Consider the following 57,671-nt stretch of genomic DNA (forward strand, 5'->3'; position numbering starts at 1 on the left):
CCAGCGACTTCAAACCCGATGACGACTTCATCCAGGGTTATCGCAATAGTTTCTGCGCCATTCCCGCCGAGGTAGTTTTCCGCCCGCCTCTGCCCCCGCGTCGTCCACCACTGGTTGCCCAGACCGCGCGCATCACCGGGCCTGAGGGCGAGGACATCTACTGTGATGAGTTCGGTCGGGTGAAGATCGAACTTCCGTGGGATCGCGCCGAATTCAACAGTGAACGCAGCAGTTGCTGGGTGAGGGTTTCCTCAAGCTGGGCCGGCGATCACTTCGGTGCGGTGACACTTCCGCGCATTGGCATGGAAGTCGTGGTGACCTTTCTGGAAGGTGATCCAGACAAACCGCTGATCACCGGTTGCGTAACCAACAAAGCCAACTTGCCGCCCTACACGTTGCCCGACCACAAAACCAGAACAGTGCTACGCAGCCATAGCTCGCCCGACACCGGCGGCTATAACGAACTGTCGATCGAGGATCGCGCCGGGCAGGAACTGATTTACCTGCGCGCGCAACGCGACATGGCGCAGAAAATCGGCAACAGCCTTCAACTGGAAGTGGGCAACGAACGTCGCGAAACCATCAATGGCAGCAGTTACACCCAGGCTGGAAAGTCTTTCGACATCGAGGCCGGTCAGCAAGTGCATCTGAAGGCCGGCGCCAGTGTGGTGCTGGATGCCGGCGCCAGCATCACGCTGAAAGCCGGCGGCCATCACCTCGTGATCGATGCTGGCGGCATTTTCAGTAGCAAGGAAATCGAAACGGGCCGCAAGCGACACGACAGTGAAGCGCCCAATCTGCTGCTACCAGGCCTGGATCAAGCGTTTCCCGTTGCGCCAGCGGTAAACGCACGTGCAGAGGAAGAACTTGAGGAAGAGGAGGAAGAAGTCGACCTGGAGGATGAGACACCTGGGGGAATAACTTTGCGTATCGGCGTGTTTTTCGATGGCACTGGGAATAACAAGGCCAACAGCGAGACAGTCGCCGCGTGCTACGCCGCAGATACCAATCTTGCGGAAGCGGCTGCAGAGATCCAGCAGCACTGCGCCACCTACGGTTACGACGGAAACGGGAGTTCGCCGGACAACAGTTATGGAAATGATGTGAGCAATATTGTGCGGCTGTATGAGCTGTATACGGATCATTCCTTCGAAACACTGCCGGAGAAAACGAGAAATGCCTCTTTGCGCGTGTACATCGAAGGTATTGGCACAACAGCTGACGCAGGTGACTCACTTTACGCACAAGCGACAGGCCGAGGTGAGACTGGCGTATCAGCTCGTGTGGAGCAGAGCCCTGAAAAAATTATCGGTCAAGTGCGCTCACTGATCGATAAGAATCCCAATCTACTTATAGAAAAGATCGAGTTCGATATTTTCGGCTTCAGTCGTGGTGCCGCCGCGGCTCGACACTTTGCAAATGAGGTTCTCAAAGGCGAGCGCAGTATTCTCGCAGATGCGTTTCCAGCAGGTTCTCCGGCACTCTCCAGCACCTTTGACTGGCGCCCGCAATCGAGCATCAGCATCAATTTCATTGGTCTGTTTGACACCGTTGCAGCAATCGCCAACCCATGGCTGTTCGATTTTACCGGCGCTAACAGCAGAAACTCCGGACTCGATCTAAAGCTGCCTGATGGTTGCGCCAACAAAGTAGTCCATCTGGTTGCGCGCGATGAATATCGCGAGAACTTTGCACTCAACAGCCTGGGCGACATCGATCTGTTTTTGCCCGGCGCTCACTCGGATCTGGGCGGCGGCTACTTGCCCAGAGCCAAGGAAAAACTTCTGCTGAGCAACCCGATCACCAGCACTATCAGCCGAGACAAGGACGCGACCCGCAGTGCAGCCTATGTTGCTGCCGAGAAAGAAGCATTTGCCTGGTATGCAAAAGGCGTCATCGAAGAGGACGTCCCGGGCAGTCAATTGCGCGTGGCATTTTGGGAAAGAGCCGTGACTCAATCAGCACAAAAGGGCAGATTCAGTCCGGATCCCCAAAAGCGGGTTTACGGGGCGGCCAGCATTGAGCGGCCAGTACATGGCGAGCTGTCACTGGTGTATCTGCGCATCATGCGTGAGCTTGCGGTCAGAGCAAATGTGCCGTTCAAGGTCATCCCAGATACGCCGAATCTGAAACTGCCCGAAGAGTTGGTCCCCATTCACAGGAAGCTCCAGTCCTACGCCTTGGGCGAGTCTCCCGTCGAAGGCCTGACTATCAAAGAAAGGGCATTGTTACGTAGCCGCTATATACATCTCTCTGCTCACTGGAATGCGGCCAAGGGCTTGAACAGCAGCGACTTGAATATTGTTTTCATCAACCGACCAACCAAGAACAACCAACGAGTGGTGCACCCCCATGAATGACTTCACTCGACCTATCAGGAAAACAATGTACTTCCTTCTAGGCATATTATTGGCCGGCTGCGGACTAGACGTCTCCCAAGCTGCGGACAAGCGTCCATGGTTCCTTGGCTTTGGAGCACCGGACTACATGGAGGTCTGGATTGAAACCGCCGATGTGGTGGATATTCGAGAGCGAGTATTCCGACGTGCCGGAGCCGGTATTGCTTCGGTAAGAGCTCCCGCTGATAACAAAGGCACGCCCGCAGGGTGGCCAGAAAACCCCGGAAGTGGCGCAGGGCGGGATATCACCGGCGCCGACCTGCCCCGCTTGATCTATGTACGATGGCAATCCCTGGCCGAACCTCAAACCTATGAGGCTTACATCACCATTTCCGAATCGGCTCGGGAAATCATGCGTAAGCCGGAAAAAGCTTTCTGCAGGGCTGATGGCAAATGGATCACGGACTACCGCGATGACATCGGTATTGGCTTGGCCCCCGGCGGTATTGCAAAGGTCTGGCTAGGGGGCGCTTGCCTCAAGTCTGTCGAGATTACTCGGGTCGAAGGGAGTGCAATGAAGGAAGGCCCGTATCAAGGAAAAAACGAGGGGCGGTACGCACTGTCTCTATCACCTGAATCTAAAGCCTACATCGAAAAATTCGGCATTCCCTTCGGGAGCTGGTAAGGAGCATTACCTCATGGAATTGAAACCGCTGTTGTTCGCAGCGCTGATGTGGCTTCCCGTTACCCACGCATCCGCAGACAACCCGCCACTGGACGGCCATTACTACCTGACGGGCGCAATGGAAATGGGCGCCGAGTTGCTGTTGCGTAAGGACGGCACCTTTTCTGCTGGTATCGCCTACGGATCGGCTGGCGGTGTCGCCAAGGGAAACTGGCATGTCGAGGAAAACACTCTCATGCTGGAGCAAGAGCCTGCTGCCCAACCAGCAAAGAAGCTTTCCTACAATCTTTCACGCGAGAGAACGCTGATCGAACTAAAGGAATATGCCGAAAAAGAAAAAAATGAGTTGGCTAAAGAGAGCTACGTTTTAGAGCTACGGTACGATCACCAACCTCCGCCGCCGCCCCTGAAGCCCGTGATGGTCAGTCTCGAGTTCAATACAGGCCCACCGGGTCAATTGCTCTTGAACTCGAATCAACAAACAGACCTCTGGTTTCCTTACGATTACCAGAGAACGCTGAAAAAAATTGGCTTTGGCACAGATCATAATCGTGGAACCTATCAATGGTTCGATGTCGCGGGGGATAGCCGAGCCTTCAACATTGGCTGGAAGAAACGAAAAAACCAGCCCTTAACGTTCGAACAACCAATCGAATTTGATCTGGCGACCACCAGCCGTTATTTGGCTCCAGTAGAGCGAGAACGAGTTGACCATAACTATTGGTTGACGTTTTATCACTTCGATCCGGTCTCACCACCCGCGATCCATCCAGTGGAAGTTCATTGGCAACTCGAAGACGGTTCGACGTTGAAGGAGGTTTGGACAGACTCGCAGCGAAACACGCTGACACTGCCGTTCTCCCCAAATAAAGCATTGGCAAAAATCGGCTTACATACACAAAATTCTCCTGATGAAATCGAGTGGTTCACCGTCATGCCGGGAACTCGATGGGCGACGCTGGACTGGCAAGCCTATCCTGACCCTGCCAACGGCGATCTTTCTGTGTTGTTCAAAGATCTGCAACTGGCGATCGAGCCAAACTGCCTGGCCGTAGACTTTGGCAACGGCAAAGCCTGCTTCCGCAAATAACCTGACATACATCCACAAAAAATGGGCACTCGACCGCAATCGACGTGCCCATTTCTTCTTACGGTGCTCCCCTTTACTCAGGGAGTTCGCCGCAATTAAGGATTAACGCTGTCTTTCAACGATTTGCCTGGCTTGAACGCAACGGTGTTGCTGGCCTTGATTTTCACCGGTTCACCGGTTTGCGGATTTTTGCCGGTGCGGGCGCCGCGGTGGCGTTGCAGGAAGGTGCCGAAGCCTACTAGCGTCACGCTGTCCTTGCGGTGCAGAGCGCCGGTAATTTCTTCGAGGACGGCGTTGAGTACGCGGTTGGCCTGTTCTTTGGTCAGATCTGCTTTTTCAGCGATTGCAGCGGCGAGTTCTGGTTTACGCATTAGTGAAGCCCCTTTGACGGTTTTTTGTTGTTATGTCCGTGCTGTTCTCGTTGGAACAGCGCCCAAGGCGCCGCAGGCTCTACTCTGCGGCAGACGGGAGTGAGAATGGCACGCGGATACCGGCGGCGCCAGTCTCCCCGCGACCTTTGTGGGGGCAAAAGCGGGGTGATTCCGACAGAACGACCAGTATTTACGCCAGCAGGGGCGGAAGCTGTTTGTTCAGTGCGAGTTTTTCCATCACCGCCGCGCCAGTCAGCGCATAACCGAGCAACTGACCGTCGGCGCTGTGGCACAGGGCCTTGATGTCGGCGCCCTGCCCTTCAACGGTCCAGACGCCTTCGCTGCCGCGTGGTGGCGGCGAAACCACCAGTGGGCACACCGGGGTTTTCACGGTGATCGGCATTGGGCCGTAGCTCACCGCCGTCGGGTTTCCGGCGAGGGTTTGTGCAAGCGCTCGCGCACAGCTCATGAGGGGCATGACGTACAAAAGATTCAGCCCGTCGACCTCGACGCAATCGCCCAAGGCATAGATATTGGCGTGGGAAGTCTTCAGGTGCCGATCGACCACGACACCGCGATTGACCTGCACGCCGGCAGCCGCCGCCAGATCGATGCGTGGGCGCAGGCCGATCGCCGAGACCACCACGTCGCACGGGATGACCTGGCCGTCGGACAGGTGCGCTTCCAGACCATCGGCGACTTTCTGCAGACGGGTCAGCACTGGGCCGAGGTGAAATTTGGCGCCCAGGCTTTCCAGCCCGGCCTGCACCGCTGCCGCCGCAGCAGGATGCAGCAACATCGGCATGACCTGCTCGCACGGTGCAACCAGTTGCACCTCGTAGCCGCCGAGGATCAGGTCGTTGGCGAATTCGCAGCCGATAAGGCCGGCACCGAGCAACAGCACCCGACGCTTGCCGGCCGCCGCTGCGCGGAAACGTGCGTAGTCTTCGAGATCATTGATCGGGAACACCAGATCCGCGCCATCGCCTTCAATCGGCACGCGCACGGTTTCCGCGCCCCAGGCGAGGATCAGGTCGCGGTAGTACACCGCTTCTTCGCCGATCCACAGGCGCTTGTGGCCGGCGTCGATGCCGCTGATGCGCGTGTGGGTGCGCACTTCGGCTTTCAATTGCTCGGCCATGGCGCCCGGTTCGGCCATGCTCAGGCCATCGGCGTCCTTGTTCTTGCCGAAACCGGTGGAGAGCATCGGCTTGGAGTAAGAGCGGCCGTCATCGGCGGTAATCAGCAGCAACGGGGTTTCGCTATCGAGTTTGCGAAACTCCCGGGCCAGGTTGTAGCCCGCAAGCCCGGTGCCGACGATTACGACAGGTGCGTTCATGCCTTACTCCTTGGTTTTTCTCAGTTGATTTCGATCATTTCGAAGTCCATCTTGCCGACGCCGCAGTCCGGGCACAGCCAGTCTTCCGGCACGTCCTGCCACAGGGTGCCCGGTGCGATGCCGTCATCCGGCCAGCCATCGGCTTCGTTGTAGATCAGGCCGCAGACCACACATTGCCACTTCTTCATTCAGGTACTTCCTCAGGGTTCAGGCTGTTTTGCCGGCACGGACGGTCGATGGGTGCTGCGTTGCCGTCCGGCTCAGCGCGTTTTGTACTGATCGAACCGGGCAGATGCAAGCCTGTTCGGCGCAACGGCGACCCGGATCAATCAATATCGCCGCCCGCCATGGTAAGCTCGCCGCCTCATTTGCGGCCAATAATGACTCATTGTGCAACAGACTAATCCTTGCCCGGCCCCGCTCTGGCTGACTCAAAGCCAACTGTCCCCGCTCCCCGATTCGTCGACCCTCGACTGGCTGTTCGACGAAGGTTCGCTGACCCGCCGATTGACCCGTCTGTCCAACGATGGCTTCAGCGTCACGCCATTGTTCGAAGGCTGGGACACCTTGCGCGCGGACGAATGTGCAGCACTGGACCTGGCCGAAGGCAGCGAAGGCTGGGTGCGCGAGGTGTATTTGCGTGGCCATGGCGAGGCCTGGGTGTTTGCCCGCAGCGTGGCCTCGCGCGCAGCCCTGCAAGGCGACGGCTTGCACATGGATGAGTTGGGCAGCCGTTCGTTGGGCGAATTGCTGTTTTGCGATCACGCCTTTCAGCGCCGCGCCATCGAAGTCTGCCACTACCCGGAACATTGGCTGCCGCCAGTCTCCCGCGCCCCTGAATTGTGGGGTCGACGCTCGCGTTTCGATCGTGGCGCGCTGAGCGTTCTGGTTGCCGAAATCTTCCTGCCGAGCCTGTGGAGCGCCGTCCGCGCCCATCCGGAGAACTGCTGATGTATCAGAGCCTGCTCAAGTCCCTGAATCGCTTGAACCCGCGTGCCTGGGATTTCATTCAGTTGACGCGCATGGACAAGCCGATCGGCATTTACCTGCTGTTGTGGCCGACGCTGTGGGCCTTGTGGATAGCTGGCAAAGGCTCACCGTCGCTGGCCAACGTGGTGATTTTCGTCCTCGGCGTGGTGCTGACCCGCGCCGGTGGTTGCGTGATCAATGACTGGGCTGATCGCAAGGTCGACGGCCACGTCAAACGCACCGCGCAGCGACCACTGGCCAGCGGCAAGATCAGCTCGAAAGAAGCCCTGGTGTTCTTCGCGCTGCTGATGGGCGTGAGTTTCCTGCTGGTGTTGTGCACCAATGCGCCGACCATCTGGCTGTCGCTGGGTGGTCTGGCGCTGGCATTCACCTACCCGTTCATGAAGCGCTACACCTATTACCCGCAAGTGGTGCTGGGCGCGGCGTTTTCGTGGGGCATGCCGATGGCGTTCACTGCCGAGACGGGCGAGTTGCCGGCGGCGGCGTGGCTGCTGTGGATCGCCAATCTGCTGTGGACGGTGGGTTACGACACCTATTACGCGATGACGGACCGCGATGACGATTTGAAGATTGGCGTGAAGTCGACGGCGATTCTGTTCGGCGAGGCGGACCGGGTAATCATCCTGAGCTTGCAGGCGTTGTCGCTGGGCTGCCTGCTGCTGGCGGGGTCGAAATTTGAGCTGGGCGTCTGGTTCCATCTCGGCTTGCTGGTGGCTGCCGGGTGTTATGCGTGGGAGTTCTGGTACACCCGCAGCAAGGACCGGATGCGCTGCTTCCAGGCGTTTTTGCACAACCATTGGGCCGGGCTGGCGATTTTTGTCGGGATCGTGCTGGATTACGCGTTGCGATAAGAATTTAAACATGTGGGAGCGAGCTTGCTCGCGAAGGCGTCGTGTCAGTCAGCAAATTGGTTAACTGACACACCGCTTTCGCGAGCAAGCTCGCTCCCACAGGGAGATTGCGGTTATTTTTGTGATTCGTGAACGACGTGCCACACGTCCTTCATGCCATCGCCCTTCATTTCTCCAGGCTTTTCATCCTTCACGAACGTGTACAGCGGCTTGCCATCGTAGGCGTACTGCATCATGCCGTCATCGCGCTTGATGACCGTCCATTTGCCTTCTGCCTTGGCACCCGCCGGCGCCATCATCGGTGGCCAGTTCTTGGCGCAATCACCATTGCACATCGACTTGCCGCCAGCGTCCTTGTCGAACGTATAAACGGTCATGCCTTTGTGATCAACCATCATTCCGTCCTTCATCATGGCCGGCTCGGCAGCCAGCGCAAATCCAGGCAGAGTCAGGGCAGCAGCCATCAACAGGGCTTTGAAAGAAACAGTCATTTGAGTCATGGAAACCTTCTTTTGTGGTTGTCAGGATTCGGACTTAGAGCTTAGTTCAGGATCCGTACAATCGCCGCCGGACTAAAATACTGTCACACGACTGCAATAATTCCGTTATCTAATGCGGCGCAAGACAGTTAAATGACAAGAGGATTAAGGCATGGTTGGCAGGAGCATTCTGATCGTCGACGACGAAGCGCCCATTCGCGAAATGATCGCCGTTGCGTTGGAAATGGCCGGCTATGACTGCCTCGAGGCGGAGAACTCGCAGCAGGCGCACGCCATCATCGTTGACCGTAAACCGGACCTGATCCTGCTCGACTGGATGCTGCCCGGCACCTCCGGCATCGAGCTGGCCCGTCGTCTGAAACGTGATGAGCTGACCGGGGACATCCCGATTATCATGCTCACCGCCAAGGGCGAAGAGGACAACAAGATCCAGGGTCTGGAAGTCGGCGCCGACGACTACATCACCAAACCGTTTTCCCCCCGCGAACTGGTGGCACGCCTGAAAGCCGTGCTGCGCCGCGCCGGCCCGACCGATGGCGAAGCGCCGATCGAAGTCGGCGGCTTGTTGCTCGACCCGATCAGCCACCGCGTGACCATCGACGGCAAACCGGCCGAGATGGGCCCGACCGAATACCGTCTGCTGCAATTCTTCATGACCCACCAGGAACGCGCCTACACCCGTGGCCAGTTGCTGGATCAGGTCTGGGGCGGCAACGTCTATGTTGAAGAGCGTACCGTCGACGTGCACATCCGACGCCTGCGCAAGGCGCTCGGCGACGCCTACGAAAATCTGGTACAAACCGTGCGCGGCACGGGCTACCGGTTTTCCACCAAGGCCTGAACCGACCGCCAGACTCGCTGACAAGGACCGTATTTCCCGTGAATCAAAACTGGCATGGCACCCTGATTCGCCACATGCTGTTGCTGGTCACCGTTTGCCTGGTGATCGGCCTGATCAGCGGCTACTACGGCTGGAGCCTCGCGGCGGGTCTGGGGATTTACCTGGCCTGGACGCTCAAGCAATTACTGCGTCTGCACGAATGGCTGCGCCTGCATCAACCCGATGAAGCACCGCCCGACGGCTATGGCCTGTGGGGCGAAGTGTTCGACAGCATCTATCACCTGCAACGCCGCGACCAACGGGTGCGCGGGCGCCTGCAAGCGGTGATCGACCGGGTCCAGGAGTCCACCGCTGCACTGAAAGACGCGGTGATCATGCTCGACAGCGACGGCAATCTGGAATGGTGGAACCGCGCCGCCGAAACCCTGCTCGGCCTCAAGACCCCGCAAGACAGCGGCCAACCGGTGACCAACCTGGTGCGGCATCCGCGCTTCAAGGAGTACTTCGAGCAGGAAAGCTACGCCGAACCGCTGGAAATCCCCTCGCCGACCAACGACCGCGTGCGCATTCAGTTGTATCTCACGCGCTACGGCAACAACGAACACTTGATGTTGGTGCGCGACGTCACGCGCATCCATCAGCTGGAACAGATGCGCAAAGACTTCATCGCCAACGTCTCCCACGAACTGCGCACGCCGTTGACGGTGATCTGCGGTTATCTGGAAACCCTGCTCGACAACGTCGAAGAAGTGAACCCGCGCTGGAGCCGTGCCTTGCAGCAGATGCAGCAACAGGGCGGGCGCATGCAAACGCTGCTCAACGACTTGCTGCTGCTGGCGAAACTGGAAGCAACTGATTACCCGTCGGACAACCAACCCGTACAGGTCGATACGCTGCTGCAATCGATCAAGAGCGATGCGCAGCAATTGTCCGGCTCGAAAAACCAGCGCATCACCCTCGAAGCCGACGCCAGCCTGCTGCTCAAGGGCAGCGAGGCGGAACTGCGCAGCGCGTTTTCCAATCTGGTATTCAACGCGGTGAAGTACACCCCGGCCGAGGGCAACATCCGCATTCGCTGGTGGGGCGACGATCAGGGCGCGCACTTGAGCGTGCAGGATTCCGGCATAGGCATCGACAGCAAACACCTGCCGCGCCTGACCGAACGCTTCTACCGCGTCGACTCCAGCCGCAACTCCAACACCGGCGGCACCGGCCTCGGCCTGGCCATCGTCAAACACGTGCTGCTGCGCCACCGCGCACGCATGGAGATCAGTAGCGTGCCCGGTCATGGCAGCACGTTTACCTGCCATTTCGCCCCGGCTCAAGTGGCTCAAGCGCGGGCGATCAGCGCCACCGAGTAAGACCGACCGGCACTCACCACTAGGCAATCGCCATGTCAGCCGCTACATTGGCTGACTTGTGCCTGCCTTTCAGGCGCGGCTTTTACCTCTCTTGAATCACACGGAACCCGCAAAACTCCATCATGGACCCTTCCCCTGGCTTGTCCCTCGCAACAATATTCGCCGATTTCGGCATGATCCTTTTTGCTCTGATCCTGGTTTTGCTCAACGGCTTCTTCGTTGCGGCAGAGTTCGCCATGGTCAAACTGCGCTCGACCCGGGTCGAGGCCATCGCTGATCAGAACGGCTGGCGCGGACACATTCTGCGCACCGTACACAGTCAGCTCGATGCGTACCTCTCGGCGTGCCAGCTCGGTATCACCCTCGCCTCCCTCGGCCTCGGTTGGGTCGGTGAGCCGGCGTTCGCGCACATTCTCGAACCGCTGCTGAGCGCGGTCGGCGTGCAATCGCCGGAGATCGTCAAAGGCGTGTCGTTCTTCACCGCGTTCTTCATCATTTCGTACCTGCACATCGTCGTCGGCGAATTGGCCCCCAAGTCGTGGGCGATCCGTAAACCCGAGCTGCTGTCGCTGTGGACGGCGGTGCCGCTGTACCTGTTCTACTGGGCGATGTACCCGGCGATCTACCTGCTTAACGCCAGCGCCAACGCCATTTTGCGTATCGCAGGCCAAGGTGAACCCGGCCCGCACCACGAACACCATTACAGCCGCGAAGAACTGAAACTGATCCTGCACTCCAGCCGTGGCCAGGATCCGAGCGACCAAGGCATGCGCGTATTGGCCTCGGCCGTGGAAATGGGCGAACTGGAAGTGGTCGACTGGGCCAACTCCCGGGAAGACCTGATCACCCTGGAATTCAACGCGCCGCTGAAAGAAATCCTGGCGATGTTCCGTCGCCACAAGTTCAGCCGTTATCCGGTGTACGACAGCGAGCGCCAGGAGTTCGTCGGCCTGCTGCACATCAAGGATCTGCTGCTGGAACTGGCGGCGCTGGATCACATCCCCGAGTCGTTCAACCTGGCCGAGCTGACCCGTCCGCTGGAGCGCGTGTCGCGGCACATGCCGCTGTCGCAGTTGCTGGAACAGTTCCGCAAGGGCGGCTCGCACTTCGCCGTGGTCGAGGAGGCTGACGGCAACATCATCGGCTACCTGACCATGGAAGACGTGCTGGAAGTGCTGGTCGGCGACATTCAGGACGAACACCGCAAGGCTGAGCGCGGGATCCTCGCCTATCAGCCGGGCAAGCTGCTGGTACGCGGCGATACGCCGTTGTTCAAGGTTGAACGTCTGCTGGGTATCGACCTTGACCACATCGAAGCGGAAACCCTTGCCGGGCTGGTCTACGAGACCCTGAAACGGGTGCCGGAAGAGGAAGAAGTGCTGGAAGTCGAAGGCCTGCGAATCATCATAAAGAAGATGAAGGGGCCGAAGATTGTGTTGGCGAAGGTGTTGATGCTGGATTGATGGGTGTTCTGGGGGACGCTTCTGTGGTGAGGGGATTTATCCCCGATGGGCTGCGAAGCGGCCCTGAATCTGCATTCGTGTAGCATCTGACACAAGCATCCAATGGTTTTGGGACGGCTGCGCCCTCCATCGGGGATAAATCCCCTCGCCACAAAAGCCATCCACATCTGATCCCTCGTGTGTTTATTGTTTGCCCAACGCAAAGTTGGGCAACGCCCCTACCGGCTGGTTGAACTGATAGGGAATCGACACCAGCCCCGCGCCGCTGTTGCGCTGTATTACAAAGTGCAGATGCGGGCCGCTGCTGTTGCCGGTGTTGCCCGACAGCGCCAGCGGACTGCCCACCGTCACCCTTTGCCCTTCGCGCACGCTCACCGAGCCCTGCTTGAGATGCAGGTACACGCCCATCGTGCCGTCATCGTGCAGTACCCGAACGAAATTGCCCGACGCATCGTTGCCGCGCCCGTTCTGTGAATTCTCGGTTTTCACCACTACCCCTGCCCGTGCCGCAATAATCGGCGTGCCGACCGGCATGGCGATGTCCATTGCGTACTTGTTTTTCGGCCCGTAGTGGCTGTATTGGCCGTTGGCGCCCTGGCTCAGACGGAACGGCCCACCGCGCCAGGGCAGCGGATAGCGATAGCCCTGTGCGGTTCCGGCAGGGTCGCCGAGGGAGTAGTGAAATTGCGGCGTGTACACCAGCGGCTGCTTACCGGAAACCGCTGTCAGCAATGCCAGGCGCGTATTACTGCGCGCCGGCAGTACCCGGCGGATGGTTTGCGCCGGTGCGCCACGCACGTTGCTCATTCCGGTAAACGCCAGTGCTACCTCTACCGGCGCATACAGGTCGTTGCGCACAAACACCACGTCGGCGCCCTTCTGCTTCTTGATGTCGAGGTACACCTGCCGTTCGAGGCGTTCGACCATGCGGTCCTGAAACACGAACACCTGGGAGCCTTTGCTCGGACGGTCGCTGTACGAGACCACGCCGTTGGCATCGGTGGATTTGTAAATGGTCATGGCCACAGCCGAGGTGGAGGCCATGAAAAGACCACAGAAAAACAGCAGGCGCGCGAGCATGGGCAAGAGTCTGTCGAAGTAAGGCCTGGAAGAGAGCCTAGCAGCTGAGACAGACCAAGCTAGTCGACAGATGTTTCAAATGATCGTCCCCACGCTCTGCGTGGGGATGCAGCCCGGGACGCTCTGCGTCCCATGCGAGAGGACGCGGAGCGTCCGGTTGAGGCATTCCCACGCAGAGCGTGGGAACGATCAGCGTAAAACTGTGTTACGCGCCCGGAACGAAGTGCTTCTGCGCCGTACCGCGGGCGATCAGACGAGAGATGTAATCGAGTTTCTGCGCGTCCTGATCGACGAAGCGGAACGTCAGTTGCAGCCAGTCGCTGTCGGCTTTCTGCTCGTGGGCGACGATGGCGTGCAGATAGCCATTGAGGCGGGCGATTTCGGCGTTGTCGCCCTGCTCCAGATCGAGCACAGCGCTGTCGAGGATCTGCGGCAGGGTGTCGGTGCGTTTCACCACCAACAGCGCTTCCTTGATGCTCAGGGCCTTGATCACGCACTGCTGGTTGCCGCTTGGCAGGCGCAACTGGCCCTGACCACGACCACCGGCCGGCGCTTTCGACGCGGCAGGTGCCTGCACTGGCGGGCTGTTGAGCAGGCCACGAGACGGCGCAGCGGCGGGTGCCGGCGCAGCAGCGGCAGGCTTGGCGAACGGATTGACCGCTGCGGCCGCCGGAGCGCCACCAACGACGGCAGGCTTGCCGCCCGTCAACGCACTGAGCGAATCATTGCCGAACGCCGAGTTCATCTTGGTCGGTGCGCTGTTCATCAGGGTGTCGAGCTTGCCGACCTTGTTCAGCGCCTGCTTGACCTTGGTCAGCAGTTGCTCGTTGGTGAACGGCTTGCTGACGTAGCCGGACACGCCGGCCTGAATCGCCTGCACGACGTTTTCCTTGTCGCCACGGCTGGTGACCATGACAAACGGCATGGTCTTGAGATTGTCTTGCTCGCGGCACCAGGTCAGCAGTTCGAGGCCCGACATTTCCGGCATTTCCCAGTCGCACAGGACCAGGTCGAAGGCTTCTCTGGCCAGCATCGCTTGAGCTTTTTTACCGTTGACGGCGTCCTCGGTGCGGATCCCGGGGAAGTAGTTACGCAGGCACTTTTTTACCAGGTCACGAATGAACGAAGCGTCGTCCACGACCAACACACTGATCTTGCTCATCCAACACCCCTATAAAAATCCCGGCAAGCATACCGCTTTTACTGATGGCACATTGCCAACAATCTTCAGTCACGCCGGGACTTTTCGTTCGCGGGTGCTGCTTTTCAATTCGATGCGCCCTAAACAAAAACGCCCGGCCAAAGGGCCGGGCGCTTTTCTCAGGCAATCTTACTTATCGTCAGCATCGCCCGGAACATTAGCGGTTTCGCCGCTTGTGCCTTCAACTTCTTCTTTCATGCGCTTGAGGCCCATGTGGCGCACGTCGGTGCCGCGCACCAGGTAGATGACCAATTCGGAGATGTTGCGCGCGTGATCGCCGATCCGCTCCAGCGAACGCAGCACCCAGATGATGCTCAAGACCCGCGAGATAGAGCGCGGGTCTTCCATCATGTAGGTCGCCAGTTCACGCAGGGCGGTCTTGTATTCGCGGTCGATGATCTTGTCGTACTGCGCCACCGAAAGCGCCAGATCGGCGTCGAAACGGGCAAACGCGTCCAGCGCATCGCGAACCATGTTGCGCACCTGGTCGCCGATGTGGCGAACCTCGACGTAACCGCGTGGCGCTTCGCCTTCTTCGCACAGCTGAATCGCGCGGCGGGCGATCTTGGTCGCTTCGTCACCGATGCGCTCAAGGTCGATCACCGACTTGGAGATGCTGATGATCAGACGCAGGTCAGACGCCGCCGGCTGACGACGGGCCAGAATGCGCAGGCATTCTTCGTCGATGTTGCGTTCCATCTGGTTGATCTGGTCATCGATCTCGCGCACCTGCTGAGCCAGGCCGGAGTCGGCCTCGATCAGCGCGGTCACCGCGTCGTTGACCTGCTTCTCGACCAGCCCGCCCATGGCCAGGAGGTGGCTGCGCACTTCCTCAAGCTCGGCGTTGAACTGCGCGGAGATGTGGTGGGTAAGGCCTTCTTTACTAATCATGTTGGCGTCCTTGGAGCGTCCGGTAAGGTGCGGTGGGCCGCAGCGTCAGTACTGTGAGTAACCCGCAACTGTCAGCCATAACGACCGGTGATGTAGTCTTCGGTCTGCTTCTTCGCCGGATTGGTGAACAGGGTATCGGTGTCGCCGAATTCCACCAGTTTGCCCATGTACATGAACGCCGTGTAGTCGGACACCCGCGCGGCCTGTTGCATGTTGTGGGTCACGATGACGATGGTGAACTTGGATTTCAGCTCGTAGATCAGCTCTTCGACTTTCAGCGTCGAGATCGGGTCGAGGGCCGAGCACGGTTCGTCGAGCAGCAGCACTTCCGGCTCCACCGCGATGGTACGTGCGATCACCAGACGTTGCTGCTGACCACCGGACAGGCCGAGTGCCGAGTCGTGCAGACGGTCTTTGACTTCGTCCCACAGCGCCGCGCCTTTGAGTGCCCACTCAACGGCTTCGTCGAGGATGCGTTTCTTGTTGATGCCTTGGATACGCAGGCCGTACACCACGTTTTCGTAGATGGTTTTCGGGAACGGGTTGGGCTTCTGGAACACCATGCCGACGCGACGGCGCAACTCGGCGACGTCTTCGCCCTTGCGGTAGATGTTGTTGCCGTAGAGGTTGATCGCGCCTTCAACACGGCAGCCGTCAACCAGATCGTTCATGCGGTTGAAGGTGCGCAGCAAGGTCGACTTACCGCAGCCGGACGGGCCGATGAACGCAGTCACGCGCTGTTTCGGAATGTTCATGCTGACGTCGAACAGCGCTTGTTTCTCGCCGTAGTAAAGACTCAGGCCGGGTACTTCGATGGCCACGGTTTCCTGCGCCAGGTTCAGGCTTTGCTTGTCGCGGCCCAGGGCAGACATGTTGATGCCGTGGGTATGTGTTTCGTGCTGCATGGGAGGCTCCCTGTGCTAACAAATTCGGTTCGTTGAACCACTGGCCAAACCAGCGGGTAACGCAAATTCAGTTTTTGTCGCGATCCCTGTGGGAGCTGGCTTGCCAGCGATGGCATCACCGCGGTGTAACTGAAACACCGCGTCGCCTGCATCGCTGGCAAGCCAGCTCCCACAGGATTGGTTTTAACTGTCTAGAGCTTTGTATTTTTCGCGCAGGTGGTTACGGATATACACCGCCGAAAGGTTCAGCGTGGCGATCACCAGCACCAGCAACAGCGCCGTGGCGTACACCAGCGGACGGGCCGCTTCGACGTTCGGGCTCTGGAAGCCAACGTCATAAATGTGGAAACCCAGGTGCATGATTTTCTGATCCAGGTGCAGGTACGGGTAGTTGCCATCCACCGGCAGCGACGGCGCCAGTTTCACCACACCCACCAGCATCAGCGGCGCCACTTCACCGGCGGCACGGGCCACCGCGAGGATCATGCCGGTCATCATGGCCGGGCTGGCCATCGGGATAACGATCTTCCACAAGGTTTCAGCCTTGGTCGCGCCGAGGGCCAACGAGCCTTCACGCACGGTGCGCGGGATACGCGCCAGACCTTCTTCGGTGGCCACGATCACCACCGGCACCGCCAGCAGCGCCAGGGTCAACGAAGCCCAGAGCAGACCCGGTGTACCGAAGGTCGGTGCCGGCAGCGCTTCAGGGAAGAACAAACGGTCGACCGAACCACCCAACACGTAAACGAAGAAGCCCAGACCAAACACGCCGTAAACGATCGCCGGAACACCGGCGAGGTTGTTCACCGCGATACGGATGATCCGCGTCAGGGTGTTCTGCTTGGCGTATTCACGCAGGTACACCGCCGCCAGCACACCGAACGGGGTCACGATCATCGCCATGATCAGGGTCATCATCACGGTGCCGAAGATCGCCGGGAAGATCCCGCCTTCAGTGTTCGCTTCACGCGGGTCGTCCGAGAGGAATTCCCAGATTTTGCTGAAGTAGAAACCGACCTTGGTGAAGGTGCTCATCGCATTCGGCTGATAGGCGTGAACCACTTTGCCCAGACCGATTTCGATCTCTTTGCCGTTGGCATCGCGAGCGGTCAAGGCATCACGGTTGAACTGCGCATGCAGATCGGCCAGCCGCGCTTCGATGTCCTGATAACGTGCGTTCAGCTCGGCGCGCTCGGACTCCATGTCCGCTTGCGCGGTGGCGTCGAGTTTGCCTTCCAGTTCCAGTTTGCGGCCGTGCAGACGGATGCGCTCCAGACCTGCGTTAATCGCGCCGATGTCAGTCTTTTCCAGCGACTTGAGCTGTGCAGCGAGGCCGTTCACACGGTTGATCCGCGCCTGCAGCTCAGGCCATGCAGCCTCGCCCTCGGCGATGACTTTGCCGTCCTGTTTGACGTTGACCAGATAGCCGTAGAAGTTGCCCCACTCGCGACGTTCGATCGCCATCAACTCTGGCGGCGTGGTCTGGTTGGTCAGCCACTCGCCGACGATCCAGGTGAAGTCGTTGCCGTTCAAGTCACGGTTGCCGACCTTGATCAGCTCGCGGGTCATGAATTCCGGGCCCTGATCCGGCACTGGCAAACCAGCGCTCTTCAGTCGGGCACGCGGGACTTCTTCCTTCTGTACCACTTCACCGACGACCAGGTGCTGGGCCTGGCCCGGCACGTCGTAACTGGCGTGGATCAGATCCGCCGGCCAGAAGTGACCGAGACCGCGCACGGCAATCACGGCCAGCAGGCCAATGGTCATGATGACCGCGATGGACACCGCGCCACCGCTGATCCAGACGCCCGGGGCGCCGCTCTTGAACCATCCTTTCAGGGAGTTCTGTTTCACAGACTTCTACCTTTGCTTAAAGCGACGAGTATTTCTTGCGCAGACGCTGACGAATCAGTTCTGCCAGGGTGTTCATGACGAAGGTGAACAGCAGCAGCACCAGCGCCGAGAGGAACAGCACGCGGTAGTGGCTGCCGCCGACTTCCGACTCCGGCATTTCCACCGCGACGTTGGCGGCCAGGGTGCGCAGACCTTCGAACAGGTTCATTTCCATGACCGGGGTGTTACCGGTGGCCATCAACACGATCATGGTTTCGCCGACCGCACGGCCCATGCCGATCATCAATGCCGAGAAGATGCCCGGGCTGGCGGTCAGGATGACCACGCGGGTCATGGTCTGCCATGGCGTGGCGCCGAGAGCCAGCGAGCCGAGGGTCAGGCCACGCGGCACACTGAACACGGCATCTTCGGCAATCGAATAGATGTTCGGGATCACCGCAAAACCCATGGCCAGACCGACTACCAGAGCGTTGCGCTGGTCGTAGGTGATGCCCAGGTCGTGGGAGATCCACATGCGCATGTCGCCGCCGAAGAACCAGTTCTCCATGAACGGACTCATGTACAGCGACAGCCAGCCCACAAACAGGATCACCGGGATCAGCAGCGCACTTTCCCAACCGTCCGGGACTTTCAGGCGGATCGACTCAGGCAGGCGACTGAAGGTGAAACCGGCGACCAGAATACCGATCGGCAGCAACATCAGCAGGCTGAAGATGCCCGGCAGATGCCCTTCGACATAAGGTGCGAGGAACAGGCCAGCGAAGAAACCGAGGATCACCGTCGGCATCGCTTCCATCAGTTCGATCACCGGTTTGACCTTGCGGCGCATGCCCGGGGCCATGAAGTACGCGGTGTAGATTGCAGCGGCGACGGCCAGCGGCGCGGCCAGCAGCATCGCGTAGAACGCGGCTTTCAGGGTGCCGAAGGTCAGTGGCGAGAGGCTCAGTTTCGGTTCGAAATCGGTGTTGGCGGCGGTCGATTGCCAGACGTATTTAGGCTCGTCGTAGTTTTCGTACCAGACCTTGCTCCACAACGCGCTCCACGAAACTTCCGGGTGTGGGTTGTCGAGCAGCAGCGGTTGCAGCTTGCCGCCGGCTTCGACGATCACGCGGTTGGCGCGTGGCGACAGACCGAACAGGCCTTGGCCTTCCACCACCTGATCAACCAGCAAAGTGCGGTGCGCGGTGCTGTGGAACACGCCGAGCTTGCCGCTGGCATCGAGGGCGAGGAAGCCTTTGCGGCGTTCTTCAGCAGTGATTTCAACGATTGGCGTCGTGCCCATCTGGAAGGTGCGGATCTGCTTCAGACGCAACTCGCCATCGGTATCGCGGGCCATGAACCACTGGGCCAGACCACCCTTGGAGTCACCGACGATCAGCGAGATACCACCGACCAGTTGCGTGGTCGCGGTGACTTCGGCGTCAGCGTTTTCCAGCAGTTTGTAGCGGCCGTTGAGGCTCTTGTCGCGCAGGCTGAAGACGTCGGCCTGGGCACGCCCGTTGACCACGTACAGCCATTGCTGACGCGGGTCGACGAAGATGTTTTTTACCGGTTCAGTCATCTGCGGCAGCTCGATGCGCTTCTGCTCGTTGGTGACTTCGCCGGTCATCATGTTTTCTTCGCTGGTCAGCGACAGAACGTTGAGTTGCGAACCGGTCGAACCCACCAGCATCAGGGTTGTGTCGGTCGCGTTGAGGCTGACGTGCTCAAGCGCACCGCCGGCTTCGTTCAGCGCGATCGGCGTCTCGCCGTACGGGTATTCGATGGCCGGGGTGATGGTTTTCTTGCCGTCGGGGTAGCTGACTTTATAGGTGTGACGGAACACCAGCGCCTGGCCGTTGGACAGGCCGACGGCTACCAGCGGATGACCTGGCTGGTCTTCGCCGATGGAGGTTACGGTAGTGCCGGCCGGAACCGGCAAATCGACGCGCTTCAATTCAGCGCCATTGTCGATGTCGAAGAACAGCGCCTGACCCTTGTCGGAAACGCGCATCGCCACCTGATTCTGCTCTTCGAGCGAAATCATCAGCGGCTTGCCAGCGTCCTGCATCCACGCGGGAGTAATGGCATCTTTCGCAGTCAGGTCGGCACCTTTGAACAGCGGCGCAACCACGTAGGCGAGGAAGAAGAAGATCAGGGTGATGGCTGCCAGCACCGCGAGACCGCCAACGAGGACGTACCAGCGGGTGAAGCGATCCTTGAGCGCGCGAATGCGGCGCTTGCGTTGCAGCTCAGGCGTATTGAAATCAATGCGCTTGGGAGGATTAGTAGTCATGTGGGAATTGGCCAGATCATTCATGCGCTCACCCTAGCGATCCTGTATGACAGAAAGATGACAGTGCAGTGACGCAGCAAATCCACCGCCAGCAGGACTGGCAGAGGATCGAAAATTTGAGGTGTGGAAAAGGCCGGCCTGCAAGCAGATCCGGCCTTTTTCCTTGAGTCAGGCGGAGCTCACCCCGGACTCAATTTGTTACTTCTTTGCGACTTCAGCGCCGCCTTCTTGCAGACCCAGGTCAGCCAGTGCTTTTGCAGCAACCTTGGCAGGCAGTGGGATGTAGCCGTCTTTCACTACAACTTCCTGGCCCTGTTTGGACAGAACCAGTTTCACGAACTCAGCTTCCAGCGGAGCCAGAGGCTTGTTCGGGGCTTTGTTCACGTACACGTAGAGGAAACGCGACAGTGGGTACTTGCCGTTCAGGGCGTTCTCTTCGGTGTCTTCGATGAAGTCAGTGCTGCCTTTCTTCGACAGAGCAACAGTCTTCACGCTGGCGGTTTTGTAGCCGATGCCCGAGTAACCGATGCCGTTCAGCGAGGAGCTGATCGACTGCACGACCGAAGCCGAGCCTGGTTGTTCGTTGACGTTTGGCTTGTAATCGCCTTTGCACAGGGCTTCTTCTTTGAAGTAGCCGTAGGTGCCGGATACCGAGTTACGGCCGAACAGTTGCACTGGCTTGTTGGCCAGGTCGCCGGTCACGCCCAGGTCGCCCCAGGTTTTCACGTCGGCTTTGGCGCCGCACAGACGGGTCGACGAGAAGATCGCATCAACCTGTTCCATGGTCAGGTGCTGGATCGGGTTGTCTTTGTGTACGAACACCGCCAGGGCGTCCACGGCAACCGGGATAGCGGTTGGCTTGTAGCCGTATTTCTGTTCGAAGGCCGCCAGTTCGGTGTCCTTCATCTTGCGGCTCATCGGGCCCAGGTTGGAGGTGCCTTCAGTCAGCGCAGGTGGCGCAGTGGCGGAGCCAGCGGCCTGAATCTGGATGTTTACGTTCGGGTATTCTTTTTTGTAGTTCTCAGCCCACAGGGTCATGAGGTTGGCCAGAGTATCGGAGCCGACGCTGGACAGGTTGCCCGACACACCAGTGGTCTTGGTGTAGCTCGGGATAGCAGGGTCAACAGCGGCGAACGCGTTGGCAGTCGCAACGCCAGCAGCGACAAAAGTCATTGCCGCCATCAAACGCTTCAGTTTCATGCCTTACTCCTAGCAGATAGGGTGTGTTAAGTCGGGGCCAAGTATCAGCAGGCCGTGTGAACACTCTATGGCTGAAATATGACAATTGGATGAAAGGCCAGCATGTCGCGACAGATCGTTCCCACGCTCTGCGTGGGAACGCCGCCATGGACGCTCTGCGTCCGCATTGAGAGGTGACGCGGAGCGTCATGGGATGCATTCCCACGCGGAGCGTGGGAACGATCAGACAGCTACAAATAGCTCGGAATCAGCGACCCTTCTTCCAGAGCCACGCCCCCACCAGAATCCCCACCGTGCACAGCACCGCCACATAGTAGGCCGGACCCATCGCGCTTTCTTTCAGCAACAGGCTGACCACCATTGGCGTCAGGCCGCCGAAGATCGCGTAGGCAACGTTATAAGAGAAAGACAGACCGCTGAAGCGCACCACCGGCGGGAAAGCCTTGACCATCACGTAGGGCACCGCACCGATAGTGCCAACCAGAAATCCCGTCAGCGCATACAGCGGGAACAGCCAGGTCGGGTGAGCGGCGAGGCTGTGATAGAAGGTCCACGAGCTGATCAGCAAGCCCAGGCAACCAAACACGAATACGCGCCCGGCACCGAAGCGATCCGCCAATGCACCAGAGATGATGCAGCCGATGCTCAAAAAGACGATCGCCAGGCTGTTCGATTGCAGCGCGACCGTCGGCGAGAAGTTATAGACCGTTTGCAGCACGGTCGGGGTCATCAAAATGACTACGACGATCCCGGCGGACAGCAGCCAGGTCAGCAGCATCGAGATCGCAATCGCCCCACGATGGTCACGCAATACGGCGCGCAACGGCACTTCTTCGGCCAGGGCCTTGCGCTGTTGCAGCTCGGCGAACACCGGGGTTTCGTGCAGCCAACGGCGCAGGTAGACCGAGAACAGGCCAAATACACCACCGAGCAGGAACGGGATCCGCCAGGCGTAATCGGAAACCTCGGCAGGCGTATAAATGCTGTTGATCGCAGTGGCGACCAGCGAGCCGAGCAGAATACCGGCGGTCAGGCCGCTGGTAAGGGTGCCGCAGGCGTAGCCCATATGTTTCTGCGGCACGTGTTCGGAAACGAAGACCCACGCCCCCGGCACTTCACCGCCAATCGCCGCGCCCTGAATCACGCGCATCAACAGCAGAAGAATCGGCGCCCACAGGCCGATCTGCGCATACGTTGGCAGTAGCCCCATGATCAGGGTCGGCACGGCCATCATGAAAATGCTCAGGGTGAACATCTTCTTGCGCCCCAGCAGATCGCCGAAGTGCGCCATGACGATACCGCCCAGCGGCCGTGCGAGATAGCCGGCGGCGAAGATGCCGAAGGTCTGCATCAGACGCAGCCATTCGGGCATGTCGGCCGGAAAGAACAGCTTGCCGACCACGGTGGCGAAGAACACGAAGATGATGAAATCGTAGAATTCCAGCGCACCGCCGAGGGCGGACAGCGACAGAGTCTTGTAGTCGTTGCGGGTCAATGGTCGTGCGGGTTGCTCGGGCTGCGCGAGGCTCGAAGGCGCTGTGGTCATGGCAAGGGCTTCTCTTATAGTCGGATCTACCGCCACAACAACGCTGGCTGTGACTTGGGCAGGTTCGGCACCATAGCAAATTGTTCGAAAAAGCACATAGAGGCGCGTATTTGACGGTCGAAATGAGAACCGGATGGTCGTCGTGGAGTCTACCGACCGATATACTCGCAACCTTGCTCCGGTTTGTAGGGGGTTGCTGTGCGAAAACGTCGTTGGCCCGGCCTTTGCTCGGGATTAGCCGGTTTCGCAGAGTTTCTCCTTAGGCGCCTGATGGAAAACGTGACGAACGTAGAATGTTCGGTGCTGAATCGTTTTTCCCGAAGACGGCTACCACCAGCAATACCAACGAAGAGTCACGGGTCAGAGGCACCCCCGGCATGATAGAGCTCGAACAAGAAGATCCGATCCCGCAAGGCGACCTGGCCTTGCAAATCACTGCACTTCCACGTGAAACCAACGGCTTTGGCGATATTTTCGGCGGCTGGCTGGTAGCGCAGATGGATTTGGCCGGCACCGCAATGGCCAGCCGCGTGGCCGGTGGCCGCGTCGCCACGGTTGCCATTGATCGCATGGCGTTCCTCGTGCCTGTGGCAGTCGGCGCGCAATTGTCCTTTTACACCCAGACCCTGGAAATCGGCCGCAGCTCGATCCAGATGATGGTCGAAGTGTGGAGCGACGATCCGCTGTCCAGCGAGTGGCGTAAAGTTACCGAGGCGGTATTTGTCTTCGTCGCCATCGACGGCAGCGGCCGCACTCGCTCGGTGCCGCCACGCGCACGTTAAACATCGCGGCCGATTTGCGGTCGATAGTCGTCCCAAGTGTCTGATCGAGAGCTGTCCCATGAACACGCCCAACGTTGAAGCCGTGAAACTGGATGAACTGAACTGCTGGCGCATTCGCCACGGTCAGGCCGAAGTGCTGGTGGCCCAGCAAGGCGCGCACATCCTCAGTTATCAGATCGACGGCCAGCCGCCGATTATCTGGCTCAATGACAAGGCGGTGTTCAAGGCGGGCAAAAGCATCCGCGCCGGCGTGCCGGTGTGCTGGCCGTGGTTCGGCGTCTTCGAGCGTAATCCGCAGAGCGTGAAAGCGATGCGCGTCAGCGAAGAACCGGCGCAGGCTCACGGTTTTGTCCGGGCGATGGATTGGGAGCTGGGCGGCATCGAAGCCGAAGACCATGGCGTCAAGGTTGAATTCAAGCTGCCTTATCCGGAGGGCGGCTTCCCGGGCTGGCCGCATCAGGTCGATCTGACGCTGACCCTGCACTTGAATGACCAGTTGCACATCAGCCTGACCAGCCATAACCGTGGCGCCGAAGACGTCAGCATCAGTCAGGCGCTGCACACGTATTTCGCCGTCAGCGATGTACGCAATGTGCAGGTCGAAGGCGTGGATGGTCTGGATTACATCGAGACCCTGGACAACTGGAACACCCACGCGCAGACAGGCGACCTGCAGTTTGCCGGCGAAACCGACCGTATCTACCTGAATGCTCCGCCGCGACTGAGCATTGTCGATCCGGCCTGGGAGCGGCGTATCGTGCTGACGGCCACCGGCTCGCGCACGGCGGTGATCTGGAATCCCTGGATCGATCGCGCGGCAGCATTCAGCGACATGGATAACGATGGCTGGCAGCGCATGCTGTGCATCGAGACGGCGAACGTGATGGATGATGTGGTGAATCTGGCATCGGGTGCGAGCCATACGATGGGTGTCAGCATCGGCAGCAAACCGCTCTGACCAACCCCGCAGTACCAATGTTGGAGTGAGCCTTTGTGGTGAGGGGATTTATCCCCGATGGCCTGCGGAGCAGGCCCCTGTTCTTGATTCAAAAGCGGGGTCGCTTCGCAACCCATCGGGGATAAATCCCCTCGCCACAGGGGCTGGCACACAGTTGTTTCGTGGTGACTGTTAGAGATCCGACTCTTGCACCACCCGCACCTTGTCCGCTTCCAGCGCATACGCCGCGTCGGCCAGATCATTGCTGACTTTCTCGACTTTCAGCGTGCCGGTGACCCACAGCGGCGTGTAGATATCGTCCAGCTTCAAACCCTTCGGATAACGCACCAGCACCAGTTGATTCGGTGGCGGTGGCGGCACGTGGATGCAGGCGCCCGGGTACGGCACGAGGAAGAACAGCGTGCTGCGGCCCTTGGCATCGGACTCCAGCGGCACCGGGTAACCACCGATGCGAATGTGCTTGTCATTCATCGACGCCACGGTTTTGGTCGAATACATCACCGCCGGCAGACCTTTGGCCTGCTTCATCCCGCCCTTCTCGGTGAAGGTGCCGGTGGCTTCCGGGGAGTTGTGGTCGATTTCAGGCATGGCCTCGAGGGCCTTTTGGTCCGACTTGGGCATCAGTTCCAGCCAGTCGGTTTCCGGCAATTCGCCGGCGTGGGCCAAACCGCTGCCCAGGAAAAGGAGAGTCAACAGAAGACGGCGCATGAAGGTGCTCGGGAAAGAAAGGAGAGAACGTTAAATCGCCGAGCATTCTAGCCCTCCCGGCCACTTTGGCCGAGAGGGCTTTGTCGCTTTGGATCAGTTCTTTTTGATCAGGCCGTAGATCACCAGCAACACGATCGCGCCGACCAGTGCGCCGATGAAGCCTGCACCCTCGCCCGCGTGATAGATGCCCAGAGCCTGGCCGCCGTAGGTGGCCGCCAGCGAACCGCCGATACCGAGCAGGATGGTCATGATCCAGCCCATGCTGTCATCGCCCGGTTTCAGGAACCGAGCCAGCAGGCCGACGATCAAGCCGATAAAGATGGTTCCGATAATTCCCATGGCATTTCCCTCTGATTTGGTAGATATGCGAAAGACTAGCCAGTGTTTCGCATCCTGCCATGAGAGAACGGCGGCCCCTGAATGGTTCCGCCGCTGCCACATGAAACTGTTTTACTCGGCGATCAGCGCTTCGACCTTGACGATCTGCGCCTGAAGGGTGGCCATGTCTGCGCAGCGCAGGTTGGCGTGACCGACCTTGCGCCCGGCCTTGAAGGCCTTGCCGTAGTGATGCAAATGGCAGTCTTCGATGGCGATGACTTTCTCCACCGGCGGAACCACGCCGATGAAGTTGAGCATTGCGCTCTCGCCGACCTTGGCCGTCGAACCCAGCGGCAGACCGGCAACGGCGCGCAGATGGTTTTCGAACTGGCTGCACTCGGCGCCTTCGGTGGTCCAGTGCCCGGAGTTGTGCACGCGCGGGGCGATTTCGTTGGCCTTGAGGCCACCGTCGACTTCAAAGAACTCGAACGCCATCACGCCGACGTAATCCAGCTGCTTGAGCACACGGCTGGAATAGTCTTCGGCCAATGCCTGCAACGGGTGATCGGTACTGGCGACCGACAGCTTGAGGATGCCGCTGTCATGGGTGTTGTGCACCAGCGGATAAAACTTCGTTTCACCATCACGGGCACGCACGGCGATCAGCGAGACTTCACCGGTGAACGGCACGAAGCCTTCCAGCAGGCAGGCAACGCTGCCCAGCTCGGCGAAGGTACCAACCACATCTTCTGGCTTGCGCAGGACTTTCTGGCCCTTGCCGTCGTAACCCAAAGTGCGGGTTTTCAGCACGGCCGGCAGGCCGATCGAAGCGACGGCCGCATCCAGATCGGCTTGCGACTGAATGTCGGCGAAGGCCGGAGTCGGGATGCCCAGATCCTTGAACATGCTCTTTTCGAACCAGCGGTCGCGAGCAATGCGCAGAGCTTCGGCGCTCGGATAAACCGGGACGAATTGCGAGAGGAACGCGACAGTTTCCGCCGGGACGCTTTCGAACTCGAAGGTCACCAGATCGACTTCATCGGCCAATTGGCGCAGATGATCCTGATCGCCGTAGTCGGCCCGCAGGTGTTCGCCCAATGCGGCCGCACAGGCGTCCGGCGCAGGGTCGAGAAAAGCGAAGTTCATGCCCAGCGGAGTGCCCGCCAGGGCCAACATGCGGCCCAACTGGCCGCCACCGATTACACCGATCTTCATCTCAACAACCTCAGGCAATACGTGGGTCTGGATTGTCCAGGACGCTGTCTGTCTGCTCGGCACGGAAGGTTTTCAGTACCGCGTGGAACTGCGGATGCTTGGCGCCGAGGATGCTTGCCGAGAGCAGCGCGGCGTTGATCGCGCCGGCCTTGCCGATGGCCAGGGTGGCGACCGGAATGCCCGCTGGCATCTGCACGATCGACAGCAGCGAATCGACGCCCGACAGCATCGACGACTGCACCGGAACGCCCAGCACCGGCAGGTGGGTCTTGGCCGCACACATGCCTGGCAAATGGGCCGCGCCACCAGCACCGGCGATAATCACCTCGATGCCGCGGCCTTCAGCCTCTTCGGCGTACTGGAACAGCAGATCCGGGGTGCGGTGGGCAGATACCACCTTGACCTCGTACGGGATGCCGAGCTTTTCCAGCATATCGGCGGTGTGGCTAAGGGTGGACCAATCGGACTTGGAGCCCATGATCACGCCAACCAGTGCACTCATCGTCGCGCCTCTTCTCTCTGGGCGCCCGCAGGCGCGTCAAAAACAACAAGCCACGCAGGATTGCGTGGCTTGATTGTACGAAAAATGGCCGGACGTACCGGCCGAAGGCCGCGCAGTATACCGCAATGAAAGCAATAAACAGCCCCCATCGCGACCATCTGTCATCTGCCGCAAAAGCCCGGTTTTATTGACTTGCAGGTCAGCGCCAAGACATCACTTTGATCGCTGTGGGAGCTGGCTTGCCAGCGATGGCGTCAGACCAGTAAACAGAGAGGGTGACTGACACACCGCATCGCTGGCAAGCCAGCTCCCACAGGATTAGTTGCCGGGTTCAAGATCCGTGCGCAGCTCCGCCTTCGAGCTTGCGCCACAACAGGCGCACATTGGCCTTGCGCACCAGCGCGCAGCGGTACAAGCGAATCTCCAGCGGCACATGCCATTGCGGGCCGCCGCAGACGACGAGTTCACCCCGTGCCAGTTCGGCACGCACGCTCAACTGCGGCACCCAAGCGATGCCGAGGCCTTCCAGCGCCATGCTCTTCAGGCTGTCAGCCATCGCCGTTTCATAGATCGTGGTGAAACGCAGCTGACGCTGGCGCAGCAAACCGTTCACCGAACGCCCGAGAAAGGCGCCTGCGCTATACGCCAGCAACGGCACGCTGGCCTCGCCTTCCAGATCGAACAGCGGCTTGCCGTCGGCATCCGCCGCGCACACAGGGAGCATTTCGGTCTGGCCCAAGTGCAGCGACGGGAAGATTTCCGGGTCCATCTGCATGGCCGCGTCCGGGTCGTAGAACGCCAACATCAGATCGCAACCGCCCTCACGCAAGGCATGCACAGCGTCACCGACGTTGGTCGCGACGAGTCGCGTGGCAATGTTCAAACCTTCATTGCGCAGTTGCGCGATCCAGCGCGGGAAAAAGCCCAGCGCCAGCGAGTGCGCCGCAGCGACCTGCATCACCTCGCCCTGCCCGCCTTCCAGATGATGCAGATGGCGCAGCACTTCGCCGAGCTGTTCGACCACGGTGCGCGCGGTTACCAGAAACAACTGCCCTGCAGCCGTCAGTTCGACCGGCGTACGCGAGCGATTGACCAATGTCAGCCCCAACGCCGCTTCCAGGCTGCGAATCCGTCGACTGAACGCCGGTTGCGTCACGAAGCGCCGTTCGGCTGCCTGCGAGAAGCTGCGGGTGGCGGCCAGAGCACTGAAGTCCTCGAGCCATTTGCTTTCCAGATTCATCACGTCCTCCCGGACACGCACCAAAACAGGTCACACGTCTGCCGCGCACGCGGCGTCACACGGGCATTATGCCGAATGCGCATAGGCCAGTGCTTAACAGCATTGGCCCAAAAATTCCCACAAGCCTAGCATTCGCAGCGTTCCGGCACAGACCGGGTCCATATCGAGATGATTTCTATCATGTCCTCCGCTGCATCTTTCCGCACAGAAACCGACCTGCTTGGCGCCCTCGACGTACCCGCTCAAGCGTATTACGGCATCCAGACCCTGCGAGCGGTGAACAACTTCCGCCTCTCGGGCGTTCCGATTTCGCATTACCCGAAACTGGTTGTCGGCCTGGCAATGGTCAAACAGGCCGCTGCTGACGCCAACCGCGAGTTGGGTCACCTGAGCGAAGCCAAGCACGCCGCCATCAGCGAAGCCTGTGCACGATTGATCCGCGGTGATTTCCACGAAGAGTTCGTGGTCGACATGATTCAAGGTGGCGCCGGTACTTCCACCAACATGAACGCCAACGAAGTGATCGCCAACATTGCGCTCGAAGCAATGGGTCACCAGAAAGGCGAGTACCAGTACCTGCACCCGAACGACGACGTGAACATGGCGCAGTCGACCAACGACGCTTACCCGACGGCCATCCGCCTGGGTCTGCTGTTGGGTCACGACACCCTGCTCGCCAGCCTCGACAGCTTGATTCAGGCATTCGCGGCCAAGGGTGAAGAATTCAACCACGTCCTGAAGATGGGCCGTACCCAGCTGCAAGACGCCGTGCCGATGACCCTCGGCCAGGAATTCCGTGCCTTCGCCACCACCATGGGCGAAGACCTGGCCCGTCTGAAGACGCTGGCCCCGGAACTGCTGACTGAAGTGAACCTGGGCGGCACCGCGATCGGTACCGGCATCAACGCCGACCCGCGTTATCAAGCGCTGGCTGTTCAGCGTCTGGCGCTGATCAGCGGTCAACCGGTAGTACCGGCGGCCGATCTGATCGAAGCGACTTCCGACATGGGCGCCTTCGTACTTTTCTCCGGCATGCTCAAGCGCACCGCGGTCAAGCTGTCGAAGATCTGCAACGACTTGCGCCTGCTGTCCAGCGGCCCACGCACCGGCATCAACGAAATCAACCTGCCAGCGCGTCAGCCAGGCAGCTCGATCATGCCCGGCAAGGTCAACCCGGTGATCCCGGAAGCCGTCAACCAGGTGGCGTTCCAGGTTATCGGTAACGACCTGGCGCTGACCATGGCAGCCGAAGGCGGCCAACTGCAACTGAACGTGATGGAGCCTTTGATCGCCTTCAAGATCTTCGACTCGATCCGCCTGCTGCAACGCGCCATGGACATGCTGCGCGAGCACTGCATCGTCGGCATCACCGCCAACGAAGCACGTTGCCGTGAACTGGTCGAACACTCGATCGGTCTGGTCACCGCATTGAACCCGTACATCGGCTACAAAAACGCCACCCGCATCGCCCGTATCGCTCTTGAAAGCGGCCGCGGCGTGCTGGAACTGGTGCGCGAAGAAGGCCTGCTCGACGAAGAGAGTCTTGCCGACATCCTGCGCCCGGAAAACATGATTGCTCCGCGTCTGGTTCCGCTCAAAGCCTGAGCCGACGCGTTACTTGTAGCACCGCTCACCAGGTCGAGGGACTAGACACCTCTCACCTTTTGAGGGCTTGGGGATCAGTCCCCAGGCCCTTTTTTTTAACTTTCTGATCCTGAGACCCGTATGTCTGGGGATTGCTTCACGTGGAAACAGGCCCTTGTGGCGAGGGGATTCATCCCCGATCGACTGCGAAGCAGTCGCAAAACCCTGCCACGCGATGTACCTGATACATCGTGATTACAGGTTTTGGGGCCGCTACGCGGCCCATCGGGGATAAATCCCCTCGCCACAGGGTTTGAGTCAACACAGAAGCGGCTCCCGCACAAACCCGACGCCGGTAACGTCGGGTGCTTCAAAGCTTCGTTTCGTCGCTTGCACCACTACCGTGCAGACGGGCGCGCCACTGATCGGTATAGTGCCGCCCCTCTTCGCGTGAGCGGTCGTCGGTAACGAGGCCATAACCCATGCGAAACCCGAACTAATAACAAACCCGCGAAATGGATCCGGGACGAAACCCTCGCCTCGCCTGTCGTGCCGCGCGCAGACCGGTGTAACGCGATGTTTCTGAACATCCAGCATTTGCTTACACAAAAAACAGCGAGGAAAAATCCATGCTCGAAGTCATTAACGACTTCCTCTCAGGGAAAGTACTGATCGTGCTCATTGTCGGGCTCGGTAGCTACTTCACGATTCGCTCGCGTTTCGTACAACTGCGCCACTTCTTCCACATGTTCGCGGTGTTCCGCGACAGTTTGAAAGGCAGCGCCGGGCAACTCAGCTCGTTCCAGGCCCTGATGCTCAGCCTCGCCGGCCGTGTCGGTGCAGGCAACATCGCCGGTGTCGGCATCGCCGTGACCCTCGGCGGGCCAGGTGCGGTGTTCTGGATGTGGGTGACCGCACTGGTCGGCATGTCCAGCAGCTTCTTCGAATGCACCCTGGCCCAAGTCTACAAGCGCGCCGATGGTGACGGTCTGTACCGTGGCGGCCCGGCTTACTACATCCAGCACGGCCTGAAACTGAAAGGCATGGCGGTGGTGTTCTCGATTCTGCTGCTGGTCACCTACGGCTTCGCCTTCATTGGCCTGCAGTCCTACACCGTGACCCACTCGTTGCAGAACGCCTTTGCCTTTAACCCTCAACACACCGGGATCGTCCTGGCGGTGTTGCTGGCCATCACCTTCATCGGCGGCATCAAGCGCATCGCTTCGGTGTCCGACCTGCTGGTACCGATCAAGACCCTGGCCTACATCGGCGTGACTCTGTACGTGATCGGCACCCAGATCGAACACGTGCCAGCCATGCTGGAAACCATCTTCAAGAGCGCCTTCGGCCTCGACCCGGCCTTTGGCGGCCTGCTCGGCAGCGCCATCGTCATGGGCGTGAAGCGTGGCGTGTTCGCCAACGAAGCGGGCCTGGGCAGTGCGCCGAACGTCGCCGCCGTGGCCGCCGTGAAGCACCCGGGCGCCCAAGGCGTGGTTCAGGCTTTCAGCGTGTTCCTCGACACCTTCGTGATCTGCACCTGCACCGCGCTGCTGATCCTGTTGTCGGGCTTCTACACCCCGGGCTTTGAAGGTGACGGCATCGTCCTGACCCAGAACTCGCTGGCCGCCGTGGTCGGTGACTGGGGTCGCATGTTCGTCAGCGTCGCGCTGTCGCTGTTCGTCTTCACCTGCATCCTCTACAACTACTACCTGGGCGAGAACAGCTTGCAGTTCCTCACCCGCAACCGCGCCGCGCTGATGGTTTTCCGCGGCCTGGTGCTGGCGCTGGTGGTATGGGGTTCGATGCAGGACCTTTCGACCGTGTTCGCCTTCGCCGACATCACCATGACCTGTCTGGCCTTCGTCAACCTGGTGGCCCTGGCCATGCTGTTCAAGGTTGGCATGCGCGTGATGCGCGACTACGACGAGCAGCGCCGTGCCGGCGTCAAACAGCCCGTGTTCGACTCCAGCAAATTTACTGATCTGGATCTGGACCTGAAGGCCTGGCCGACCAACCCGTCGTCCGCCACTCAAACCGATGCTCAGCCGCAAGGCGTGCCTGCAGCGCAACGCTGACAGGTGAATGACGGGCGCATCCCCTGCGCCCGTCAGTTATTGTGATGCAATAACTTGCAGGAGTGAGCCTGCTCGCGATGGCTGTCTTTCAGCCAACATCAATGTTGAATGATGAACTGCTATCGCGAGCAGGCTCACTCCTGCAATGTCATCTCTTGTGGAGACCTTCAGATGATTGCCAATTCCTACCCCGCCGCCCAGCACGTCATGGTGCTCTACACCGGTGGCACCATCGGCATGCAGGCCAGCGCCAACGGTCTGGCCCCTGCATCCGGTTTCGAAGCGCGGATGCGCGACTACCTGCACAGTCAGCCTGAACTCGTCGTACCGCAGTGGCGCTTCCGTGAGATGTCGCCGCTGATCGACAGCGCCAACATGACACCGGCCTACTGGCAGCAACTGCGTGAAGCAGTGGTCGACGCTGTGGATGTGCAAGGCTGCGACAGCGTGCTGATCCTGCACGGCACCGACACCCTGGCCTACAGCGCGGCGGCGATGAGCTTCCAGTTGCTCGGCCTGCAGGCTCGCGTGTGCTTCACCGGCTCGATGTTGCCGGCCGGCGTGACCGACAGCGATGCCTGGGAAAACCTCAGCGGTGCGCTGGTTGCGCTGGGCCAAGGCCTGGCACCGGGTGTACATCTGTACTTCCACGGCGAACTGCTGCCACCGACCCGTTGCGCGAAAGTACGCAGCTTCGGCCGTCATCCGTTCAAGCGTCTGGAGCGTCAGGGTGGCGGCGTGAAAGCCCCGTCGATTCCTGCAGCGTTGAACTACAACCAGCCGAAGCAACAGGCGAATGTCGCGGTGCTGCCGCTGTTCCCCGGTATCAGCGCCGGAATAGTCGACGGCCTGCTCGACGGTGGCATTCAGGGACTGGTGCTGGAGTGCTACGGCAGCGGCACCGGACCGAGCGACAATCCCGAGTTCCTCGCCAGCCTCGGCCGCGCGCGGGATAACGGCGTGGTCGTGGTCGCGGTCACGCAGTGCCATGAAGGCGGTGTCGAGCTGGACGTTTACGAGGCCGGCAGCCGCTTGCGTGGCGTTGGCGTGTTGTCCGGTGGCGGCATGACCCGCGAGGCGGCGTTCGGCAAGTTGAATGGGCTGCTCGGTGCCGGCCTTGAAACTCAAGAAGTCCGCCGACTGATTGAGCTCGACCTCTGCGGCGAACTGATCTGACACACCGCACGACTCTGTAGGAGTGAGCCTGCTCGCGATAGCAATCTTTCATTCAACATTGATGTTGGCTGCCAGACCGTAATCGCAAGCAGGCTCACTCCTACAAAGGAGTTTCACCCGGCATGCAACTTGCTGCGTTCCAGCCATCATCAGGCTGGAAGATCTTATGCTCCACTCCCACCTCACCACCCTCAACGCCGTCTCACTGGTCCTCAACACCTTCAAGGCGGAAGGCTTGTCGAGCGATGCCTTGCTGGCCGGCAGCGGCATCAGTGCGGCGGATCTGGCCCGTGCCGACACGCGCATCACCACCAATCAAGAGATGCAGGTTTGCGCCAATGCGGTCGCGCTCAAGCGCGACATCGGTCTGGAACTGGGCCGGCGCATGCACGTTTCCTGCTACGGCATCCTCGGTTACGCCTTGCTCACCTGTGCCACCTTCGGTGACGCTTTGCGCCTGGCGATCCGTTATCCGGCGCTGCTGGGAACACTTTTCGAACTGAGCCTGGAAGACGATGGCGAACGTGTCTGGTTTGTCGCTGCCGACTATCGCGAGAGCCCGGCGATGGCGGTGTTCAATGCCGAGTTCTGTCTGGTTTCACTCAAAGTCATTTGCGATGACTTGCTCGGTCACCCGCTGCCATTGCTGGCCACACGGTTTGAACACGCGGCCCCGGACTATCGCGCCAGCTACGCCGAACACTTCGCCAGCCCGCTGCACTTTGCCGCCAAGGACAATGCCTTCGCCTTCGACCGGCACTGGCTCGACCAACCGCTGCCGCTGGCCGACAGCATCACCCATCAAGCGATGGCCGAACGTTGCCGCAAACAGAATCTGGAGTTCACCGGGCGTCAGGCCTGGCTGGGGCGGATTCGTCAATTGCTCAGCGCGCAATTGAACGCCGCGCCGGGGCTGGAAGGTCTGGCCCAGCAGATGAAGTGCTCGCCGCGCACCTTGCGCCGGCATCTCAAGGACATGGGCAGCAGCTATCAGGAATTGCTCGATGAACTGCGCTTCGAGCGCGCCAAGCAGATGCTGTGTGAGGAGCATCTGCCGATCTACCGCATCGCCGAGACACTGGGCTTCAGCGAGACCGCAAGTTTCCGTCATGCCTTTGTGCGCTGGAGTGGCGTGGCGCCCAGTCAGTTCCGCCCTTGAGATAAATCAGGCGCAGCGCCAAAGACTGCACTACATTACGCGGCCTGATTCTGTCGCCGGTGTTTTTGCTCGATGGCCCTTTTTCGTTACTGCGCACAACGTGTCGTTCTCGCTGCTCTGATCAACCTGCCCATGGCCGCCCATGCCATCGAGCTGAACTGGTGGGGGCTGCCACCCAAAGCGGTGGTAGATAAGCCCGAGTATGCCCGCACCATCATCCCGATGCCCACCGCTGCTGAAACACCGACGCCATCGGTGGGGTTGCTCAGCGGTTTTCGCGGTCTGTTTTACCTGAACGTCTATCGCGATCAGGACTACCGCGAACGTACGCAAAAACTCGGGCCGATTCCGCTGCTCACCGCCGAGGAGTTTCACAGCTGCATTACCGAGTTCCAGTACTTGAATCTGGGCTCGTCGGCCAGTCGTACCGACATCGCACCCGGCATTGTGGTCGATACGCTGGCGTTCGACTGCGTCAAAAGCAGCGGCTGGGAAACCAAGCGTTATCTGCTGATCGATTCGCGCGCACCCGGTACACCGTTGCTGGCGCTGGGGCGGATTCGCAACGATCACCTGCTGTCATTCCAGCCATTGCAGGACACTCCGGCGGCAGTGCTCGACACCTGGCTAAAAGGCGTCGAAGGCGCCCGGGACGCCATGCGCTACCAAGTACCCGACGCGCCGCTGAGCATTGAAGTCGACCCCAAACCTTACCTGGCCGGCGACGGCGCGCTAGAGCTGTGGGAACTGCACCGACAACTGAGCCAGGCCAGTGACAAAGGCCCGGGGCTGAAGAAAGTCGATGAGCTGTTTTTGAATCAGGACTTTCGGCGGATTGGTGCCGATCAGCCGGAGTTCATCGGCCAGCTCAATGACATTGCCTACTGGAAGAGCCAACTGGCACCGGACGAGGGTTCACGGCAATGGCTGCTGGAAGTCGTACGCCGCGCGCCACAACGCATCCCGGTGTATCTCAACCTCGCGGATCAGGCCTGGCAGTACTATGAAAAGGCACCGACCTACACCACCCAATACGCATTGGCGCAGGAGTATTACCGGATCTACTGCGGGCTGCGTCTGCAACGGAATCTGAGTGTTCCCGAGCGTGTTTTGCAAAATCTCGGCCTCACCCAGGCCGACCCGCAGGCCTGCCAGGCGCAGTGGCCCTTGATCGAGGCCGTCGACAATCAGGACGAGCCGCGCGTGCGGCAGTTGCTCGACAGCGGTCTGCAGGCCAAAACCCTGGGCGAGGACGGCCGCAGTGCCTTGTTGCATGCACTGGATGCGCCGAACTTCGCCATCGCCCGCCTGCTGCTCGAACGCGGCGCCGAAACCCACGGCATCAACGGCAGCGAGCCGCTGGTGATGCAGGCACTGAACAAGGACCTCAAGGCTGACAAGGATCCGCAGCAAGCCCAGCGCACGCAGTTCCTGCTCAACGCCGGTGCCGCCATCGACGAGCCCGATGCGCGCGGCAAGACCCTGCTGATGCAGCGAGCATCGGCCAAGGATGAAGAGGTGTTCAACTGGCTGTTCAAGCACCCGCAAAACCTGGATTTGCGGGAAAGCGAGGAACAGCGAACCGCGCTGTACGAAGCGATTTACCGCAACAACTATCCGGCGGCAAAACGTCTTGTTGACGCCGGGGCGCAGTTGAATTTCCTCTATCCTTCCGGACGTTGCTACAAGGGTGACCGCCTGGATTCGGTGCTCTATCTGCTGGCAAGCCAGGCCCCGAGAAGCAACATCGACAAAGAACTCGACCATCAGCAGATGTTCGGGCTGTTCACGTTGATGCTGGAAAAAGGCGCCGATCCGACGCTGGGAAATGATTGCAGCGGGGATGCCTACAGCAAATTGCGCAAGGTCCTTGAGCAACGCGAGCGACCGGATTGGCTGGCGGCGCTTGACCGTCATCAAGCCACGACGGATAAAAACCCAAGCCGTCCCTGAATGTATATGGCGCCCCATAAAGGGGCGCTTCGGTCTTTGACGGGGCGATTTGCGGTCAGACTTTTTGGCCAGATCGATCCCCTTTTGGCCTTTCCTGCCGTTCTCCTAATCGCATTGCACCGCAACACTGGGCGCAACCGAATCAGCCCTGCGGAGAACAACAAATGCTGACGATCTACTCGGACGATCATCACCTGCACCATGGCCGCTGCGAATTGATCGACGGCCAGCTCAAGCCGTGTTTCGAGATGCCGTCGCGCGCCGACCATGTACTGCAACGTGTGCAGAACCAGCACCTGGGGCCGGTCGAGGCACCGAAGGATTTTGGCCTTGAACCGATCGCGCGCATCCACAGCCGCGACTACCTCGACTTTTTCAAAGGTGCATGGGCGCGCTGGACCGAATTCAACACCGACGGCGATCTGCTGCCCTACACCTGGCCGGCGCGCACCTTGCGCGCGATCAAACCGACCAGCCTGCATGGTCAGCTCGGTTACTACAGCTTCGACGGCGGCGCGCCGATCACCGCTGGCACCTGGCAAGCGGCGTACAGCGCAGCGCAGGTCGCACTGACCGCGCAAGCGGCCATTCAACATGGCGCACGCAGTGCCTTTGCCTTGTGTCGGCCACCGGGACACCACGCGGCCAGCGATTTGATGGGTGGTTATTGCTACCTCAACAACGCTGCCATTGCTGCGCAGGCGTTTCTCGATCAGGGCCACCAAAAGGTTGCGATCCTCGACGTCGACTATCACCACGGCAACGGCACGCAGTCGATTTTCTATGAGCGCAGCGACGTGTTGTTCACCTCGATCCACGGTCACCCGGAAGCGGAGTTTCCGTTCTTTCTCGGCTATGACGATGAGCGCGGCGAAGGGGCCGGTGAGGGTTTCAATTTCAACTATCCGTTGCCGGCCGGATCGGGCTGGGATGTCTGGAGCGCGGCGCTGGACCAGGCCTGCAACGAGATCGACCGCTACGGCGCCGACATCATTGTCGTGTCGCTCGGTGTCGATACATTCAAGGACGATCCGATCTCGCAATTCAAACTCGACAGCCCGGACTACCTGGCGATGGGCAAACGCATTGCCGCCCTGGGCAAACCCACGCTGTTCGTCATGGAAGGCGGTTATGCCGTGGAGGAAATCGGCATTAACGCCGTGAACGTACTGGAAGGTTTTGAAAGCGCTCAGTAAGCAAACCCTCGCCAGAGACCCGCATTCGCGGGTCTTTTTTTGCCTGCCATCTGTATGTACCGCACACCGGCGCCACGCGCCTTTTACCTTGCCCTGACCCGGCGCCATTTGGCGCGCCGCCCTTGTCAGAGCAGGAATTACCCATGCCCGAAATCTCCTTGCCCAGCGCCGTTGATGTGCTGACGCAACTGGTGACCGGTCCGTCGCTGCGGGAAGTCGCCACCCAGGCTTTGCGCCCAGAGCTCAAGACCTTATATCCGAACCTGAAAATCGATCCGCAATTGGCGATGGTCGTGACCCCGACCTGGATCGTCAAAGACGACCGCGTCGTTAGCGGCGGCGATCAGGTCGAGTCCCTGACCGACGTGCTGGTGCGGCTCGGCCTGTCCGGTACCACCGTCACGTATCTGGACGATGAACACTTTCTGACCCAGCACCCCGGCAGCGAGTCCGCGTTCCAGTTGCCCGTAGAGGTCGACGCCCTCGCCAGCCTGCTCAACGAACTCGCGCCGCTGCTGTTCGTGGCGTACCGGGAACAACAGGTTGATTACTGGAACCGACATACCTCTCCCGCACACCCGCGCTGGTATCAACTGTCGGATGCTTTGCGCAACCTGTGGAATGTCGACGCGAGTCTGGGCTGGGACGCGGATCAGCAAGCCATGGCTCACGCCGTGTTCCGTCACCCCGACAAGCACCAGCGGCTGTCCGGCGACAAGTACAAGACCCGCGCCTGCCTGATCGACCTGGATCAGGGTGACGGTGAAAAGCGTACCCATGTACACGTTCTCGATACCGCCGTGCTGGTCGGTACCCATGAAAAGCGCACGCTGATCGTGACCCATTCGCTGGTGAATGGTTTCCGCCGTTTCGATTCGATGGAGGCGCTGGGTGATGCCCTGCCGCGTCGCTATCGTGAGAACACCGCCGCCGGTGACCTGCACTGGCGGTTGTTCGAACCCGACGGCAACTTCTTCGATCATCAGGCTTGCACGCTGATCGCTCTGGAGGCCGATGCCCTTGGCGAGATCAACTTCTTCGCAGGCTCGACCCTCAATAACCTCTTTCCCCATAACGGCACGGCCGGCGATCACTCAGAGCCGGCGCCACGCCTCAAACCCCACGTCGACCGTCTGCAACCGATGCTGCCGTCCTGGCTCGACAACGCCAATGCGGCCGATCAGACCAGCTTCAGCCGACACCTGCTGGACCTGACCGTGGTGCAGCACCAGAACGCCGGCAAATCGTTTCAGAGTGAAGTGGCCAGCCTCGACACTTTTACCCGCGAAGCGCTGACCCGGCAGATCCGCAAGGATCATCCCAAGGCCGGCGAGGTGAAAATCGATGAGATCGAGATCAGCATCACCAGCCTGGATGTCTGGGGCACGTTTGTCGTGCCGTTCAACAGCGAGAACCAGACGTTCTCGTTGAGCGAACTGACGCTGCAAAACCTCGAAGGGATGCCGCTGGGCAACAAAACCGTGCGTTACAGGGACGGCAGCGCCTTGCCGGACTGGCTCACCGTGGCCTATGTGGAAAAACTGGTCACCACCGTCAACATTGGCAAAACCTATCCGGCGTACCTGCAGAAGCTCCTGGTCGACGATAGCGTCCAGGCATCGGCCCTGCAGAAGTTATATGTCCGTCAGTTGCCGATCGAACTGCCGATGCTGGCGCTGCAGCACAAGATTCGTGGCGAGGCCGGCATTGACGAGCAAGGTTACCGCTACCTGTTGGCCGCCCTCGGTGACAGCGCCGAGGACCGTGCAGTCGACGGGCAGGAAATCATCATCAGCCCCCTGGCGTTCAATGCCCACCACATCAGCTCAAGGGCCGACACCGTGGTCAACATGTTTGTCATCGGCCCGCGTCAGACCGACAAGGGTCCTTATCTGCTTTATCGACCCCTGTTCGAAAAACCGTTGATCCAGTACCCCAGTCGCACCAATCTGCTCTATGCGATCAAGCACTCGCGCCTGCTGCGCGAGTCGGTGCTCGCCTGGTTGCCGGATGATGTTCGTTTCAACTACAGCCAGTACGTGTTCCCGGCCAAGATGCCGTCGGTGTGGGTCATTCCTCAAGCAGTGGTCAATCCCGTCACTGCCGTCGACATGCTCGGTGTCGCCCAGTTGCACACCCGCGCGATCACCGACGATGTCCTGCAGACGCTGCACAAAGCCAACGTCGAGGCCATCCTCACTCAGGCCGACCGCCAGACGGTCTCCAACGCCGAAGCACGCTGGGCCTCGGTAAAACACGGCGGCTGGATGCTGTTCAACGCCGCCCTGCCGTTCCTCGGGCGGGGCATCAGTACCGCCGCCTGGATCTGGCAGATCCTCGACGATTTGCAGGAAGTCAGCGATGGCGCAAATCAGCCGACCGGCAAGATCGCCTGGACCGCGCTCGCCGATATCCTGCTGGCGCTCGGCATGGTGCTGGCCCACCGCGCTGCCGTCGGCAAGGCGCCCCGGCGCGAAATCATCAGCGCGGCGGAAACGGCAGAACGGTTGCTGCCAACAGTTGTTCCCGAAGTCGTCAAACCGGTGCGGCTGCCAGACGTTACAACCCTCGAACTGCCGGTCGGCCATGACACATCGCTCAATGCGAGCGTTGCATTGGCGCGTTCAGGCCCCAGTCTTGAGTCACTGCTCGACAGCCTGAAAACCACAAAGCCCAAAGACCTCGGCACTGCAACCACCGAAGGCCTGCATCGGCACCTCTTTGCTCACCAGAAAAAATGGTACGCCCCCGTCGGCAAACGCTGGTTCGAGGTGCAACTTAACGACAACGGCGATGTGCAAATCATCGATTCGCATCAAGTGCCCACACGTACTGGGCCTTTGCTGACCGTTACCGCCGGCGGGCGATGGGTCATCGATCTGCGGTTGCGTCTGCGCGGCGGCGCGCTGCGCAGTCGTATCGCGCAAGCACGCCTGGAAAAACAACAGAAGCTGGCTCAGTTGAAGAGTGACATCAGCGCGTTCGATCTGACGATGCAACCCAAGCAGGACACACTGGCCGATTTCCATACAGCCTTGCTTGAGGCACTGCCGGAAAAAGTAGAGGAGACTCGCAAGCAGTACCTCGACACCCTTGAATCGCAACTCAGCGAATACACGGCCCACATCGACCAGCTCAAGGCACTGAACCTGGCGGAGCCGGTACCCAACTACCGCACGGCGATGATCGACCGGCTGACCATGCAAATGTTTTTGTGCCACTCCTGGTTTATCGAACGCAATCTCGATTACAGCACTACCCTGACGGCGACGACGGACCTGTTCGATCACAACGCGACGGCGCAAGCAGACCATGTCGCGGCCTTCGAAAAATTGAACGAGCTGACCGGCAAGTTCATTGCGAAGCTGGAGTTTGCCCACACGCGCTTCGATGAACTGAAACTGCTTGGCAAAGAAGGTGTCGAGACCCAACGCCGTTACCAGGCCAAGCTCCCCGCTTATGAAATCAACGACCTGAAAATGCTCGAGATCAGCCTGGCGCAGAGACTCTGTCTCAAGGCGGGTCCGCCAGAAAGCGCGGCTGACGCCAGAATTGCCCTGGAAGACGTGATTGAAGATGCCGCACTCAACATCCAGAGTTCGATGGACCTGAGCACTGATGAAAACCTGGACAACCTCGCCGAACGAATAGAAGCCACGAGCAATCTGGCCGAACAATTTACCGCCATCGACCAGCGCTTTGTCGACCTGCTCGTCGAGTACCCCGAACACTTTCAGCCCGAGCGGATGGCGCAAGTGCGCAAGCAGATCAATGCATTCAGCGAAGCCACGGTGAACAGGCTGGGCAACCTGTTGCGCGACCAACTCCTGCTGGGGCCGAAGCCCGGCCCCTCACGCCCCAGGACAAACTCCGGCAAAAAAATCATCAAGACCCGCTATAAAGGCACGCTTGTCGGTGAAGTCCGAAAAAGCGTCGATGGCCAGGACACTGACCTGGTGGACGTGCGAGCGAAAGTATCGGGCAGACTCATCGCCACGTTTCATGAAAAAACGCCCGGGGAGTGGGTCGAGCGAGTTACACCGAAGACATCGCCAACCCCGTCCAGGCCGAATCTGAAAAACAGTCTTGCCGTGGGACAAACCTTGATCGACGACCTGCCCGCGTTCCACAAGCGAACCGATGGCCATATCAAACGCGCCAAACGCATACCGGCCGAAGCTGAATCGCTCTACCAAGTGCATGCTGTGACTCTGCGCAGCGCCAGAGAGGCCATCGATCAGGCCTTGATCGCCAGCAACGAGACCGCAGATCGTGTGGCATCCACGCTGGTGGACGCGCTCGACAGCGCAGCGGCTGCGCTCGATAAAAAGGGCCGAAAAACCCGGATTACCTTGATCAAACAGCAGCCGCCGACGGCCGCCCATGTTCAATGGCTGAACAATGTCGGTGAAGTGAAAATCAGCAAAACCGTTTCTCGCCGCCGCCTCAAAGGCCCTAAAGATTTTCTCGATGAATATGAAATCAGCGACGCTAGAACCGGCGCAGCGTTGTGGTACGCGCACATTCACTATGACAACGCCACCGCCCCGGCCACCGCGTCGACGGCTCGCCATATGAAAACCCTGGAGCAGCGGCGCCTTGGCGGTGCCTACGACATGCGCAACCTGAGCAATCAGGAACTCATCAAAATTCACCGCAGCGCGATGACGCCTAAATTGGCCGAAGAGCTGTTTTTCCCTCCTGCCAAGCCTGCTGCAACCGCGTCAGTGCTGCCCTGATTGCAGGTTCGGGCACAGCGGCAAAGCCCAGGACCAGACCGGCGCGCTGATCGGAAGCGGTCGATGAATCGGGCAGCCAGTAATGGCTCAAACCGTTGATTTCCACATCCACGCGGGCAGCCTGTTCAATCAGTTGCTGCTCGCGGGCGATGCTCTCTACCGGCACGGTCAGGTGCAGTCCGGCAGACACTGCGGGTAATTTACCCACGCCGGCAATGCCCGTCGGCCAGCCGTCGAGCAAGGCATTGCGACGGCTGAGCGCAGCGCGGCGCATGCGCCGGATATGCCGCTGGAAATGCCCGGCGGCCATGAACTCGGCCATCACCGCTTGGGTGCTCACCTCGGAATGCCGGACGTCCACCGCCCGGCGTTGCGAGAACGCGTCCACCAGCCCCGGTGGCAGCACCAGATAACCAAGGCGCAACGCCGGGAAGGCGACTTTGCCGAAGGTGCCGACATACAACACCCGTCCCTGGCGATCGAGTGCCGCCAAAGGTGCCAAGGGCGCACCGGTGTAGCGGTACTCGCCATCGTAATCGTCCTCGACGATCCAGCCTTGGGTCCGTTCGGCCCAGGCGAGCAATTCCAGACGTCGCGCCAGACTCATCACCACCCCTGTCGGGTATTGATGGGAGGGCGTCACGTACGCCACGCGACAATCACTGGCCGCCGATAACGCCGCGCAATCCATCCCTTCTTCATCCACGGCGATACCGCGCAAGCGGCCCCCTGCCACAGCGAAGGCATGACCCGCCGCGCGGTAACCGGGATTTTCGATGCCAACGCCGTCACCCGGCGCCACCAGCAGCTGTGCACAAAGGCTGATGCCCTGTTGCGCGCCACTGGTGATCACAATTTGTTCAGCCGTGCACTGCAAACCGCGTGAGCTGCGCAAATAAGCCGCAATCAAGCTGCGCAAGCGCGCATCACCGGCAGGATCGCCGTAGCACAGTTGCTGAAGATCCGGTTTGCGCCAGAAAGCCGCGTTGAGCTTGGCCCAGACGTCGAACGGGAACAGATCAAAGGCCGGGACGCCCACTCGAAATGCGCGTGGCGGGCCACTCGGAGGACGAGCCAAATGGTTGTTCTGGACCCGGCTCATTGCGTCGCTGTGGATAACTTTGCTGGATGGATCAACAGGTAAATCCAGCCAATTTGTGGATAAGGCTGTGGGTAAGCCTGTTGAAAACCCTGTGGATACTTTTGTGGATAGTTTTTTATCCGAAGACGCTGTCTGGGGTAATTGAGCGACGTAGGTGCCATCTCCGACTTTGCCCTCGATAAAGCCTTCGGCATACAGCTGATCGTAGGCCCGCACCACGCTGTTGCGGGAAATACCCAAGGCCAGCGCCAGATCGCGACTGGCCGGCAATCGTGTACCGCTGGCCAGACGGCCGTCGAGCACACGCAAGCGCAACGCCTGGTAGAGCTGACGAGTCAGGCCCTGACGGCGATCAAGCTCGATACCGGCCGGATTGAAGGGCATGGACAACATGGAGGCATCAGGCATGGCAATGGACCTATGAAATTGGTCATCAATGGCTCTTACAACAGACCAATAGCCTGCCTACGATGCAGGCATTCGCCAAGGAAAATATCTCCATGTACACGCCGCGCGCCTTTGCCATCGACGAGTTGTCGCAACTCCACGAACTGATCCTCGCCACCCGCCTCGCCATTCTCGTGACCCACGGCGAAAACGGTCTGCAGGCCAGTCATGTCCCCGTGCTGCTGCATTGCGAGCAAGGCGAAAATGGCACGCTGTACGGGCATCTGGCCAAGGCCAATCCGCAGTGGAAAGACCTGCGCGACGGCGCCGAAGCCATGCTGATTTTTGCCGGTCCCGACGCCTACGTCAGCCCGGGCTTTTACCCGAGCAAGGCCGAACACGGCAAAGTCGTGCCGACCTGGAACTACATCGCCGTGCACGCCTACGGCCATGCCGAAACCTTCAGCGATGGCGGACGGCTGCTCGACATCGTCAGCACCCTCACCGACCGCCACGAAGCGGGCCGCGCGCAGCCATGGAAAGTCGACGACGCCCCCGCCGACTACATCGACGGCATGCTCAAGGCCATCGTCGGTTTCGCCATTCCCATCGACCGGCTGGAGGGCAAGCGCAAGCTCAGCCAGAACCGCAGCGCCGAAGACATTGCCGGCGTGCGCGAAGGTCTGGCCGCCAGCCCCGACATCAACGATCAAACCCTTGCCCAATTGATGCGTTAAGGAAAACCCCATGAGTCAGATCGAGATCCGTCAGGTCAGCGCCGACGACCACGCCGCCTGGCTGCCGCTGTGGCAGGCCTACCTGCGCTTTTACAACACCGAATTGCCGGACGCCGTCACGCACAGCACCTGGCAGCGCTTCCTCGACCCGAGCGAGCCGACTCACGCGGCGCTCGCCTGGGCTGACGGCGAATCGCTGGGCATGGTGCATTACATCTACCATCGCTCGAACTGGAGCATCGAAAACTCCTGCTACCTGCAAGACCTGCTGGTCGCAGAGCACACCCGCGGCACGGGTGTCGGTCGCCAACTGATCGAACATGTCTACGCCACCGCCAAAGCCGACGGTTGCTGCAAAGTCCATTGGCTGACCCACGAAAGCAACGCCACGGCGATCCAGCTCTACGAGCGCATCGCCGAGCGCCCGGGTTTCATCCAGTTTCGCAAAGCCCTTTAAGGAGAGACGCGCATGACTGCTTCACTTGCTGACTGGAAAGGCGTCCCCGCCCCCACAACCAAGCTGCTCGAAGGACGTTTCATCCGTCTGGAAAGACTCGACCCGGCGCGCCACGGCGACGAGTTGTTCAACGCGCTGCAAGGTCCCGGCGCCGATCCGAAACTCTGGGATTATTTGCCCTACGGCCCGTTCCCCGAGCGCGGTGTGTTCAATGACTGGCTGAACAATCACGCAGCCAGCAGCGACCCGTATTTCTTCAGCGTCATCGACCGCGCCAGCGGCCAGGTGCAAGGCATCCTCAGCCTGATGTCGATTGTTCCGGCTCAGGGCCGCATCGAAATCGGCCACGTCACCTTCGGCGCACCGATGCAGCGTTCGCCGAAGAGCACCGAGGCGGTTTACCTGCTGGGCAAATACGCCTTCGAGCTGGGCTATCGTCGCCTCGAATGGAAGTGCAACAACGGCAACGCCCGCTCCAAATACGCGGCCGAGCGTTTGGGTTTCAGTTTTGAAGGCGTGTTCCGCCAGCACATGGTGGTCAAGGGGCAGAACCGCGATACGGCGTGGTATTCGATTCTGGATGGTGAGTGGCCGGCGATTGCGGCGGGATTCGAGCAATGGTTGAGTGATGAAAACCAGACACCGACCGGGCAGGTGAAAGGCTTGGTCGAGTGCCGTTCTTAACCTTTTAAAAGCAAAAAATCGCAGCCTGCGGCAGGCCCTACATTTGCCTTGTGCAGGAGCTGCCGCAGGCTCGGGCCGCGTTCGGACGATGTTTTGATCTTTAACTGATATCTCGCCGAATCCGCACAACGCCCATCTTCATCCCAAACGGACGAAACACGGCGTTCAGCGACTTCAGTGTCTGATTACCTTCACCGTGTTCGATGTGCACCAAGGTACGCACCGAGATTTTGCACATCTTCGCAAACTGGGTCTGATGCAGGCCCGTCACTTCTACGCGCAGGCGGCGAACGGCTTCGCCGATCTCCATGGTTCCTTGGGCCAACGCCTCTTGAATGTTTTCGATGAGCACCGTGCGCTCGGCCACTGTCATGCTCATTTCAGATCCCACTCTTGCAAGCGTTGCTCCAGATTTCTCAGGTGAATCCCCGGATGGTTCATGGTTCGGTCCGGCAGGCCGCTCTCGGTCAAAATATCGGGAAGGGCCGCAAGGCGTTGGGCATCCAGACGCAGGCGCTCGAATGAATCCGGCGCGCCAGCCAAAGCAGCCAAGGGGTCATCCGGATCTGCAATATCAGCCAATGCACGACAAACGCCTCGCCAATCGACATCACCCGCTCTTTCCAACGCTTTCGGCCACTTAGTCGTACGGGTCACGCCTTCATCGTCCATGACCATCGGCGCCAAGTCATAAATGGGCGCAAGTCGAAACGAACTTGCCCCACGAATGATCGCGGTATTGCGGCCATGGTTATCCGAGTTACCGAGAATTTTGTTGATCAGATCCCGACGCAAGTAATCCGCAACCAGATCGGGAATCTGCTCCGCTTGCCCTGCCTCGCGCCAAAGACGGGCAAGCATGCGAATCACGTCCAAATGGTCCATCGCGCTGCCTGGCGTTGTCACGTTAGCCAGCGAATAAATCGATTCGACCGCATAACGCTCAACACCTTGAGCCGTTACCCGACGATCAAAGCGCTGCATCCACAAGCTGGGTTTCGTCGCCTCTTCCAGTGCCAGCCCTTGTGATGCGACCGTTTCAATGCCTAATGTCTGCAAGGCCCTGTAGTAGTGGAACTCACTTCGCAAGATGTCCTGATCGGTCCGGTTGCCTTTGTTACGGGCAAATTTCACAAACCAGTGCTGACTGACCTCTGAATCCTCAAGGACTGCATCGGGGAACAGGAGACCGGCCTTGTTCTCTGCCAACAAAAGCTTCGGTGCTTCCCCCCCCGCCCCCGTCGCGCCGCCAATGGCTGCACCCAGTTCATAGGCGTACTCGAGAAACCGGTTGTCACGCAGGATCACGTCCTGACGCTGAAACCCAATGGGCTCGCGCTCATCCACAGATTCGGCAGACTCCTTTATCCGCATGTTGCCGATCGGTGCCGCTGTACTTCGACCCAACAGATAAAGATCGGCGCTGATGCCTGCGGGTTTTTCTTGCCCCACACGAGCAAGAAGAAAACGTTTCGCCGCACCGGCAGGAACGATGTCATGGATGAACGCTGGCACAGCGGATCTCCGGCTATCCCATTCCAATGGGAACCGTACACTCACAGCTTTTGAGAACGGCGACCCTATCTCGTCGAAGTTATCGAAGAGATAGGTGGTTTGATAACCGAAATCGCAGCGACTTTCGAAACCCTTTTCGGGGTCAGCGAAACTCAGAATCATCGCGTCATGCCATTGCCCAGCCATGAATATCTGTAATGTCAGGTCGTACATACGCTTTTTACCTGCATTTAAATGCACTTTAGCGAAGGGTTCTTCATTAATAACTGCAATATAGTGCATATTTAATCGAGAGCCGCGAATACATCTGCAACAAAATGCAGAAAAGCATCAACTACGTCTTTCCCAACCAATGCGCTGGCGGCACAAGCACGCGCCGCCAGCACGTTGTTCACTCCGTAGGCACTAACTTATCCAGCACCCGATTGACCGCCAGCTCTGCCAGCATCACCACCTGCGCGATGCCTTGCAGGGTTTTGCGGTGCGTACCTTCGACCATCGCCACATGGTTGTGCAGCATGACGGTGGCTGAGCCGAGAGTTTCGCTGGCATCCGCCAGCAAGGACTCGGTATCAGCTTCCGGGTCTGTCATGTAGAGCCTGTTGGTTTTGTAGGGTGCGGCCATGATCTCGGCAGTTGGCGGGCCGAGGTAGTGGTCGAGGGCGCGCTCGGCGGCTTCGTGGAATTTCTTTGAATCGGGCGATTCGTAGGGAGATGCCGGGTCTGTGACCGGCGGGTTTGGCGTTACTTTGAACATTTACCAGATCCTCATTTGGGCTAGCCACCGCTTCTCTACTAAAAGAAGTGGAGGCAGCTGTGCGCAGGTTAGTAGACCGGGGATCTGGGAAACCGGCGCGCCCGAGGGCGCCCTGCGCACAACCACCATAAAGTGCAGGTGAGGAGTACCTGACTGTCTGATGAGCTATACGCCCCAAATATGACGAGCTACTAAACCCGATCACTGGAAATCAGTGACCCGATCCAAGTTACGCAGCAAGCCCTGGGCGCACAAGCCGGCGGATTCTGGCGTAGCCGTAGGCAACGACGCAAGGATTTGTAGGCAGCGAGGCGTAAAGCCAATAGGTCTTAACCGAGAACAGCGCCAGACGTTTACTACACAAAAATAAATGGCGATTTGTCTGACGTATTTGAGCCACATACCTGCCAAGAATCCGAGCCTCGCAATAGCGTCAGTGAAGAGGCAATCGAACCACACAAAAAATCAGGGTCCTTTCCTTCAACCCCATAGGACCCCTCCTACATTTTTTCTTCGGCACGTTTGTTAGCTTTCGGCACTTGTATCTGCCTCCACGCATTCAGATACAAAGTCCCTCAACGACCGTCGAAGGAGCAAAGGATGCAAAGCGCCAGCCATCTCGCACGTTTCAATCTGACCATTGATGGTCTGGAGCATGACCTTCAAGTCCTGGAGTTCACCGGTCATGAGGCGATCAGCACACCCTATGCCTTTAACGTGGAACTGGTCAGCGAGAGGCCGAATCTCGACCTTGAAAGTCTGCTGCATAAACAGGCCTTTCTGGCATTCAGCAACGACCACCATGGCATTCATGGGCAAATCCATCGCGTTGCGCAAGGCGACGCCGGCAAGCGTCTGACGCGTTACAGCCTCACGCTTGTACCTCGGGTGACCTATCTGGGCCACCGTATCAACCAACGTATTTTTCAGCAGCTGACCGTCCCGCAAATCATTGCGCAGGTGCTGGAAGAACACGGCATCCATCGCGACCTCCATCTGTTTCAGTTGGGTTCCAACTATCCGGATCGCGAATACTGCGTGCAGTACGACGAGTCGGATTTGCACTTCGTCCAAAGGCTTTGCCAGGAGGAAGGCATTCATTACCACTTCCGGCACAGTCGCGAAAAACACCTGATGGTGTTCGGTGACGACCAAACCGTATTCCCCAAACTTGACCGGCCAACACCTTACAAACAGGACAGCGGCATGGTTGCCGGGGGGACGGTGATCAAGCAATTCGGCCTGCGAGTTGAAGCCCGCACCAGCCGCACCACTCGCCGTGATTACGACTTCGAAAAATCCCGCATTGTGCTGGAGTCCGACTATCAACCTGACGCCGATCAGAACCAGCCTGACCTGGAAGATTACGACTACCCCGGCCGCTTCACTCTGCGTGAACGTGGCAAGTTTTTAACCAAACGGGCGCTGGAACGCCATCGTGCCGACTTTCAGCAAGCTGAAGGCAACAGTGATCAGCAGACGTTGGTATCCGGGCACTTTATGGAGATGTCCGAGCATTCGCGCACGGAGTGGAATGATCTTTGGTTGCTGACAGAAGTGCGCCACGAATGTAAGCAGCCGCAAGTGCTGGAAGAGAGCATCACAAGCGAGACCTCCGCTCACGAAAATGATTTTGTTCAAGGCTATCGAAACCGGTTTGTCGCCACGCCTTGGGACGTTTTCTACCGACCGCCCCACCATTACAAAAAGCCGCGAGTGCTGGGCAGCCAGACCGCCATCGTCACAGGTCCCAAAGGTGAGGAAATCCACTGCGATCCGTTCGGCAGGGTCAAGGCTCAGTTTTTTTGGGACAGAGCAGGTCGCCACGACGACAAAAGCAGTTGCTGGTTGCGGGTGTCATCCAATTGGGCCGGCAGCGTTCATGGCAGCGTGACTATTCCGAGAGTGGGCATGGAGGTTTTGGTCAGCTTCCTTGAAGGTGATCCCGATCAACCGGTAATCAGTGGCTGTCTGGCCAACAGCGCCAACCCGGTGCCCTACGAATTGCCCGCGCATAAAACCCGAAGCGTGTTTCGCTCGCGCAGCTCGCCCGACAGCGGCGGATTCAACGAATTGCACCTGGAAGATCGCGCCGGTCAGGAGTTGATCTACCTGCGCGCCCAGCGCGACATGGAGCAAAAGGTCGAAAACGACAGTCGTCTTGAAGTCGGAAATGAACGCAGGGAAACCATTAAGGGCAACAGCATCACCGTGCTGGAAGCCGAAGAACACCGCACCATCACCGCCGACCGCAAAGTGCAGCTCAAGGCCAATGACTATCTGCATGTCGCGAGCAACAGCCAGACCCGAGTCGAGCAAACGCTGGTCGTGGAGGCCGGCCAGCAAGTGCACATCAAGGCTGGGGCGCACCTGACGCTGGATGCTGGCGCGAGCATCAGCCTCAAGGCCGGTGGACAGCACATTGTGATCGGCCACGGTGGCATTTTCAGCAGCAGCGAAATCCAGATCGGGGGTGCCCCGGTGGCGGGTTCCGCTGCCGCATTGTCAATGCCAGGCGCCAACGATGCATTGGCTGTGCCAGCAGAACTGCCGCCGATGATTGCGCCCAGCCAGAATCAATTGATGGCCGTCAGCAGCGTTATGGGATCGGACTTCTGTCCAATCTGCGAGGCCTGTCGTGCGGGTATTTGCCTGTCTCAAGGAGCCGCCGCATGACTGACTCGCTACCCCGCCAATGGATGAGAGAACAGCAACGTTCAGGTTATGCCTTGTGCGTCGTTCTGGACTCACAGAACGAGCGCGACATGCGCCAATCCCTTTTGAAAACCTGCCAATTCGACCAGTACCTGAGCGTTTACGGAGAAACGCTGGTGGCTGACCTGGCTGATGCCGGGCCATTTGTCTTCACCTTCGAGCAGCCCGATGACGCCCGCATCAGCGAACTGCTGAAGAACCCGCAACGTCACTGGGGCTGGTTAGCCAGCCTTCAAAATGGCGATTTGAGCCGGCTGGTCAAACATTGGCAGGAGCGCCTGATCATCGGTACGCGACCGCATCAGGCGCTGTACCGTTTTCACGATAATCGGGTATTGAGCCGCGCCCTCGAGCACCTGTCTGAGGACGCCTGGCCGGCCTACCTCGGGCCAGCGATCAGCGTGTGTTACTGGCAGGGCACACGCTGGGAGAGCGCAAACAATCCCGCCCCTGGCAGCTACCCCGTGCCAGAGCAGCCGCTGTGGCACCAAGTGCCAGTACCTAACAACCAGACTAATGAAATTCGCCTGATCAATGCCCGTCGCTACTTGCTGGCGGAGCATGTCCAGGCCTACGCCAAACTTGCCGAACACCATGATCCCGATACGTGGCTGCGCGACAGACTGGCGCAGGCAGAAACATGGGGTTGGCTGGCGCCCGAGCAACTGGAGTTTTTGCTGACTCAGAGCCTGCACGCGCAGGGCTATACGTTGGCGCCGCACTGGCAGGTTCGCCCCGGCGAAACGCCTAGTGAGCATTTCGAGCGGGTGTCCCAAACAAACGCATTTTGGCAAGGAGACGCCGCCCTATGAAACGCCTGATTCGCACAGCAAGTCTGGGTTTTGGCCTCGCGCTTACTGCAGGCTGCGTGAGCAGTCAGCCGAATACGTTCACCTTCACCGCCAATATGCCGCCCGACTTCACCTATGAGGCCATTGCAGTGTATGTGCCTGCCAAAGGGGAAACCTGCACCGTGCCGGGCGGACGAGGTGCTGGAGTGGGTTACAACCTTAAATGGCGTGAAAACTATCAGCCCAACTCCGAAATAGCTGTGCGCAGAACAGTCAGCGGTTGCCCGCTGGTGATAAGCCGCATCGAGCTGGAAATCTATGCGATTTACGGTAAAGACCGGGGAGATTTTGGCGCCGACAGCGCGAGAGTGTTCGTTCGGAATGAAGTGAAAGATCAATACAAAAGCGTCTTCAACGAAGCAGGCGAAAGCACCTTCTACGGTGAATGCCAACAGCTCTTCCGAACGGTAGGGCCAAAACGGCGCATCGTGAAACTCCTCGATTGCAAGACTACCGATGCTCAGGGCGAGCTGAAAAGAGGCAAGCCTTCCGCCGCTTATACCCCGGACCAACTGCCGGGTAAGACCGTGAAGATGCGCATCAAATTGGCCGACGAAGAAAGACCCGGCTGGGGAGACACGTGGGTCAAGGTTCCGAACGGCTGGAAGCGTTGCATGGGCAGAGGACTTGAAGATCAACGAGGTTATTGCAACGGCAACTACACCGACTTCAGCACTTTCCTGATGCCAGACGGCCGGCAATGCACCATCTATCCCGGTTGTACGGAATAAGGAGGTTTCGAAATGACACCAATGGAAAAAGAGCTGGAATCTCCACTGAGCAGCCGCGTATTGACATGTCCAGCACAGGGTCGGTGGAGCAGCTTTCAATTAGTCGACGAGTTTGGTTCCGGCGAACCGTATGAAGGCTTGGCCTACGTCGTAATCGATTCGGAAGGAAAAACCTACGATGGCAATCTCGATGGCACTGGCACAGGCAAAGTTTCTGAGCACTTCGCAGGGCCGATAGCACTCACCTTTGATCAGAAGTACCAAGGGGAAGAAGAGCTATATAAGGACTTACAAACAAGACCTCATTACCCCCTGAAAATTACTGAACTTCAGGTACGCGCCGAACAAACCCGCTACCTGAACCACAACTCGACCCGCACCAAAGAAAACCCCACACAAGCCTGCGCCGATGAATTTTTTCAGGTGGAAGTCCGCCATCTGGTCAAGCATGTTTCGCATTTACCGCCGCAGGTTTATAGCCATTACCCACCCGGGGCGGGGCCGGCGAAGATCATGGGCAAGCATGGTGAACGCGGTGTTGTCCTTATGCCGTTAAAACACACAGTGCTTGAAGTACGCCCGATGCGCGCCTTGCGCCCCATGCTGTCAATCGACCCCGGTTTCTGCGCGCTAAACCTCTATCAACTTTCGCTCATGTCTACCCTGAGCTATTGCCCGTTTGGTCAGGACCCGGATGAACACCCCGTCGAAACGAAGACAGTGCGCTTCCCCTTGCAACCCACTGTTGGTAACTGGTTCGGGGATGCACTGGCCAAATTCGAAGAGCTTGGCAACGTCGATACGACGCAGACACAAGCGTATTACCCGCTTTTTGAGGATGTGCCGTATTCCAGGCGACTGGAGATCGTGCCGTTCGACCCAGACCTCTATGACGCAAATAAACCTGAACGGGACGACGAACAGGAATACCCGGCAAAGGTCCATTTCTTCGACGACAGGATCTTGGGTAAGCAGTCCACCGATACCCAAGCCTTCATCACCCACCACAACGAGTTAACCCTGATTTCCGTGCGTGGCACCTATGAAATCATCGCAGATGGCCTGCGCGATGCAGATGCGTTTCAAGTGCCGTTCGAAGAACACGGCAGCAAGGTGCACCGTGGCTTTTACGAAGCTGCGCAGAAAGCCTATGGTTTTGTCGTGAAATACCTCGACAGGTTTTATACCGGTCAAAAACTGCTGATCTGTGGGCACAGCCTGGGGGGCGCAGTCGCATTGCTGCTTTCGGAAATGCTGCGTCGGCGAGCAGACTTCAACTACAACATCCAGCTCTACACCTACGGTGCCCCTCGCGCCGGTGACGCCCTGTTCACCAAAGGCGCAGAGCCGCTGGAACATCACCGCATGGTCGCCCATAACGATCCGGTGCCCAGTGTGCCCGGCACCTGGATGAACACCAAAGCGAGTGTTTACGGGACAGGAGCGGCGCTGACCTTCGTCAACGTGCCCGTAGGCCTGTCGGTGTTTGTCGCCGGTATTACCAACTGGACCGGCGAACCTTACGAACACCACGGCACGCTGTACCACGCGATGCAGGTGCAGTTTGATCGCAAGGAAAAGTCCATGATCCTGTGGGAGCCCGGTTGCGACACCGTTGCGCAGCACGCCGCCTGCTCGGTGGCTATTCAGCAAAAAAACGGCCTCCCCGATCGACCTTCGTTACTGACGCAACTCTTCAATGCCGGCAGCCACTCGATGGTCGGCAGCTACATTCCGGCGTGCTGGGCAACGCTGAAGCGTTGGCAGGAAGCGCAAACGGCAAACCGCTCCATCGTCACTGACGGGGAGTTTGAGTGGGTGGAAAAAGCGTTGACGAGTGTCACTCGGCAATTGCGGGCAAAGCGCGAACAGACGCGCCCCGACGCTTACGTTCGCACTCATGAAAAAACCACCGAGGCGCTCAATCATGAGATCGACAAAATACACACGACAGTCGCTCGCCTGAAAATCTTGAAGAGCCAGCGCATCACCGAAAACAAGGTCTATGGATCGCTTTCCACCCGGCCGGAACCGTTATCTGAAAGCCTGTCGCGCTGGCTTGCCCACTCGGAAAACAAAGTCGTCGAGCAGCTAGCTATGGCGCCCACCCGCAAAAGTGATGACGGGCTACTGGCTTCGATCTACGGCCATACCGTGGGTGCGCCGCATACGCTGGATATCGATTCATTCATCTAAAAACAGTCCGGCACCCTCGCCATTTGCGTGTCTTGCGGGTAACCCGCGCCTGAAGGCTGCCCGGTAAACCCGCGAGGTTTTCCATGAAAGATTCAAGTTCAATGTCCGGTGCTCAAGCACTACCCGACTATTACCGGTGCCTCCCCGCCGAACTCCATAGTCACGCGGATGATTTCATTCGCTATCTGCACGAATTACCCACTCGCACACCGGTCGAGTGCCCGCAGTGCGGTCACCCCCGTTTCAGACTGGACGCAGGCCAAAAGACACGCCTGCCGTACTACCGCTGCATGGCGTGCAACAAAGGCTTTAATTGTCTGTCGAAAAGCCCGTTTTCGAATATCGGGCTAATGCACCTGTGGTCAACCTTCGGCCAATACCTGTTGGCGGGTTGGCCGATGCCCCGTATCGCCAAAGCCATGAATATTTCCTCCAGCACCCCATGGCGCTGGAGCAAACACTGCCGCGCGGTCATGGCTAAAGATTTTCCAAAGCTGTATCAGTGGTGGGCGGCACGGCAGGATCGAATAAATCTGGAGCCACCCGCACCTATTGCGGCCCAAGCCCAAGCGTTCATGCGTGGACTGGAGCATTTGCTCACGACTCCGCAGGCCGTCTGTCCAAAATGTGGTTCACCTGACATGCAGCGTTTCGATGAGCGCCGCCCTGATTTTCGTTGCCCAAACTGTTGGAGCACAGTGAGCCTGCTCCAGGGCACGCTGCTCGCCCGTCTGGGTTATCCAGAACACTGGCTTGTTTTCGTCCAAGGCTTGATCAACGGCGAGAGCGTGACTGATTTACAGCGGCGTACAGGACTTTGCCAGCCGACGTGCAAGCGTTGGCAGGTACGTTTCATCCGAATGTTTGAAGAACAGGGCCACACCGATCTGGCGCAATGGATTACATGGCTGCGCAGCCGTCGGGTTAAAGAAATGAGTGATTTTGTGCGAGACGGCGGGGAACTGGAAGTGGTTACAGGTTCTCGTTATTCCGCGAATTCAGGACGACGATTTGCCGTTCCCCCGAAGAACTCCCGCAAGCGCAAATCAGATACGTAGTCCGCAGGAGCATTTAACCCCGCGCACTTTCACCGGGCGCATCGGGGTTGGTAGGGTAGGCGATGACAGGATTCATGGGACAGACCTCATCAAGCAGATGAGGCCCATCCTGGAGTTGTTTAACCGAGTTTCTGCGCCAACACCGCAATGTGCTCCGGCCCGATCCCGCAGCAACCGCCCAAATGACTAGCACCACGTTTCTGCCAATCACGCGCCCAATGCAGATAACCCGGCGGATCGAGATCTTCGCGCAACGGGTCTAGTCCATCATTGGCCGTCGCTTCTTTCGGCTGTGGCGGAAACGCATTGGCATACGCGCCGATGTGAATCTTCACCCCCAGACGTTCGAAGGTGTCGCGCGCAGCATCAATCGCCGCGCCGATCACTTCCGGCTGACTGCAATTGAACAACAGCGCCTCGACGCCCAACTCGGCGGCCACCGCAGCCGCTTCGGCCACCGGTTCGCCGGAACGCAAACGCGGCACTTCGTCAGTGTCTTCGTCCTTCAAGGTAAACGACAGCCAGAACGGCTTGCCGTCCTGTGGCAGCCCGGCATGGATGGCCCGCGCCTCGATGATCGAGCTCTGGGTTTCCGCCAGCCACAGGTCCACGTGCGGGGCCAAGCCCTTGACCAACGGGTTGAGCAATTCGGTCACCCGGGACGCCTCGAACAGATCAGGGCGATAGGAGCCGAACAACGGCGGCAAGGAACCGGCCACTCGCACGGCTTTGCCCGATGCCTGCACCGCACGCCGTGCCAGTTCACCGGCCAGTGCCGCCAGCGCCTGACCTTCAGCGGCGAAACGTTCTTCGCCGATGTGGAACGGCACCACCGCGTAACTGTTGCTGGTGATCACATTGGCACCGCTGTCGATGTAGGCGGCGTGTACCGCTTCCACCGCTTGCGGCGCTTCGCTCAACGCCAGGGCTGACCACTCTGGCTGCCGGAATGGCGCGCCGGCGCGTTGCAACTCACGGCCCATGCCGCCATCGAGAATAATCGTGCTTGCTGCGCCCATATGCTTTTCACTCATATGCTTATGAAAATAACTCACTACCAGAGTCGTTCTTATAACTATTTAATACGCACCATTCGGTTAATAACAACCTCTTTTTTTCCAGGGATCGACTGTGAAATTTCAACCACTACTGGCCCTGGGCCTGACGATTCTGGCTGCCTCCACCCAAGCCTTCGGCGGTACCACACTGGATCGTGTCGAGCAGAAAAAAGAGTTGGTCGGCGTACTGATGGAAAGCTATCCGCCCTTCTCGTTTCTCAACGAGCAAAACCAGCTCGACGGCTTCGATGTCGACGTCGCCAAAGCCGTGGCGGACAAACTTGGCGTGAAACTGCGGCTGGAAACGCCGTCGTGGGACGTCATTGCCGCCGGCCGCTGGAGCGGGCGCTACGACATCTGCATTTGCTCGATGACCCCGAGCAAGGCCCGCGCCGAAGTGTTCGACTTCCCGGTCGAGTACTACGCCTCGCCCGCAGTGATCGTGGTCAACGCCAAGGATGATCGCATCCACAGCGCCAAGGATCTGAGCGGCAAAAAAGTCGGCCTCACCAGTGCCTCCAGCTACGAAAGTTATCTGAACAAGAATCTGGTGATCGAAGGCGCTGAAGACACGCAGTTGCAGTACCCGTTCGAAGATGTGCAGATCGCCCCGTATGACACCGACAACGTCGCCTTCCAGGACTTGGGCCTGGGTGCCGGCGTGCGTCTGGATGCGATCCTCACCAACCTCGTCACTGCGCAGCCCCGCCTTAATCAAGACAAACGCTTCAAGCTCGCCGGCGATGCGCTGTACTCGGAGCCGAATTCGGTCGCCATCGAAAAGGGCGACGCGCAATGGGATGCCAAAGTCCGTGAGGTCTTTGCCCAACTCAAACAGGACGGCACCCTGAGCAAGCTCTCGCAAAAATGGATCGGCGCTGATATCAGCCAATGACTTCTTTCCCGACACCTCCAAAGCCACCACAACCGGTGGCTGAATCACGCCTGCAACGCTTGTTCGGTTTTCGTACGCGGCTGTACCTGACTTGGGCGGTGATGTTCTGCCTGTTCGCCGGATTCTTCCTGAGCTTCGACC

At 59.2% G+C, this 57,671-nt stretch carries 49 protein-coding genes (2 of these 49 running past the window's edge); 27 read left to right on the forward strand and 22 right to left on the reverse strand.

What is annotated here, in order from left to right; genetic code table 11:
- The 3 genes in view from tssI to ACVVH8_RS29530 are tightly spaced (at most 13 nt apart) and all read left to right on the forward strand, a layout consistent with a single transcriptional unit that may run on beyond the window.
- Positions 1 to 2,360: the 3' portion of a type VI secretion system tip protein TssI/VgrG gene (gene tssI / locus ACVVH8_RS29520; RefSeq protein ID WP_475227720.1), read on the forward strand. It extends 988 nt beyond the left edge of the window; the window shows 2,360 of its 3,348 coding nt (coding positions 989-3,348); its start codon lies off the left edge, out of view; it ends in the stop codon at positions 2,358 to 2,360.
- Positions 2,353 to 3,024: a DUF2931 family protein gene (locus ACVVH8_RS29525; RefSeq protein WP_103302683.1), complete on the forward strand. Its 672-nt coding sequence runs from the start codon at positions 2,353 to 2,355 to the stop codon at positions 3,022 to 3,024. Before tssI ends, ACVVH8_RS29525 begins: the two co-directional genes overlap by 8 nt.
- A 13-nt stretch (positions 3,025 to 3,037) precedes the next feature.
- Positions 3,038 to 4,114 (forward strand): hypothetical protein, encoded by a 1,077-nt coding sequence (locus ACVVH8_RS29530; RefSeq protein ID WP_475227723.1) that lies wholly within the window; start codon positions 3,038 to 3,040, stop codon positions 4,112 to 4,114.
- A gap of 95 nt (positions 4,115 to 4,209) precedes the next feature.
- On the opposite strand, the gene ACVVH8_RS29535 is transcribed toward ACVVH8_RS29530, so the two are convergent.
- The 3 genes from ACVVH8_RS29535 to ACVVH8_RS29545 all read right to left on the reverse strand — a co-directional run bounded on the left by ACVVH8_RS29535 (position 4,210) and on the right by ACVVH8_RS29545 (position 6,012).
- On the reverse strand, positions 4,210 to 4,485 hold the full coding sequence (locus tag ACVVH8_RS29535; RefSeq protein WP_003213368.1) for an HU family DNA-binding protein: 276 nt from the start codon (positions 4,483 to 4,485) through the stop codon (positions 4,210 to 4,212).
- 190 nt (positions 4,486 to 4,675) lie between these two features.
- Positions 4,676 to 5,824, reverse strand: coding sequence for an NAD(P)/FAD-dependent oxidoreductase (locus ACVVH8_RS29540; protein ID WP_475227726.1), 1,149 nt, complete (start codon positions 5,822 to 5,824; stop codon positions 4,676 to 4,678).
- 20 nt (positions 5,825 to 5,844) lie between these two features.
- Positions 5,845 to 6,012, reverse strand: coding sequence for a rubredoxin (locus ACVVH8_RS29545; RefSeq protein WP_007954349.1), 168 nt, complete (start codon positions 6,010 to 6,012; stop codon positions 5,845 to 5,847).
- A gap of 202 nt (positions 6,013 to 6,214) precedes the next feature.
- Here ACVVH8_RS29545 and ACVVH8_RS29550 point away from each other — a divergent pair, with 202 nt between their 5' ends.
- Together ACVVH8_RS29550 and ubiA are read left to right on the forward strand one after the other, a co-directional pair.
- Positions 6,215 to 6,775 carry a chorismate--pyruvate lyase family protein gene (locus ACVVH8_RS29550; protein WP_103302685.1) on the forward strand — a complete coding sequence of 187 codons (561 nt, stop codon included), beginning with the start codon at positions 6,215 to 6,217 and terminating at the stop codon, positions 6,773 to 6,775.
- Positions 6,775 to 7,665, forward strand: a complete 891-nt coding sequence (gene ubiA / locus ACVVH8_RS29555) for a 4-hydroxybenzoate octaprenyltransferase (protein ID WP_103302687.1) — start codon at positions 6,775 to 6,777, stop codon at positions 7,663 to 7,665. Before ACVVH8_RS29550 ends, ubiA begins: the two co-directional genes overlap by 1 nt.
- Before the next feature lie 113 nt (positions 7,666 to 7,778).
- Here ubiA and ACVVH8_RS29560 read toward each other — a convergent pair whose 3' ends face one another.
- Complete coding sequence (locus ACVVH8_RS29560; protein WP_475227729.1) at positions 7,779 to 8,165, reverse strand: COG4315 family predicted lipoprotein; 387 nt, start codon at positions 8,163 to 8,165, stop codon at positions 7,779 to 7,781.
- Between the two features lie 151 nt (positions 8,166 to 8,316).
- Here ACVVH8_RS29560 and phoB point away from each other — a divergent pair, with 151 nt between their 5' ends.
- The 3 genes from phoB (at position 8,317) to ACVVH8_RS29575 (ending at position 11,830) form a co-directional block, all read left to right on the forward strand.
- A complete protein-coding gene (phoB, locus tag ACVVH8_RS29565; protein ID WP_007896474.1) occupies positions 8,317 to 9,006 on the forward strand; it encodes a phosphate regulon transcriptional regulator PhoB in 690 nt (229 codons plus the stop codon).
- Positions 9,007 to 9,044: 38 nt separating this feature from the next.
- A complete protein-coding gene (gene phoR, locus ACVVH8_RS29570; RefSeq protein WP_103302691.1) occupies positions 9,045 to 10,367 on the forward strand; it encodes a phosphate regulon sensor histidine kinase PhoR in 1,323 nt (440 codons plus the stop codon).
- Between the two features lie 122 nt (positions 10,368 to 10,489).
- Positions 10,490 to 11,830, forward strand: a complete 1,341-nt coding sequence (locus tag ACVVH8_RS29575; RefSeq protein WP_007920256.1) for a hemolysin family protein — start codon at positions 10,490 to 10,492, stop codon at positions 11,828 to 11,830.
- A gap of 183 nt (positions 11,831 to 12,013) precedes the next feature.
- Here the strand turns inward: ACVVH8_RS29575 and ACVVH8_RS29580 are convergent, their stop codons facing one another.
- The 8 genes from ACVVH8_RS29580 to ACVVH8_RS29615 all read right to left on the reverse strand — a co-directional run bounded on the left by ACVVH8_RS29580 (position 12,014) and on the right by ACVVH8_RS29615 (position 22,782).
- Entirely contained in the window at positions 12,014 to 12,910 is an 897-nt protein-coding gene (locus ACVVH8_RS29580; protein WP_475227732.1) for a peptidoglycan DD-metalloendopeptidase family protein, read from the reverse strand.
- A 205-nt stretch (positions 12,911 to 13,115) separates the two neighbouring features.
- Entirely contained in the window at positions 13,116 to 14,072 is a 957-nt protein-coding gene (locus ACVVH8_RS29585) for a response regulator (protein ID WP_201229384.1), read from the reverse strand.
- A gap of 168 nt (positions 14,073 to 14,240) precedes the next feature.
- Positions 14,241 to 15,002, reverse strand: coding sequence for a phosphate signaling complex protein PhoU (gene phoU, locus ACVVH8_RS29590; RefSeq protein WP_007954334.1), 762 nt, complete (start codon positions 15,000 to 15,002; stop codon positions 14,241 to 14,243).
- A gap of 71 nt (positions 15,003 to 15,073) precedes the next feature.
- Positions 15,074 to 15,907: a phosphate ABC transporter ATP-binding protein PstB gene (gene pstB / locus ACVVH8_RS29595; protein ID WP_103302696.1), complete on the reverse strand. Its 834-nt coding sequence runs from the start codon at positions 15,905 to 15,907 to the stop codon at positions 15,074 to 15,076.
- A gap of 183 nt (positions 15,908 to 16,090) precedes the next feature.
- Positions 16,091 to 17,761, reverse strand: a complete 1,671-nt coding sequence (pstA, locus tag ACVVH8_RS29600) for a phosphate ABC transporter permease PstA (RefSeq protein WP_103302699.1) — start codon at positions 17,759 to 17,761, stop codon at positions 16,091 to 16,093.
- A 16-nt stretch (positions 17,762 to 17,777) separates the two neighbouring features.
- Positions 17,778 to 19,811: an ABC transporter permease subunit gene (locus ACVVH8_RS29605; protein WP_401304098.1), complete on the reverse strand. Its 2,034-nt coding sequence runs from the start codon at positions 19,809 to 19,811 to the stop codon at positions 17,778 to 17,780.
- A 423-nt stretch (positions 19,812 to 20,234) separates the two neighbouring features.
- Positions 20,235 to 21,236, reverse strand: a complete 1,002-nt coding sequence (locus ACVVH8_RS29610) for a phosphate ABC transporter substrate-binding protein PstS (protein ID WP_034152107.1) — start codon at positions 21,234 to 21,236, stop codon at positions 20,235 to 20,237.
- A gap of 247 nt (positions 21,237 to 21,483) precedes the next feature.
- Complete coding sequence (locus ACVVH8_RS29615) at positions 21,484 to 22,782, reverse strand: MFS transporter (RefSeq protein WP_315444990.1); 1,299 nt, start codon at positions 22,780 to 22,782, stop codon at positions 21,484 to 21,486.
- 377 nt (positions 22,783 to 23,159) lie between these two features.
- Here ACVVH8_RS29615 and ACVVH8_RS29620 point away from each other — a divergent pair, with 377 nt between their 5' ends.
- Both ACVVH8_RS29620 and ACVVH8_RS29625 read left to right on the forward strand, forming a co-directional pair.
- Complete coding sequence (locus ACVVH8_RS29620) at positions 23,160 to 23,564, forward strand: acyl-CoA thioesterase (RefSeq protein ID WP_003229628.1); 405 nt, start codon at positions 23,160 to 23,162, stop codon at positions 23,562 to 23,564.
- Positions 23,565 to 23,622: 58 nt separating this feature from the next.
- The gene (locus ACVVH8_RS29625; protein ID WP_213027009.1) at positions 23,623 to 24,522 is read left to right on the forward strand and encodes a D-hexose-6-phosphate mutarotase; all 900 of its coding nucleotides are present in this window, start codon (positions 23,623 to 23,625) and stop codon (positions 24,520 to 24,522) included.
- A gap of 171 nt (positions 24,523 to 24,693) precedes the next feature.
- Here ACVVH8_RS29625 and ACVVH8_RS29630 read toward each other — a convergent pair whose 3' ends face one another.
- From ACVVH8_RS29630 to ACVVH8_RS29650, 5 genes are all read right to left on the reverse strand, one after another.
- Complete coding sequence (locus tag ACVVH8_RS29630; RefSeq protein WP_007920225.1) at positions 24,694 to 25,230, reverse strand: DUF3299 domain-containing protein; 537 nt, start codon at positions 25,228 to 25,230, stop codon at positions 24,694 to 24,696.
- Positions 25,231 to 25,323: 93 nt separating this feature from the next.
- The gene (locus ACVVH8_RS29635; protein WP_007920223.1) at positions 25,324 to 25,569 is read right to left on the reverse strand and encodes a GlsB/YeaQ/YmgE family stress response membrane protein; all 246 of its coding nucleotides are present in this window, start codon (positions 25,567 to 25,569) and stop codon (positions 25,324 to 25,326) included.
- 111 nt (positions 25,570 to 25,680) lie between these two features.
- Positions 25,681 to 26,763: a 5-(carboxyamino)imidazole ribonucleotide synthase gene (locus ACVVH8_RS29640; protein WP_047596872.1), complete on the reverse strand. Its 1,083-nt coding sequence runs from the start codon at positions 26,761 to 26,763 to the stop codon at positions 25,681 to 25,683.
- 10 nt (positions 26,764 to 26,773) lie between these two features.
- Complete coding sequence (gene purE / locus ACVVH8_RS29645; RefSeq protein ID WP_003229641.1) at positions 26,774 to 27,265, reverse strand: 5-(carboxyamino)imidazole ribonucleotide mutase; 492 nt, start codon at positions 27,263 to 27,265, stop codon at positions 26,774 to 26,776.
- A gap of 331 nt (positions 27,266 to 27,596) precedes the next feature.
- Entirely contained in the window at positions 27,597 to 28,505 is a 909-nt protein-coding gene (locus ACVVH8_RS29650) for a LysR substrate-binding domain-containing protein (RefSeq protein WP_103302709.1), read from the reverse strand.
- Between the two features lie 180 nt (positions 28,506 to 28,685).
- On the opposite strand from ACVVH8_RS29650, the gene aspA reads away from it, so the two are divergent.
- The 7 genes from aspA to ACVVH8_RS29685 all read left to right on the forward strand — a co-directional run bounded on the left by aspA (position 28,686) and on the right by ACVVH8_RS29685 (position 42,387).
- Positions 28,686 to 30,110, forward strand: a complete 1,425-nt coding sequence (gene aspA / locus ACVVH8_RS29655; protein WP_103302711.1) for an aspartate ammonia-lyase — start codon at positions 28,686 to 28,688, stop codon at positions 30,108 to 30,110.
- 608 nt (positions 30,111 to 30,718) lie between these two features.
- The gene (locus ACVVH8_RS29660; protein WP_213027010.1) at positions 30,719 to 32,164 is read left to right on the forward strand and encodes an alanine/glycine:cation symporter family protein; all 1,446 of its coding nucleotides are present in this window, start codon (positions 30,719 to 30,721) and stop codon (positions 32,162 to 32,164) included.
- A gap of 171 nt (positions 32,165 to 32,335) precedes the next feature.
- Positions 32,336 to 33,340 carry an asparaginase gene (locus tag ACVVH8_RS29665; protein WP_475227736.1) on the forward strand — a complete coding sequence of 335 codons (1,005 nt, stop codon included), beginning with the start codon at positions 32,336 to 32,338 and terminating at the stop codon, positions 33,338 to 33,340.
- Between the two features lie 166 nt (positions 33,341 to 33,506).
- Entirely contained in the window at positions 33,507 to 34,499 is a 993-nt protein-coding gene (locus tag ACVVH8_RS29670; protein WP_475227738.1) for an AraC family transcriptional regulator, read from the forward strand.
- 72 nt (positions 34,500 to 34,571) lie between these two features.
- Positions 34,572 to 36,452, forward strand: a complete 1,881-nt coding sequence (locus ACVVH8_RS29675; RefSeq protein ID WP_475227742.1) for an ankyrin repeat domain-containing protein — start codon at positions 34,572 to 34,574, stop codon at positions 36,450 to 36,452.
- 164 nt (positions 36,453 to 36,616) lie between these two features.
- On the forward strand, positions 36,617 to 37,648 hold the full coding sequence (locus ACVVH8_RS29680) for a histone deacetylase family protein (RefSeq protein ID WP_103302722.1): 1,032 nt from the start codon (positions 36,617 to 36,619) through the stop codon (positions 37,646 to 37,648).
- A gap of 143 nt (positions 37,649 to 37,791) precedes the next feature.
- Positions 37,792 to 42,387 (forward strand): dermonecrotic toxin domain-containing protein, encoded by a 4,596-nt coding sequence (locus tag ACVVH8_RS29685; protein WP_475227744.1) that lies wholly within the window; start codon positions 37,792 to 37,794, stop codon positions 42,385 to 42,387.
- Here the strand turns inward: ACVVH8_RS29685 and pdxR are convergent.
- Positions 42,320 to 43,897, reverse strand: coding sequence for a MocR-like pyridoxine biosynthesis transcription factor PdxR (pdxR, locus tag ACVVH8_RS29690; RefSeq protein ID WP_475227746.1), 1,578 nt, complete (start codon positions 43,895 to 43,897; stop codon positions 42,320 to 42,322). The two genes, ACVVH8_RS29685 and pdxR, sit on opposite strands and share 68 nt — an antisense overlap.
- A gap of 92 nt (positions 43,898 to 43,989) precedes the next feature.
- Here pdxR and ACVVH8_RS29695 point away from each other — a divergent pair, with 92 nt between their 5' ends.
- The 3 genes from ACVVH8_RS29695 to ACVVH8_RS29705 are packed head-to-tail and all read left to right on the forward strand — an operon-like array spanning position 43,990 to position 45,754.
- Positions 43,990 to 44,613, forward strand: a complete 624-nt coding sequence (locus tag ACVVH8_RS29695; protein WP_103302726.1) for an FMN-binding negative transcriptional regulator — start codon at positions 43,990 to 43,992, stop codon at positions 44,611 to 44,613.
- Positions 44,614 to 44,623: 10 nt separating this feature from the next.
- Positions 44,624 to 45,070: an N-acetyltransferase family protein gene (locus ACVVH8_RS29700; protein ID WP_475227749.1), complete on the forward strand. Its 447-nt coding sequence runs from the start codon at positions 44,624 to 44,626 to the stop codon at positions 45,068 to 45,070.
- Between the two features lie 12 nt (positions 45,071 to 45,082).
- A complete protein-coding gene (locus ACVVH8_RS29705) occupies positions 45,083 to 45,754 on the forward strand; it encodes a GNAT family N-acetyltransferase (RefSeq protein ID WP_401299040.1) in 672 nt (223 codons plus the stop codon).
- Positions 45,755 to 45,854: 100 nt separating this feature from the next.
- Here the strand turns inward: ACVVH8_RS29705 and ACVVH8_RS29710 are convergent, their stop codons facing one another.
- The 3 genes from ACVVH8_RS29710 to ACVVH8_RS29720 form a co-directional block, all read right to left on the reverse strand.
- Positions 45,855 to 46,133, reverse strand: a complete 279-nt coding sequence (locus ACVVH8_RS29710) for a helix-turn-helix domain-containing protein (RefSeq protein ID WP_475227751.1) — start codon at positions 46,131 to 46,133, stop codon at positions 45,855 to 45,857.
- Positions 46,130 to 47,482 (reverse strand): HipA domain-containing protein, encoded by a 1,353-nt coding sequence (locus tag ACVVH8_RS29715; RefSeq protein WP_475231248.1) that lies wholly within the window; start codon positions 47,480 to 47,482, stop codon positions 46,130 to 46,132. Before ACVVH8_RS29715 ends, ACVVH8_RS29710 begins: the two co-directional genes overlap by 4 nt.
- Before the next feature lie 178 nt (positions 47,483 to 47,660).
- Positions 47,661 to 48,026: a DUF6124 family protein gene (locus ACVVH8_RS29720; protein ID WP_475227753.1), complete on the reverse strand. Its 366-nt coding sequence runs from the start codon at positions 48,024 to 48,026 to the stop codon at positions 47,661 to 47,663.
- Between the two features lie 600 nt (positions 48,027 to 48,626).
- Here ACVVH8_RS29720 and ACVVH8_RS29725 point away from each other — a divergent pair.
- The 5 genes from ACVVH8_RS29725 (at position 48,627) to ACVVH8_RS29745 (ending at position 55,577) form a co-directional block, all read left to right on the forward strand.
- Positions 48,627 to 50,702: a type VI secretion system Vgr family protein gene (locus ACVVH8_RS29725; protein ID WP_475227756.1), complete on the forward strand. Its 2,076-nt coding sequence runs from the start codon at positions 48,627 to 48,629 to the stop codon at positions 50,700 to 50,702.
- Positions 50,699 to 51,553, forward strand: coding sequence for a DUF4123 domain-containing protein (locus ACVVH8_RS29730; protein ID WP_315444976.1), 855 nt, complete (start codon positions 50,699 to 50,701; stop codon positions 51,551 to 51,553). The genes ACVVH8_RS29725 and ACVVH8_RS29730 overlap by 4 nt, the downstream gene beginning before the upstream one ends.
- Positions 51,550 to 52,323: a hypothetical protein gene (locus ACVVH8_RS29735; RefSeq protein ID WP_315444975.1), complete on the forward strand. Its 774-nt coding sequence runs from the start codon at positions 51,550 to 51,552 to the stop codon at positions 52,321 to 52,323. The genes ACVVH8_RS29730 and ACVVH8_RS29735 overlap by 4 nt, the downstream gene beginning before the upstream one ends.
- Positions 52,324 to 52,335: 12 nt before the next feature.
- A complete protein-coding gene (locus ACVVH8_RS29740) occupies positions 52,336 to 54,519 on the forward strand; it encodes a lipase family protein (protein WP_315444974.1) in 2,184 nt (727 codons plus the stop codon).
- 83 nt (positions 54,520 to 54,602) lie between these two features.
- Complete coding sequence (locus tag ACVVH8_RS29745; protein WP_475227758.1) at positions 54,603 to 55,577, forward strand: transposase; 975 nt, start codon at positions 54,603 to 54,605, stop codon at positions 55,575 to 55,577.
- 119 nt (positions 55,578 to 55,696) lie between these two features.
- Here the strand turns inward: ACVVH8_RS29745 and ACVVH8_RS29750 are convergent, their stop codons facing one another.
- Entirely contained in the window at positions 55,697 to 56,596 is a 900-nt protein-coding gene (locus ACVVH8_RS29750; protein WP_475227761.1) for a homocysteine S-methyltransferase family protein, read from the reverse strand.
- 112 nt (positions 56,597 to 56,708) lie between these two features.
- On the opposite strand from ACVVH8_RS29750, the gene ACVVH8_RS29755 reads away from it, so the two are divergent.
- Together ACVVH8_RS29755 and ACVVH8_RS29760 are read left to right on the forward strand one after the other, a co-directional pair.
- Entirely contained in the window at positions 56,709 to 57,530 is an 822-nt protein-coding gene (locus ACVVH8_RS29755; protein WP_475227764.1) for an ABC transporter substrate-binding protein, read from the forward strand.
- Positions 57,527 to 57,671: the 5' end (the start) of an amino acid ABC transporter permease gene (locus ACVVH8_RS29760; protein WP_475227766.1), read on the forward strand. Its footprint extends 692 nt past the window's final position; 145 of the gene's 837 nt are visible here — the first part of the coding sequence; it begins with the start codon at positions 57,527 to 57,529; its stop codon lies off the right edge, out of view. Before ACVVH8_RS29755 ends, ACVVH8_RS29760 begins: the two co-directional genes overlap by 4 nt.

The organism is Pseudomonas trutticola BRTCR10 (assembly GCF_056155105.1).

Coding starts and splice junctions, on each gene's coding strand:
- ACVVH8_RS29525 (WP_103302683.1), top strand. CDS start 2,353: ATGAATGACTTCACTCGACCTATCAGGAAAACAATGTACTTCCTTCTA.
- ACVVH8_RS29530 (WP_475227723.1), top strand. CDS start 3,038: ATGGAATTGAAACCGCTGTTGTTCGCAGCGCTGATGTGGCTTCCCGTT.
- ACVVH8_RS29535 (WP_003213368.1), bottom strand. CDS start 4,485: ATGCGTAAACCAGAACTCGCCGCTGCAATCGCTGAAAAAGCAGATCTG.
- ACVVH8_RS29540 (WP_475227726.1), bottom strand. CDS start 5,824: ATGAACGCACCTGTCGTAATCGTCGGCACCGGGCTTGCGGGCTACAAC.
- ACVVH8_RS29545 (WP_007954349.1), bottom strand. CDS start 6,012: ATGAAGAAGTGGCAATGTGTGGTCTGCGGCCTGATCTACAACGAAGCC.
- ubiA (WP_103302687.1), top strand. CDS start 6,775: ATGTATCAGAGCCTGCTCAAGTCCCTGAATCGCTTGAACCCGCGTGCC.
- ACVVH8_RS29560 (WP_475227729.1), bottom strand. CDS start 8,165: ATGACTCAAATGACTGTTTCTTTCAAAGCCCTGTTGATGGCTGCTGCC.
- phoB (WP_007896474.1), top strand. CDS start 8,317: ATGGTTGGCAGGAGCATTCTGATCGTCGACGACGAAGCGCCCATTCGC.
- ACVVH8_RS29575 (WP_007920256.1), top strand. CDS start 10,490: ATGGACCCTTCCCCTGGCTTGTCCCTCGCAACAATATTCGCCGATTTC.
- ACVVH8_RS29580 (WP_475227732.1), bottom strand. CDS start 12,910: ATGCTCGCGCGCCTGCTGTTTTTCTGTGGTCTTTTCATGGCCTCCACC.
- ACVVH8_RS29585 (WP_201229384.1), bottom strand. CDS start 14,072: ATGAGCAAGATCAGTGTGTTGGTCGTGGACGACGCTTCGTTCATTCGT.
- phoU (WP_007954334.1), bottom strand. CDS start 15,002: ATGATTAGTAAAGAAGGCCTTACCCACCACATCTCCGCGCAGTTCAAC.
- pstB (WP_103302696.1), bottom strand. CDS start 15,907: ATGCAGCACGAAACACATACCCACGGCATCAACATGTCTGCCCTGGGC.
- ACVVH8_RS29605 (WP_401304098.1), bottom strand. CDS start 19,811: ATGCAGGACGCTGGCAAGCCGCTGATGATTTCGCTCGAAGAGCAGAAT.
- ACVVH8_RS29610 (WP_034152107.1), bottom strand. CDS start 21,236: ATGAAACTGAAGCGTTTGATGGCGGCAATGACTTTTGTCGCTGCTGGC.
- ACVVH8_RS29615 (WP_315444990.1), bottom strand. CDS start 22,782: ATGACCACAGCGCCTTCGAGCCTCGCGCAGCCCGAGCAACCCGCACGA.
- ACVVH8_RS29620 (WP_003229628.1), top strand. CDS start 23,160: ATGATAGAGCTCGAACAAGAAGATCCGATCCCGCAAGGCGACCTGGCC.
- ACVVH8_RS29625 (WP_213027009.1), top strand. CDS start 23,623: ATGAACACGCCCAACGTTGAAGCCGTGAAACTGGATGAACTGAACTGC.
- ACVVH8_RS29630 (WP_007920225.1), bottom strand. CDS start 25,230: ATGCGCCGTCTTCTGTTGACTCTCCTTTTCCTGGGCAGCGGTTTGGCC.
- ACVVH8_RS29635 (WP_007920223.1), bottom strand. CDS start 25,569: ATGGGAATTATCGGAACCATCTTTATCGGCTTGATCGTCGGCCTGCTG.
- ACVVH8_RS29640 (WP_047596872.1), bottom strand. CDS start 26,763: ATGAAGATCGGTGTAATCGGTGGCGGCCAGTTGGGCCGCATGTTGGCC.
- purE (WP_003229641.1), bottom strand. CDS start 27,265: ATGAGTGCACTGGTTGGCGTGATCATGGGCTCCAAGTCCGATTGGTCC.
- ACVVH8_RS29650 (WP_103302709.1), bottom strand. CDS start 28,505: ATGAATCTGGAAAGCAAATGGCTCGAGGACTTCAGTGCTCTGGCCGCC.
- aspA (WP_103302711.1), top strand. CDS start 28,686: ATGTCCTCCGCTGCATCTTTCCGCACAGAAACCGACCTGCTTGGCGCC.
- ACVVH8_RS29660 (WP_213027010.1), top strand. CDS start 30,719: ATGCTCGAAGTCATTAACGACTTCCTCTCAGGGAAAGTACTGATCGTG.
- ACVVH8_RS29665 (WP_475227736.1), top strand. CDS start 32,336: ATGATTGCCAATTCCTACCCCGCCGCCCAGCACGTCATGGTGCTCTAC.
- ACVVH8_RS29670 (WP_475227738.1), top strand. CDS start 33,507: ATGCTCCACTCCCACCTCACCACCCTCAACGCCGTCTCACTGGTCCTC.
- ACVVH8_RS29675 (WP_475227742.1), top strand. CDS start 34,572: ATGGCCCTTTTTCGTTACTGCGCACAACGTGTCGTTCTCGCTGCTCTG.
- ACVVH8_RS29680 (WP_103302722.1), top strand. CDS start 36,617: ATGCTGACGATCTACTCGGACGATCATCACCTGCACCATGGCCGCTGC.
- ACVVH8_RS29685 (WP_475227744.1), top strand. CDS start 37,792: ATGCCCGAAATCTCCTTGCCCAGCGCCGTTGATGTGCTGACGCAACTG.
- pdxR (WP_475227746.1), bottom strand. CDS start 43,897: ATGCCTGATGCCTCCATGTTGTCCATGCCCTTCAATCCGGCCGGTATC.
- ACVVH8_RS29695 (WP_103302726.1), top strand. CDS start 43,990: ATGTACACGCCGCGCGCCTTTGCCATCGACGAGTTGTCGCAACTCCAC.
- ACVVH8_RS29700 (WP_475227749.1), top strand. CDS start 44,624: ATGAGTCAGATCGAGATCCGTCAGGTCAGCGCCGACGACCACGCCGCC.
- ACVVH8_RS29705 (WP_401299040.1), top strand. CDS start 45,083: ATGACTGCTTCACTTGCTGACTGGAAAGGCGTCCCCGCCCCCACAACC.
- ACVVH8_RS29710 (WP_475227751.1), bottom strand. CDS start 46,133: ATGAGCATGACAGTGGCCGAGCGCACGGTGCTCATCGAAAACATTCAA.
- ACVVH8_RS29715 (WP_475231248.1), bottom strand. CDS start 47,482: ATGTACGACCTGACATTACAGATATTCATGGCTGGGCAATGGCATGAC.
- ACVVH8_RS29720 (WP_475227753.1), bottom strand. CDS start 48,026: ATGTTCAAAGTAACGCCAAACCCGCCGGTCACAGACCCGGCATCTCCC.
- ACVVH8_RS29725 (WP_475227756.1), top strand. CDS start 48,627: ATGCAAAGCGCCAGCCATCTCGCACGTTTCAATCTGACCATTGATGGT.
- ACVVH8_RS29730 (WP_315444976.1), top strand. CDS start 50,699: ATGACTGACTCGCTACCCCGCCAATGGATGAGAGAACAGCAACGTTCA.
- ACVVH8_RS29735 (WP_315444975.1), top strand. CDS start 51,550: ATGAAACGCCTGATTCGCACAGCAAGTCTGGGTTTTGGCCTCGCGCTT.
- ACVVH8_RS29740 (WP_315444974.1), top strand. CDS start 52,336: ATGACACCAATGGAAAAAGAGCTGGAATCTCCACTGAGCAGCCGCGTA.
- ACVVH8_RS29745 (WP_475227758.1), top strand. CDS start 54,603: ATGAAAGATTCAAGTTCAATGTCCGGTGCTCAAGCACTACCCGACTAT.
- ACVVH8_RS29750 (WP_475227761.1), bottom strand. CDS start 56,596: ATGGGCGCAGCAAGCACGATTATTCTCGATGGCGGCATGGGCCGTGAG.